General features: G+C 65.1%; 50 protein-coding genes (2 of these 50 cut by a window edge). 28 read left to right on the plus strand and 22 right to left on the minus strand.

Features of this window, described 5'->3' with window-relative positions:
• The 4 genes in view from zwf to SE91_RS24965 are tightly spaced (at most 46 nt apart) and all read left to right on the plus strand, a layout consistent with a single transcriptional unit that may run on beyond the window.
• On the plus strand, positions 1-463 hold the 3' end of the coding sequence (gene zwf / locus SE91_RS24950; RefSeq protein WP_061849488.1) for a glucose-6-phosphate dehydrogenase. The gene continues 1,049 nt to the left of window position 1, outside the view; only the last 463 of its 1,512 coding nucleotides appear in the window; the start codon falls outside the window, past its left edge; it ends in the stop codon at positions 461-463.
• Positions 463-1,212 carry a 6-phosphogluconolactonase gene (gene pgl / locus SE91_RS24955; protein ID WP_061851299.1) on the plus strand — a complete coding sequence of 250 codons (750 nt, stop codon included), beginning with the start codon at positions 463-465 and terminating at the stop codon, positions 1,210-1,212. Before zwf ends, pgl begins: the two co-directional genes overlap by 1 nt.
• Complete coding sequence (locus tag SE91_RS24960; protein WP_144441228.1) at positions 1,199-1,729, plus strand: gluconokinase; 531 nt, start codon at positions 1,199-1,201, stop codon at positions 1,727-1,729. The genes pgl and SE91_RS24960 overlap by 14 nt, the downstream gene beginning before the upstream one ends.
• Positions 1,730-1,775: 46 nt before the next feature.
• Positions 1,776-2,588, plus strand: coding sequence for a Cof-type HAD-IIB family hydrolase (locus SE91_RS24965; protein ID WP_061849490.1), 813 nt, complete (start codon positions 1,776-1,778; stop codon positions 2,586-2,588).
• A gap of 209 nt (positions 2,589-2,797) precedes the next feature.
• Here SE91_RS24965 and SE91_RS24970 read toward each other — a convergent pair whose 3' ends face one another.
• Positions 2,798-4,600, minus strand: coding sequence for a glycoside hydrolase family 15 protein (locus SE91_RS24970; RefSeq protein ID WP_061849491.1), 1,803 nt, complete (start codon positions 4,598-4,600; stop codon positions 2,798-2,800).
• A 30-nt stretch (positions 4,601-4,630) separates the two neighbouring features.
• Positions 4,631-6,592: a 4-alpha-glucanotransferase gene (malQ, locus tag SE91_RS24975; protein ID WP_061849492.1), complete on the minus strand. Its 1,962-nt coding sequence runs from the start codon at positions 6,590-6,592 to the stop codon at positions 4,631-4,633.
• Between the two features lie 204 nt (positions 6,593-6,796).
• On the opposite strand from malQ, the gene SE91_RS24980 reads away from it, so the two are divergent.
• The 6 genes from SE91_RS24980 to treY are packed head-to-tail and all read left to right on the plus strand — an operon-like array spanning position 6,797 to position 20,800.
• A complete protein-coding gene (locus SE91_RS24980; protein ID WP_061849493.1) occupies positions 6,797-8,743 on the plus strand; it encodes a maltotransferase domain-containing protein in 1,947 nt (648 codons plus the stop codon).
• Positions 8,744-8,754: 11 nt separating this feature from the next.
• Entirely contained in the window at positions 8,755-12,048 is a 3,294-nt protein-coding gene (gene treS / locus SE91_RS24985; protein ID WP_061849494.1) for a maltose alpha-D-glucosyltransferase, read from the plus strand.
• Positions 12,041-14,179 (plus strand): 1,4-alpha-glucan branching protein GlgB, encoded by a 2,139-nt coding sequence (gene glgB, locus SE91_RS24990; RefSeq protein ID WP_061849495.1) that lies wholly within the window; start codon positions 12,041-12,043, stop codon positions 14,177-14,179. The genes treS and glgB overlap by 8 nt, the downstream gene beginning before the upstream one ends.
• Positions 14,180-14,182: 3 nt before the next feature.
• Entirely contained in the window at positions 14,183-16,261 is a 2,079-nt protein-coding gene (glgX, locus tag SE91_RS24995) for a glycogen debranching protein GlgX (protein WP_061849496.1), read from the plus strand.
• Positions 16,258-18,012, plus strand: a complete 1,755-nt coding sequence (gene treZ / locus SE91_RS25000; RefSeq protein WP_061849497.1) for a malto-oligosyltrehalose trehalohydrolase — start codon at positions 16,258-16,260, stop codon at positions 18,010-18,012. Before glgX ends, treZ begins: the two co-directional genes overlap by 4 nt.
• Position 18,013: 1 nt before the next feature.
• Entirely contained in the window at positions 18,014-20,800 is a 2,787-nt protein-coding gene (gene treY / locus SE91_RS25005) for a malto-oligosyltrehalose synthase (protein ID WP_061849498.1), read from the plus strand.
• 2 nt (positions 20,801-20,802) lie between these two features.
• Here treY and SE91_RS25010 read toward each other — a convergent pair whose 3' ends face one another.
• Entirely contained in the window at positions 20,803-21,120 is a 318-nt protein-coding gene (locus SE91_RS25010) for a polyhydroxyalkanoic acid system family protein (RefSeq protein WP_061849499.1), read from the minus strand.
• 175 nt (positions 21,121-21,295) lie between these two features.
• On the opposite strand from SE91_RS25010, the gene SE91_RS35535 reads away from it, so the two are divergent.
• A complete protein-coding gene (locus tag SE91_RS35535) occupies positions 21,296-21,460 on the plus strand; it encodes a DUF3309 family protein (protein WP_008560028.1) in 165 nt (54 codons plus the stop codon).
• A gap of 133 nt (positions 21,461-21,593) precedes the next feature.
• Here the strand turns inward: SE91_RS35535 and ligD are convergent, their stop codons facing one another.
• A complete protein-coding gene (gene ligD, locus SE91_RS25015) occupies positions 21,594-24,281 on the minus strand; it encodes a DNA ligase D (RefSeq protein WP_061849500.1) in 2,688 nt (895 codons plus the stop codon).
• Positions 24,282-24,397: 116 nt separating this feature from the next.
• Here ligD and ku point away from each other — a divergent pair, with 116 nt between their 5' ends.
• Entirely contained in the window at positions 24,398-25,282 is an 885-nt protein-coding gene (gene ku / locus SE91_RS25020) for a non-homologous end joining protein Ku (protein ID WP_061849501.1), read from the plus strand.
• Positions 25,283-25,535: 253 nt separating this feature from the next.
• Here ku and SE91_RS25025 read toward each other — a convergent pair whose 3' ends face one another.
• The 6 genes from SE91_RS25025 to SE91_RS25050 form a co-directional block, all read right to left on the minus strand.
• Positions 25,536-26,225 (minus strand): response regulator, encoded by a 690-nt coding sequence (locus SE91_RS25025; protein ID WP_061849502.1) that lies wholly within the window; start codon positions 26,223-26,225, stop codon positions 25,536-25,538.
• Positions 26,222-28,945 carry a DUF4118 domain-containing protein gene (locus SE91_RS25030; protein ID WP_061849503.1) on the minus strand — a complete coding sequence of 908 codons (2,724 nt, stop codon included), beginning with the start codon at positions 28,943-28,945 and terminating at the stop codon, positions 26,222-26,224. The genes SE91_RS25025 and SE91_RS25030 overlap by 4 nt, the downstream gene beginning before the upstream one ends.
• A gap of 40 nt (positions 28,946-28,985) precedes the next feature.
• Positions 28,986-29,591 carry a K(+)-transporting ATPase subunit C gene (locus tag SE91_RS25035; protein ID WP_061849504.1) on the minus strand — a complete coding sequence of 202 codons (606 nt, stop codon included), beginning with the start codon at positions 29,589-29,591 and terminating at the stop codon, positions 28,986-28,988.
• Between the two features lie 111 nt (positions 29,592-29,702).
• Entirely contained in the window at positions 29,703-31,817 is a 2,115-nt protein-coding gene (gene kdpB, locus SE91_RS25040) for a potassium-transporting ATPase subunit KdpB (RefSeq protein WP_061849505.1), read from the minus strand.
• Between the two features lie 18 nt (positions 31,818-31,835).
• Positions 31,836-33,539 (minus strand): potassium-transporting ATPase subunit KdpA, encoded by a 1,704-nt coding sequence (kdpA, locus tag SE91_RS25045; RefSeq protein WP_061849506.1) that lies wholly within the window; start codon positions 33,537-33,539, stop codon positions 31,836-31,838.
• A 112-nt stretch (positions 33,540-33,651) separates the two neighbouring features.
• Complete coding sequence (locus tag SE91_RS25050; protein ID WP_018641117.1) at positions 33,652-33,741, minus strand: K(+)-transporting ATPase subunit F; 90 nt, start codon at positions 33,739-33,741, stop codon at positions 33,652-33,654.
• A 598-nt stretch (positions 33,742-34,339) separates the two neighbouring features.
• On the opposite strand from SE91_RS25050, the gene SE91_RS25055 reads away from it, so the two are divergent.
• The 10 genes from SE91_RS25055 (at position 34,340) to SE91_RS25095 (ending at position 40,030) form a co-directional block, all read left to right on the plus strand.
• Entirely contained in the window at positions 34,340-34,798 is a 459-nt protein-coding gene (locus tag SE91_RS25055) for a hypothetical protein (RefSeq protein WP_061849507.1), read from the plus strand.
• A 40-nt stretch (positions 34,799-34,838) separates the two neighbouring features.
• On the plus strand, positions 34,839-35,099 hold the full coding sequence (locus SE91_RS25060; RefSeq protein WP_061851300.1) for a hypothetical protein: 261 nt from the start codon (positions 34,839-34,841) through the stop codon (positions 35,097-35,099).
• 131 nt (positions 35,100-35,230) lie between these two features.
• Positions 35,231-35,485 (plus strand): hypothetical protein, encoded by a 255-nt coding sequence (locus SE91_RS25065; protein WP_061849508.1) that lies wholly within the window; start codon positions 35,231-35,233, stop codon positions 35,483-35,485.
• 24 nt (positions 35,486-35,509) lie between these two features.
• Complete coding sequence (gene dapA, locus SE91_RS25070; protein ID WP_061849509.1) at positions 35,510-36,427, plus strand: 4-hydroxy-tetrahydrodipicolinate synthase; 918 nt, start codon at positions 35,510-35,512, stop codon at positions 36,425-36,427.
• Between the two features lie 25 nt (positions 36,428-36,452).
• Positions 36,453-36,851, plus strand: a complete 399-nt coding sequence (locus tag SE91_RS25075) for a hypothetical protein (RefSeq protein ID WP_061849510.1) — start codon at positions 36,453-36,455, stop codon at positions 36,849-36,851.
• 112 nt (positions 36,852-36,963) lie between these two features.
• Positions 36,964-37,152, plus strand: coding sequence for a hypothetical protein (locus SE91_RS25080; protein WP_061849511.1), 189 nt, complete (start codon positions 36,964-36,966; stop codon positions 37,150-37,152).
• Between the two features lie 17 nt (positions 37,153-37,169).
• Complete coding sequence (locus SE91_RS25085; RefSeq protein WP_008560077.1) at positions 37,170-37,391, plus strand: hypothetical protein; 222 nt, start codon at positions 37,170-37,172, stop codon at positions 37,389-37,391.
• Positions 37,392-37,478: 87 nt separating this feature from the next.
• Positions 37,479-37,607: a hypothetical protein gene (locus SE91_RS38085; RefSeq protein ID WP_008560079.1), complete on the plus strand. Its 129-nt coding sequence runs from the start codon at positions 37,479-37,481 to the stop codon at positions 37,605-37,607.
• 179 nt (positions 37,608-37,786) lie between these two features.
• Positions 37,787-38,422, plus strand: coding sequence for a uracil phosphoribosyltransferase (gene upp / locus SE91_RS25090; RefSeq protein WP_008560080.1), 636 nt, complete (start codon positions 37,787-37,789; stop codon positions 38,420-38,422).
• 33 nt (positions 38,423-38,455) lie between these two features.
• Positions 38,456-40,030, plus strand: a complete 1,575-nt coding sequence (locus SE91_RS25095; RefSeq protein WP_061849512.1) for an AMP-binding protein — start codon at positions 38,456-38,458, stop codon at positions 40,028-40,030.
• Between the two features lie 32 nt (positions 40,031-40,062).
• Here the strand turns inward: SE91_RS25095 and SE91_RS25100 are convergent, their stop codons facing one another.
• Positions 40,063-41,229 (minus strand): acyl-CoA dehydrogenase family protein, encoded by a 1,167-nt coding sequence (locus SE91_RS25100; protein ID WP_061849513.1) that lies wholly within the window; start codon positions 41,227-41,229, stop codon positions 40,063-40,065.
• Positions 41,230-41,409: 180 nt separating this feature from the next.
• On the opposite strand from SE91_RS25100, the gene SE91_RS25105 reads away from it, so the two are divergent.
• Together SE91_RS25105 and SE91_RS25110 are read left to right on the plus strand one after the other, a co-directional pair.
• Positions 41,410-41,913, plus strand: a complete 504-nt coding sequence (locus SE91_RS25105; protein WP_349540809.1) for a MaoC family dehydratase — start codon at positions 41,410-41,412, stop codon at positions 41,911-41,913.
• Positions 41,913-42,764: an HpcH/HpaI aldolase/citrate lyase family protein gene (locus tag SE91_RS25110; RefSeq protein ID WP_061849514.1), complete on the plus strand. Its 852-nt coding sequence runs from the start codon at positions 41,913-41,915 to the stop codon at positions 42,762-42,764. Before SE91_RS25105 ends, SE91_RS25110 begins: the two co-directional genes overlap by 1 nt.
• Before the next feature lie 4 nt (positions 42,765-42,768).
• Here SE91_RS25110 and SE91_RS25115 read toward each other — a convergent pair whose 3' ends face one another.
• From SE91_RS25115 to SE91_RS25135, 5 genes are all read right to left on the minus strand, one after another.
• Entirely contained in the window at positions 42,769-43,164 is a 396-nt protein-coding gene (locus SE91_RS25115; RefSeq protein WP_060735111.1) for a hypothetical protein, read from the minus strand.
• Positions 43,165-43,309: 145 nt separating this feature from the next.
• Entirely contained in the window at positions 43,310-44,416 is a 1,107-nt protein-coding gene (locus SE91_RS25120) for a trypsin-like peptidase domain-containing protein (protein WP_061851302.1), read from the minus strand.
• A 152-nt stretch (positions 44,417-44,568) separates the two neighbouring features.
• Positions 44,569-44,904, minus strand: a complete 336-nt coding sequence (locus SE91_RS25125) for a hypothetical protein (protein ID WP_060735110.1) — start codon at positions 44,902-44,904, stop codon at positions 44,569-44,571.
• 86 nt (positions 44,905-44,990) lie between these two features.
• The gene (locus SE91_RS25130; protein ID WP_061849515.1) at positions 44,991-45,482 is read right to left on the minus strand and encodes an Hsp20/alpha crystallin family protein; all 492 of its coding nucleotides are present in this window, start codon (positions 45,480-45,482) and stop codon (positions 44,991-44,993) included.
• 77 nt (positions 45,483-45,559) lie between these two features.
• Complete coding sequence (locus SE91_RS25135) at positions 45,560-46,021, minus strand: Hsp20 family protein (RefSeq protein WP_061849516.1); 462 nt, start codon at positions 46,019-46,021, stop codon at positions 45,560-45,562.
• A 471-nt stretch (positions 46,022-46,492) separates the two neighbouring features.
• On the opposite strand from SE91_RS25135, the gene SE91_RS25140 reads away from it, so the two are divergent.
• The 3 genes from SE91_RS25140 to SE91_RS25150 are packed head-to-tail and all read left to right on the plus strand — an operon-like array spanning position 46,493 to position 50,261.
• Positions 46,493-47,707 (plus strand): ABC transporter substrate-binding protein, encoded by a 1,215-nt coding sequence (locus tag SE91_RS25140; RefSeq protein WP_061849517.1) that lies wholly within the window; start codon positions 46,493-46,495, stop codon positions 47,705-47,707.
• Positions 47,708-47,715: 8 nt separating this feature from the next.
• Complete coding sequence (locus SE91_RS25145; protein ID WP_061849518.1) at positions 47,716-49,449, plus strand: FAD-dependent oxidoreductase; 1,734 nt, start codon at positions 47,716-47,718, stop codon at positions 49,447-49,449.
• A gap of 17 nt (positions 49,450-49,466) precedes the next feature.
• Entirely contained in the window at positions 49,467-50,261 is a 795-nt protein-coding gene (locus SE91_RS25150; RefSeq protein WP_061849519.1) for an IclR family transcriptional regulator, read from the plus strand.
• A 154-nt stretch (positions 50,262-50,415) separates the two neighbouring features.
• On the opposite strand, the gene SE91_RS25155 is transcribed toward SE91_RS25150, so the two are convergent.
• The 6 genes from SE91_RS25155 to SE91_RS25180 form a co-directional block, all read right to left on the minus strand.
• Entirely contained in the window at positions 50,416-51,195 is a 780-nt protein-coding gene (locus tag SE91_RS25155; protein WP_061849520.1) for an SDR family NAD(P)-dependent oxidoreductase, read from the minus strand.
• A gap of 35 nt (positions 51,196-51,230) precedes the next feature.
• Entirely contained in the window at positions 51,231-51,935 is a 705-nt protein-coding gene (locus SE91_RS25160) for a GntR family transcriptional regulator (protein ID WP_245318521.1), read from the minus strand.
• 88 nt (positions 51,936-52,023) lie between these two features.
• On the minus strand, positions 52,024-52,767 hold the full coding sequence (locus SE91_RS25165; RefSeq protein WP_061849522.1) for an aspartate/glutamate racemase family protein: 744 nt from the start codon (positions 52,765-52,767) through the stop codon (positions 52,024-52,026).
• 10 nt (positions 52,768-52,777) lie between these two features.
• Entirely contained in the window at positions 52,778-54,043 is a 1,266-nt protein-coding gene (locus SE91_RS25170) for an NAD(P)/FAD-dependent oxidoreductase (protein WP_061849523.1), read from the minus strand.
• 3 nt (positions 54,044-54,046) lie between these two features.
• Positions 54,047-55,708 (minus strand): thiamine pyrophosphate-binding protein, encoded by a 1,662-nt coding sequence (locus tag SE91_RS25175; RefSeq protein WP_061849524.1) that lies wholly within the window; start codon positions 55,706-55,708, stop codon positions 54,047-54,049.
• Between the two features lie 147 nt (positions 55,709-55,855).
• Entirely contained in the window at positions 55,856-56,773 is a 918-nt protein-coding gene (locus SE91_RS25180) for an NAD(P)-dependent oxidoreductase (RefSeq protein ID WP_061849525.1), read from the minus strand.
• A 103-nt stretch (positions 56,774-56,876) separates the two neighbouring features.
• Here SE91_RS25180 and SE91_RS25185 point away from each other — a divergent pair, with 103 nt between their 5' ends.
• On the plus strand, positions 56,877-57,671 hold the 5' portion of the coding sequence (locus SE91_RS25185) for a transporter substrate-binding domain-containing protein (protein ID WP_061849526.1). It continues 42 nt past the right edge of the window; the window shows 795 of its 837 coding nt (coding positions 1-795); it begins with the start codon at positions 56,877-56,879; its stop codon lies beyond the right edge, outside the window.

Genomic DNA, 57,671 nt, shown 5'->3' on the forward strand with positions numbered 1-57,671 from the left:
CGGCAAGGCGCTCGGCCACAAGCGGACAGAAGTGGCGATCAAGTTCAAGCAGGCGCCGCTGTCGATGTTTTCGGGCACGGACATCGACCGCCTGTCGCAGAACTTCTTGACCATCGGCATCGCACCGACCGAGACGATCGAACTTCAGTTCAACGCAAAAATCCCGGGGCCGAGCATCACCATCGACGGCGTCGAGATGAAATTCAAGTACGGCGATTATTTCCGCGCTGATCCCTCGACCGGCTACGAAACGCTGATCTACGACTGCATGATCGGCGACAACATCCTGTTCCAGCGCGCCGACGGTATCGAGGCAGGCTGGCAGGCGGTGCAGCCGTTCCTGGACGCCTGGAAAGGCGCAGGCACCAACGGCGTCGAAACCTATGAAGCCGGCAGCGATGGGCCGGCCTGCGCCGACGAATTGCTTCGGCGGGACGGACGAAGCTGGCGGAAATACTCGTGATGACGGCCGCCGACCAGCCGAAGCTAATCGTCGCGGCGGATGTAGAGGCCCTGGCTCAGGCCGCGGCCGAACGGGTGATGGCGCGGATCGCCGCCAACTCCTCGCGCATCGCGATCTGCCTGACTGGCGGCTCCAGCCCGAAGAAGCTCTATCAACTGCTCGGCAGCGAGGCCTGGCGCGCGAAAATCCCGTGGGACCGCGTGCATTGGTTCATCGGCGACGAGCGCTTCGTCCCCGAAAGCGATCCCCTCAACAACATGGCGGTCGCGCGCGCGACCTTCCTCGATCGCGACGCACCTGCCGGCCATATCCACCCGATTCCGACGGCGGCCGACAATCCGGATGCCAGCGCCGAGGCCTATGCGCGCGAGCTGCAGGAGTTCTATGGCGCTGAAAGCCTCGATCCATCCCGGCCGCTATTCGATCTCGTCCTGATGGGCGCCGGTCCGGATGGCCACACCGCCTCGCTCTTCCCGGGCTATCCCGAGATCGAGGAGACCACGCGCTGGGTTGTCGGCGTCCCCAAGGCCAATGTCGCGCCGTTCGTACCGCGGGTCTCGCTCACTTTGCCCGTCCTGGCATCCTGCCGCGAAATGCTGTTCGAGATTTCCGGGCACGACAAGCAGCCGATCTTGACGCGCCTCCGCAATGGCGAGACTCTGCCGGCATCACGCGCGCGCTCGAATGGTGAGACCGTCTGGCTGGTCGACCAGGCCGCGCTTCCGGAGGGAATTCGTGGGCCGCGTTGAAGCACCTTGTGCATTGATCGTGATGGGCGTGTCGGGCTCGGGCAAGAGCACGATCGCCGAAGCGCTCGGCCAGCGCCTCGGCTGGCGCTTCGAGGACGGCGACAGCTTTCATCCCGCCAGCAATGTCGAGAAGATGCGGGCTGGCCAGCCGCTCACCGACGAGGACCGCTGGCCCTGGCTCAACGCCATCGCGGACGAGATCGCGCGGGTCTGCGACAAAGGCGAGCATGTCATCATCGCCTGCTCGGCGCTGAAACACGCCTATCGCGACGTGCTGCTGCGTGGACGCGACGACGTCCGCTTCGTCTTCCTGAAGGGCACGAAGGAACTCATCGCGGAGCGCCTCGCACACCGCAAAGGCCATTTCATGCCGCCCGGGCTGTTGAAGAGTCAGTTCGACACCCTGGAGCCGCCGGAGGCGGGGGAGCACGTCATCACCGTGTCGATCGACGAATCCGTCGAGGCGATCGTGGACGGCGTGGTGCGGCAGCTGAAGCTGAGCGGGGCGAAGCGCTGAGCAAGAAACTGAAATCTTCAAGAAAACTGAGCCTTGAGGTCCTGCCATGACGAAGATCTCGCTGGTTGTCTCCGACGTCGACGGCACGCTGCTGACCAAGGACAAGACACTGACGGAGCGCGCGAGGTCCGCCGTGCAGCGGTTGCATCAGGCCGGCATCGGCTTCACCATTACCTCCAGCCGCCCCGCGATCGGGATGCGCTTTTTGATCGAGCCGCTGGCGCTCTGGCTCCCGGTCGGTCCGTTCAACGGCTCCTCGATCGTCGATCCCGAGATGAGGGCGGTCGAGCAGCACCTGATCCCGGTGAGCGCGGCCGAGCGGTCCCTGCAAATCTTGCGCGAGTTCGGCGCCGACGTCTGGCTCTTCACCACCGACAAATGGCTGATCGACAACCCCGAGGGACAATACGTCGCGCATGAGCGGCACACGATCCGTTCCGATCCGACCATCGTGACGGACTTTTCGCCGTACCTTGCGAGTGCCTGCAAGATCGTCGGCGCCAGTGCCGATGCCGCGCGCCTGGAGGCTTGCGAGAAGGTCATGCAGGACGCGCTCGGCAGCGCGGCGACCGCAGTGCGCTCGCAGACCTATTATCTCGACATCACTCCGCCGGGCTTCAACAAGGGCACCTTCGTGCTGGCCATGGCCAAGCGCCTCGGCATTGCCACTGATGCAGTCGCCACCATCGGCGACATGCAGAACGACCTCGCGATGTTCCGCGTCAGCGGCATGTCGATCGCCATGGGCAATGCCGCCGACAACGTCAAGGACCAGGCGACGCATGTCACTGCAAGCAACGAGCAGGACGGCTTTGCCGAGGCGATGGAGATGATCTTGAAGCGGAATGGGGTGGGCTGAGCGATCGATTCCCTCCGCGTTGTGGGTAGAGCAATCGGATGTGAGCTTGGCGCGGTCTGAGCAAGCGCCTCGTCCTTCGAGACGACCGTTCGCGGTCTCCTCAGGGTGAGGCTAAGCGGCACCGGCGATCTCATCCTGAGGGTCCGCCAACGGCGGGCGTCTCGAAGGATGACCGCAGCACCTTCTCGCAGATGTAGTGATAGCCCTGGCTACTTCGACCGCTGCACTGCCGGCTTCTCGCTCTCCTGCCTTGCCGCGGAGAGATTGTGCGCGGTGTTGATCAGCGCGATATGGGTCAGCGCCTGCGGGAAGTTGCCCGTCTGGCGCCGCGCGACGGAATCATATTCCTCCGCCAATAGCCCGACATCGTTCGCAACGCTCACCACGCGATCGAGCAGGACTTGCGCTTTGTCGAGATCGCCGGCCAGCACATGGGCGTCGGCGAGCCAGAGCGTGCAGGCCAGGAATGCGCCTTCGAGCGGCGGCTGCCCGGCAGGCAGCTCGCGCGGATCGTGTCGCAGCACGAAGCCATCGCGCATCAGTCCTTTCTCGACGGCAGCGATGGTGCCCCGGATGCGCGGATCGTCAGGCGGCAGGAAGCCGACGGCCGGCAGCAGCAGTACGCTGGCATCGAGCAGCTTCGAGCCGTAGGACTCGACGAAGGCATTTTCCTCGGCGTCAAATCCCCGGTTGCAGACGTCGCGGTGGATGGCCTCGCGCAGCGCGCGCCAGTGCAACAGCGGCGCCTTCAAGCCAAACGTCTCTGCGCTCTTGATGCCGCGATCGAAGGCGACCCAAGTCATCACCTTGGAAAAGACGTAGTGCTTGGGCTGGCCGCGGCGCTCCCAGATGCCGTGGTCCGGGTGATCCCAGACCTCGGCGAGATGCTGGAGCACCGCGCATTCCAGCGCCCATGTCGCCTCATCATCGAGCTTGAGCTTGGCCATCCGCGACTGGTGGAAGGCGTCGATCAGTTCGCCATAGACGTCGAGCTGGAGCTGCGCGTGCGCGGCATTGCCGACGCGCACGGGCTTCGCGCCCTCATAGCCGTCTAGCCAACCCGCCTCCCATTCCAGCAGGCGGCGCTGGCCCCAGATGCCGTACATGATCTGCATGTTCGCAGGCGAGCCGGCGGCGGCGCGCAGCAGCCAATTGTGCCAGGCCAGGGCTTCCTCGGTGTAGCCCGAGTTCATCAGCGCCAGCAATGTGAAGGTAGCGTCGCGCAGCCAGCAGAAGCGATAGTCCCAGTTCCTGCTCCCGCCGAGCTTCTCGGGCAGCGACGTTGTCGGCGCCGCGACAATGCCGCCGGTCGGGGCAAAGGTCAGCGCCTTCAGCGTGATCAGCGAGCGCATCACGAGATCCTGATAGTCACCGTCGCGGGTGCAATGACCGCACCATTCCTGCCAGAATTTCTCGGTCTCTTGGAGGGCGACCTCATGGTCTATCGGAGCGGGTGGCTCGATATGCGAGGGGCCGTAGGTGAGCACGAAGGGTACGGTCTCGCCGGCACTCACCTCGAAGTCGGCAACCGTGGTCAGATCCTCGCCACGGGTCTCGACAGGCGTGCGCAGCACGGTCATGTCCTGGCCGGCTATCGCCATCAGCGAATGGTCGATCCGCCGCACCCAGGGGATATCGATACCGAAGCCGAAGCGGATGACGAGCTCCATCCGCATGTTGACCTTGCCGCTGACGCCGCGAACCAAGCGCACGATGTCGGACGCCTTGCCGCGCGGCGGCATGAAGTCGACCAGCGCTATGGTGCCGCTCTTCGTCTCGAAGCGGGTCTCGAGGATGAGGGTATTGCCGAGATAGCGGCGCGAGATGCGGATGACATCCTCGCGCGGCGCGATCAGCCAGCGGCCGTTCTTGGGGTTACCGAGGATCGCGGCAAAGCAGGCATCGGAATCGAAGGCCGGCCAGCACAGCCAGTCGATGGAGCCGTTGCGCCCGACAAGTGCAGCGGTCTCGCAGTCGCCGATCAGCGCATAGTCTTCGATCTTCTGCGACAATGCTTTGCCAGCCTGAAAAACCCCAGTCGATCAACTCCCGCCGTTCAACGAACGTTCCCGCGTCGCTGCTCGCAAGGCCGTGAGATCGACCTTCGAAGCGATCGCGTCGAGCGCAACAGGCAGTCGCTGGCGCCAGTTCGGATGCTCGTCGATCGTACCGGGAATATTGGGCTGGTCAATCACGCCGAGCAGATCCTCCATCGACACCGCGAGCAGCCGCGACGGCGTGCGCGAGAGGAAGGCGAGCACCGAATAAAGATCGTTGGCGGTGATGCCGTTCTGGCGCAGGATCTGGTCCAGCATGCCGAGCGCGTCCCACCGCGCTTGGTCGCTTTCTCCTGGATCGATCCCCAGCGAGCGCTTCATCTTCAAATCACCGAACGAGCGCCAGCCGGCATAGGTAGACAAATCGTGCGTGTTCAGCGTGACCAGCGCGTTGGGCCGATAATGGTCGACGCTACGGAAGCGGCCGGCCTCATCACGCTCGAACATCATGACGAGGTAAGACCAGATGCCGAAATCCTGCATGGTCTCGCGGAAACCTTCCGGCACGGTGCCGAGATCCTCGCCGATCACGATGCACTTATGCCTGGCGCTCTCGCTTGCCACCGCCGCCAGCAAGGCCTCGAACGGCATCTGCACATAGGCGCCGTTATCGGGCCTGAAGCCGCGCGGCACCAGATAGAGCCGCTTCAAGCCGAGCACGTGATCGAGCCTGATGGCACCGGCATGGCGCATCGACGCCGCGAGCATGTCGGCGAACGGCACGAAGGATTGAGCTTCCAGGCCGCCCGCGTTGAAGCCGGCGAGGCCCCAATCCTGGCCAACGGTGTTGAGCACGTCGGGCGGCGCGCCGACGGCGAGATGACGGGAGATCGCCATCTGCTCGTTCCAGGCATCGAAGCCGTTGGACTGTACGCCGACAGCGACGTCGAGATAGAGCCCGACCCGCATCCCGAGCTGGCCGGCCAGCTCCTTGGCGGCATGCAACTGGCTGTCGGCCGTCCATTGCACGAACTCGACGAACTCGACCTCGCGCTTGTCAGGGCCGTTGCGCAGCTCGGCGCATTTCGTGTCGTCGGGCCGCTGCCATTCGACCGGCCATTCCCACCACGGCGCGTTGAAGCGATGGCGCAGCACCTCGAAGCAGGCAAAGCGCGACAACAGCGGCGCGCGAGCGGCGCGGAAGGCGTCGAACTCGCGGCGGCGCGCCTCGCTCGCGCTCGTCACGAAACTGTTGAAGGCGGCGCGCAGGCCCAGCCATTTCAACGCCGCCATGTCCGTATAGGGTACGCAATCGCCCTCGCGCAGGCGCGCCGCGGTCGCGGCGCCATCCGGCACGAGGTCGGCGGAAAATTCCGGGATCGCCTCGACGTCGATATAGAGCGGGTTGAGAAACAGCCGGCTGTTCGGCGAATAGGGGCTGCAATCGGCCGGGTAATCGTCGAACAGCACATGCAACGGATTGAGGCCGACGCCGTCAGCCCCCAATTGCCCGGCGAGCCGGACCAGATCGGCGAGATCGGTGAAATCGCCGATGCCCCAATTGCGGTTGGAGCGGACGCTGTAGAGCTGCACGGCGAGCAGCCAGCCGCGATCGAAATCGCCGCCGAAGGCGCGTTCGGGCGCCACGATCATCGGCACGTCTTCGCTCACGCCTTCGGCATCGGTGAGCGTCAACCGGTGATAGCCGAGCGGCAGGCCGGCAGGCCAGGCGATCACGGGCTCGCGCGTCTCGCCTTGCGCGATCGATTTGCCGTTTGCGCTCAATGTCCATCGCAGCGGTGGCGCGCCGATGGCCGCCAATTCCGTGCGCGGATGCCCGAGGGCGCGCACCACGACCGGCCCCCCGACGAAGCGGTAGACCCGCTTTTCCGGCAGGGCATCCAGGATGGATTTGAGGGCCACGGGATCGGTGACCCGCAGCTTTCCCAAGGCATCGACGAATTCGGATTGAACGCCCTTGATCCGGGCTTGAGCTAAAAGATCCATTCGGCACGCAGCTTGCAGGCCACCCACTTGCCGGGGGCATCGATTTTCACGAGGCGGCGGAAGACGTTAGTCGGGCCTAACTCACCAACGGCGCCAGCCGTTCCCAAGGGAACTAATGACACAGAACCGGCTTTCTATATAGGTACCAAGCGTGGGTTCCCGCCAAGGGAAACGGGCTCCTGCTTTCTTGTCAATGGCATCACCGTGAACAAGACAATTCAAACTGTCGAAAGTGCCGCAGCCGGCAGCGCTTTCCTCATCGAGGACGTCTATCCCTTGATCGATGGCGGCCGCTTTGCCGTGAAGCGGATCGCGGGCGACCGGGTCGAGGTTTGGGCCGACATCTACCGCGACGGCGAGGCCGTGATCGGCGCCGCGCTGCTGTGGCGCCGGGAGCAGGACCGCGAATGGCAGCGAGAGCCGATGGCCCATCATGGCAATGACCGCTGGTCGGGGACATTCACGCCCATGGAGGCGGGCCAATATTTTTATGCGATCGAAGCCTGGACCGATGAATTCGCCACCTGGTCGCACGGCGTCGCGCGCAAGCAGCGCTCCGGCGCCGACGTCAGCCTCGATGCGATCGAAGGCGCCGGCCTCTTGACCAAGGCGCATGGCACGCAGCAAGACGCAGCAGCGATCATCATCAGGCAGTGCGAGGATTATCTTCAGAGCGGCGACGTCGGCCCCCTGCTCGCGACCGAGCTCGGGCAAGCCATGGCCGAGAGCCAACAGCGCCCCGACCTCACCCGCTCGCCCTTATTCCCGCTGATCGCCGATCGCGACAAGGCGCGCTTCGGCGCCTGGTACCAGATGATGCCGCGCAGCCAGAGCCGGATTCCCGGCCAGCACGGCACGCTGAGGGACTGCATCGCCCGCGTGCCCGACATCGCCGCGATGGGCTTCGATGTGCTCTATTTCACGCCGATCCATCCGATCGGCAAAACCCGCCGCAAGGGCCGCAACAATGCGCCGGTGGCCAGCGAAAGCGATCCCGGCTCGCCCTATGCGATCGGCACGGCGGACGGCGGGCACGATGCGCTGCATCCCGAGCTGGGCACGATCGAGGATTTCCGCGCGCTGGTCGCAACCTGTCTCGAATATGGCCTCGAACTGGCGCTCGACTTCGCCGTGCAATGCTCGCCGGACCATCCCTGGCTGACGCAGCACCCGGAATGGTTCAAATGGCGGCCGGATCGCTCGGTGCGGACGGCGGACGGGCCGTATTCCGACATCGTCATTCCCGATTTCAACTCCATCGACCGGGCCGGGCTGTGGAACGCGTTTCGCGATGCCATGCTGTTCTGGATCGACCATGGCGTGACCATCTTCGCCATCGACAATCACGACACCGCGCCGCTTCCATTCTGGGAGTGGCTGATCCGCGACATCCGCCGCCGACATCCGGAGGTGATCCTGTTCTCCAAGACTTTTGCGCGACCAAAACTGATGAAGGGCCTAGCCAAGCTCGGCTTTGCGCAGTCCTTCAGCTATTTCCCCTGGCGCACCGACAGGTGGGAGCTGGAGCAGTATCTCGGCGAGCTGACGCGCTATCCCGAACGCGAGTTCTATCGGCCGAACCTGTTCGTCAACACGGCCGACCTGCTGCCCTACCATCTCCAGGGTGGTGAAGAATGGATGTTCAAGTCGCGCCTCGCACTGGCCGCGACGCTGTCAGGGAATTACGGCATCTATGGCGGATTCGAGCTCCTGGAGCACGAGGCGGTCCCGGGGCGTGAGGAATATCTCGATTCCGAGAAGTACCAGATCAAGCAGCGCGACTGGGACAAGCCCGGCAACATCAAGCCGTACATCACCGCCCTCAATCGCATCCGCAGCGAAAATGCAGCACTTCAGCAGACGGCCAATCTGCGCTTCCTCGGGGCCGAGGACGGCGAGACCATCGCCTTCGTCAAGCACGCCGCCGATCCCGCCAACACGGTCATCGTCGTGATCGCGCTGTCGCGCCATGTGCGCGAATTCTGGCTGCCCCTCGGCGGCGTCACCGTTGACGCCGACGGGCGGCGACACCATGTGACCGCCCTCGAAAACCTTCTCACCGGCGAACAGTCCCGCATCGAATGGGGCGGGATCAGGTTGCGTATCGATCCCGCGCGCGATCCGGCGCTGCTGTTCCGCGCCCTGGCGTAAGGGGTCACGCCATGAATGTTCTGTCTTCCGTCGACACCAAGAAAGCCGAGGCTGCCGAGATCGTGGACGAGCTCTGGTACAAGGACGCCATCATCTACCAGCTCCACGTCAAGGCATTTGCCGACAGCAACAATGACGGCATCGGCGACTTTGCCGGCCTGACCGAGAAGCTGCCCTATCTCCAGGAGCTCGGCGTCACCGCGCTGTGGCTGCTGCCGTTCTACCCCTCGCCGGGCCGCGACGACGGCTACGACATCGGCGATTACGGCGCGGTCAATCCCGATTTCGGGACGATGAAGGACTTCAAGCGCTTCATCCAGGAGGCACAGAAGCGCGGCCTGCGCGTCATCACCGAGTTGGTGGTCAACCACACCTCGGACCAGCACAAATGGTTCAAGCGCGCGCGCCGCAGTCATCCGGGTTCGAGCGCCCGCAACTGGTACGTCTGGAGCGATACCGACCAGAAATACCAGGGCACGCGCATCATCTTCACCGACACGGAGAAGTCGAACTGGACCTGGGATCCCGAGGCCGGCGCCTTCTACTGGCACCGCTTCTTCTCGCACCAGCCGGATCTGAACTTCGACAATCCGCGCGTGGTGAGCGCCATCATCCAGGTGATGAAGCGCTGGCTGGATGCCGGCGTCGACGGCTTCCGTCTCGACGCCATTCCCTATCTGTGCGAGCGCGAAGGCACCTCGAACGAGAACCTGCCCGAGACGCATACGATCATCAAGCGGCTGCGCCAGGAGCTCGACGCCTATTCCAAGGGCAAGCTGCTGCTGGCCGAGGCCAATCAATGGCCGGAGGACGTGCAGGAATATTTCGGCCGTGGCGACGAGTGCCACATGGCCTATCATTTCCCGCTGATGCCGCGGATCTACATGGCGATCGCGCAGGAGGATCGCTTCCCGATCACCGACATCCTGCGCCAGACGCCGGACATTCCGGCGAGCTGCCAATGGGCGCTGTTCCTGCGCAACCATGACGAGCTCACGCTGGAGATGGTCACCGACGTCGAGCGCGACTATCTCTGGACCACCTACGCCAACGACCCCCGCGCGCGCATCAATGTCGGCATCCGCCGCCGCCTCGCGCCGCTGATGGACAACGACCGGCGCAAGATCGAGCTGATGAACTCGCTGCTGCTGTCATTTCCCGGCACGCCGATCATCTATTACGGCGACGAGATCGGGATGGGCGACAACATCTATCTCGGCGACCGCAACGGCGTGCGCACGCCGATGCAATGGAGCCCGGACCGCAACGGCGGCTTCTCGCGCTGCGATCCGGCCCGCCTCTATGCGCCGCTGATCATGGACCCCGTGTACGGCTACGAGTCGGTGAACGTGGAGGCGCAGTCGCGCAGCCTGTCCTCGCTGCTCAGCGCCACCAAGCGGCTGATCTCGGTGCGCAAATCGACGCTCGCCTTCGGCCGCGGCACCATGACCTTCATCCGCCCGGCCAACCGCGCCGTGCTGGCCTATGTCCGGCAATACCGCGACGAGGTGATCCTCTGCGTCGCGAATCTGTCGCGCGCCGCGCAGGCGACCGAGCTCGATCTGTCGCCATGGAAGGACCGCATCCCACAGGAAATGCTCGGCCGGACCCGTTTCCCGCCGATCGGCGAGCTGCCCTACATGATCACGCTGGGGCCGTATGGCTTCTACTGGTTCCAGCTGCAGGAGCGCGACAAGTCCGAGCCGGTGATCCCGCGTGCGGTGCCGGAATTCGAGACGCTGGTGGTGCCGGTGAATTCGGACTGGGTGTCGCTCGCCCGCGAGCGAGGTGTGTTCGAGCGCGACGTGCTGCCGGGATTCCTGTCGCGGACGCGATGGTATCCCGAGCACAATCCCAAGCACATCAAGACCGCGCTGACCTCGGCGGTGCCGTTCTGCGACATCGGCGACAACCGCCCCTGGATCGCATTCTTCGAGACCAGGCAGGGCGACCAGGCGACACGTTACGTGATGCCGCTGCAGATCGAGTGGGTGCGCTTCGATCGCGAACGCTTCAATCCGAAGGCGCTCGCCGCCGTGCGTCAGGGCGCGCGCGAAGGCACGCTGCTCGATGTCGCAACCGAGCAGATCTTCATCGGCCTGTTCCTGCGCAACTTGTCGCAGAACCTGGCGGTGGAGGAGAACAATCTGCGGCTGGAATTCAAGGCGACGAGCCGCTTCGCCGATTACCTCGTCAAGGAACCCCAACGCATCCGCGCGATCGAGCAGTCGAACAGCACCGCGCTGGTGGACAATCAGTACGTTGCCAAGATCTATCGTCGGCTCGAAAGCGGCATCAGTCCCGAGATCGAGATCGGCCACTATCTCACGGAAGTTGCCCGTTTTGCCAATACGCCGGCGCTGCTGGGCAGTGTCGAGCTGGTCGAGGGCGAGCAACGCAGCGCGCTCGGCGTGCTGCATGCCTATGTCGAGAACCAGGGCGACGGCTGGACGGTGACGACGGGCTATCTCGACCGCTATATCGACGAGCAACGCGTCTTGCCGGCGGGCGAAACGCTGCGCGAGACCCAGGAGCAGGCGCCATACCTGCACTTCATCGCGCAGATCGGCCGGCGGCTTGGCGAGCTGCATGTAGCGCTGGCCGCGGCAAAGCCGGACGATCTCGCGCCGGAGCCGATCGGAGCGGCATACGTCAGGCGCCTCGTGTCCGACCTCAAGGCGCGCGCCGAGCGGATTTTCGAGCGGCTGGCCGACATCCGCGACGGCCTGCGGGAGACGGACCGGACGCTGATCGATCAGCTCATGGACGCCCGCGCCACCTTGCCCGACCACCTGAATGCGCTATTGCCTTCCAGTATTGGTGGGTTGATCATCCGTCATCATGGCGACTTCCGGCTCGGGCAAACTCTGATTGTGAAGGATGACATCTTCATCATCGACTTCGACGGGAATCCGCATGTGCCGCTGGCCGACAAACGGCGCAAGGCGCCGGCCGCGCGCGACGTCGCCGGCCTGATCCACTCGATCGATGCTTCGGTCAATGCGGCGCTCCGTCGTGCACTCACCGGCGCACCCGACGAACAGGGCCGGCTCGGGGCCGCGCTCGACGAATGGCGCGAGCGCGCGACCTCGACCTTCCTGTCCGCCTATCGCGAAGCCATGACCGACCGGCAGCTGTGGCCGGACGATTCGCAATCCGCCGAAGGCCTGATGAGGTTCTTCCTGATCGATCAAGCGTTCAACGACGTAGAGTACGAGCTGTCCTACCGGCCTGAGGGGCTGCACGCGCCGCTGACCGGACTGCTTCGCATTCTGTCCAGTGCCGGGAGCGAAGCCAATGCCTAAATTGCCCGCCGAAGCCTACGCGATCATCGAGGGCCGCCACTCCGATCCCTTCCACTATCTCGGGCTGCATCCCGAGGGGGGCAAAAGCGTCGTGCGCGCTTTTCTCCCGGAAGCCACCAATGTCGAGGCGGTCGGCGAGCATGGCGAGGTCGCCCCGCTAGACCGGGTGCACGATTCCGGCCTGTTCATCGGGGCTCTGCCCAATGGCTCGAAGCATTATCAATTGCGCGCCAAATTCGGCGGCAACGTCGTCGAGTTCGAGGACGCCTACCGCTTTCCGCCGATCCTGACCGATTTCGATCTTTATTTGCTCGGCGAGGGCACCGATCAGCGCCTCTATGACAAGCTCGGGGCGCATCCGATGCGGCTCGAAGGTGTCGACGGCATCGCCTTCGTGGTGCTGGCGCCGAATGCGCGGCGCGTCTCCGTGGTCGGCGATTTCAATTTCTGGGACGGGCGACGCCATCCCATGCGGGTGCGCGGCAACGGCTATTGGGAGCTGTTCATCCCGCACGCAAAGGTCGGCGATCACTACAAGTTCGAGATCATCGGCCCGCACGGCCATCTGCTGCCGCTGAAATCTGATCCGATGGCCTTTGCGAGCGAGGTGCGGCCGAAGACCGCGTCGATCGTGCTCGACGAGGCGCGACTGCCGCGGCCGCGGCCGGCGCCGGACGGCATCAACGCGCTGTCCGCGCCGATGTCGATCTACGAGGTCCATCTCGGCTCGTGGCGACGCAAAAACGGCAATGAGTGGCTGACTTATCGCGAGCTGGCCGAGCAATTGCCGGCCTATGCCCGCGACATGGGCTTCACCCATCTCGAATTCCTGCCCGTGAGCGAGCATCCCTTCGATGGCTCCTGGGGCTATCAGCCGACCGGCCTCTATGCGCCGACCAGCCGCTTCGGAAGCCCCGAGGATTTTGCCGCGCTGGTCGATGCCTGCCATCGCGAGGGCATCGGCGTGCTGCTCGACTGGGTGCCCGGCCATTTCCCGGACGATCCGCATGGCCTTGGCCATTTCGACGGCACCGCGCTCTTCGAGCACGCCAACCCGCTGCAGGGCCGCCACCTCGACTGGGGCACGCTGATCTACAATTACGGTCGCACCGAGGTGACGAACTTCCTGGTGTCGAACGCGCTGTTCTGGCTCGAGCGCTACGCGATCGACGGGTTGCGCGTCGATGCGGTCGCGTCGATGCTCTACCTCGACTACAGCCGCCCGCCAGGCGCGTGGGTTCCGAACCAGTATGGCGGCCGCGAGAACATCGAGGCCATCAACTTCCTGCGTCGCTTCAACACCGAGCTTTTTGCCCGCTTCCCGCAAGCGACCACGGCCGCCGAGGAGTCCACCGCCTGGCCGCAGGTCTCCCGCCCGGTCGAGTTCGGCGGCCTCGGCTTCGGCTACAAGTGGAACATGGGCTGGATGCACGACACGCTGAACTACATCAGCAAGGATCCGATTCACCGCAAGCACCACCACGGCGACATCCTGTTCGGCCTGCACTACGCCTTCTCGGAAAATTTCATCCTGCCGCTCTCGCATGACGAGGTCGTGCACGGAAAGCGCTCGATCCTCGGCCGCATGCCCGGCGACGAGTGGCAACGTTTTGCGAACCTGCGTGCCTATTACAGCTTCATGTTCGGCCATCCCGGCAAGAAGCTGCTGTTCATGGGCGGCGAGATCGCGCAGAGCCGCGAATGGAATCACGACCAGTCGCTGGATTGGCACCTGCTCGAATACAAATACCACTCCGGCATCCAGGCGCTGATCCGCGATCTCAACCGGCTCTATCGTGCGGTGCCGGCGCTGCACCAGATGGATTGCGACCAGGCCGGCTTCGAATGGCTGATCACCGACGATGCCAATCGCAACGTGTTCGCCTGGCTGCGCAAGGGCTTCGACGAGCACGCGCGGTGCTTGGTGATCGTCAACTTCTCGCCGAACGTGTACCAGAACTATCGCGTTCGCGTGCCGATCGGCCTCAAGTGGAAGGAAGTGCTCAACTCGGATTCCGCCCATTATGGCGGCAGCAATGTCGGAAATATCGGCGAAGTCCACGCCGAGGGCGGTGAGCTTCGCCTCACCATTCCACCTCTTGCCGCGATCTTCCTCGTTCCGGAAAGTTGACCGATGCGCCTGACTGCTGGATCGCCCGCACGCCTCGGCGCAAGCTGGGACGGACGCGGCACCAATTTCGCGCTGTTCTCCGCCAACGCGCAGAAGGTCGAGCTGTGCCTGTTCGATACGCAAGGCCGGCGCGAGCTCGAGCGCATCGAGCTGCCTGAGAAAACCGAGGACGTCTGGCACGGCTATCTCAACGACGTCTCGCCCGGCCAGCTCTACGGCTATCGCGTGCACGGTCCCTACGAGCCCGAGCACGGCCACCGCTTCAACGCCAACAAGCTGGTGCTCGATCCCTATGCCAAGCGGCTGGCCGGACGGCTGGTGTGGAGCGACGCGCATTTCGCCTACCGCACCGGCTCGCCGCGCGAGGACCTGTCGTTCGACCGGCGCGACAATGCGCGCGGCATGCCCAAGGCCGTCGTCGTCGACGAGACCTTCAACTGGGGCCGGCGCGAGATCCGTCCCAACATCCCCTGGGAAGACACCATCATCTACGAGGCCCACGTCAAGGGCCTGACGCAGAAGCGGGACGACGTTCCGCCGAATCTGCGCGGCACCTATGGCGGCCTGTCATCACCGGCGATGATCGAGCACCTGAAGAAGCTCGGCGTCACCACGGTCGAGCTTCTGCCGGTCCACAGCTTCGTCGACGACCGCATTCTGGTCGAGAAGAAGCTCGCCAATTACTGGGGCTACAACACGCTGTCCTTCTTCGCGCCCGAGCCGCGCTACGCCCAGGACAACGCGCTCGATTCCTTCCGCACCACGGTCGCCCGGCTGCACGACGCCGGCATCGAGGTGATGCTCGACGTCGTCTACAACCACACCGCCGAGGGCAATCACCTCGGCCCGACGCTGTGCTATCGCGGCATCGACAACGCCTCCTATTACTGGCTGAACCGCGAGAACCCGCGCTATTACGACGACTTCACCGGCTGCGGCTCGTCGGTGAACCTCACCCATCCGCGGGTGCTCCAGATGGTGATGGATTCGCTGCGCTATTGGGTCGAGGTCTGTCATGTCGACGGCTTCCGCTTCGACCTCGCCACCACGCTGGCGCGCGGCCCGAACGGTTTTGATCGCGGCATCTCGTTCCTGACCGCGGTCCGGCAGGATCCGGTGCTGGCGACCGTCAAGCTCGTCGCCGAACCATGGGATCTCGGGCTCGGCGGCTACCAGGTCGGCGCGTTCCCCTCGCAATGGTCGGAATGGAACGACCGCTATCGCAGCGCCATGCGGCGCTATTGGAGCGGCGAAGGCAGCCTGATCGGCGACATCTCCAGCCGCATGACGGCGTCATCAGACCTCTTCAACCACGACGGACGGCGGCCGCGCGCCAGCATCAACCACATTACCGTCCACGACGGCTTCACGCTCGCCGACCTCTTCAGCTACAACGAGAAGCACAACGAGTCCAATGGCGAGGACAATCGCGACGGCTCCAACGACAACCACAGCAACAATTGCGGCGTCGAAGGTCCGACCGACGATCCCAATATCCTCGGCCTGCGCCGGCAGCTTCGCAAGAACGTGCTGGCTTGCCTGATGCTGGCGCAAGGCGTTCCGCTGCTCCTCGCCGGCGACGAGGTCGGCAATTCGCAATCCGGCAACAACAACGCCTATTGCCAGGACAACGAGATCGGCTGGGTCGGCTGGGACAATCTTGGCAAGGAAGGCGACGACATGGTCGATTTCGTCGCCCATCTCGCCGACATTCGCCGCCGCTTCTCGCAGCTTCGCAGCCATCGCTGGCTCGACGGCCGTCCCAAGGACGGTATTTCTTACGGCGCGCTATGGCTGACCCCTGCCGGTGACGAGATGACGGAGAACGACTGGAAATTCCCCGAAGGGCGCTTTCTCTCCTATGTGATGGGGCCGATGGAACCGGGCAGCGCCGCGATCTTTATCGTTCTGAACGCCGCGCCCGAAGAGATCGCATTCAAATTGCCCAAAATGACCGAATACAAGAGCTGGCAACAGATCCTCAACACGACCGAGGCCAGGCTGAACTCGATCGACTTCCTGCCCGGAAGCGACAGCAAAGCGCCGCCGCGCTCCGTGCTCGCCTTCGCGGGTGCGCTATGAGGCCATCCTTCGGGGCGAAGCCGACCAAGGACGGCGTGTCGTTCCGGCTGTGGGCGCCCGGCGCACGTCGTGTCGATCTCCTGCTCGAGCGAAGGCACGCGATGCAGCGCCGGCAGGATGGCTGGTACGTCGCCGAGATTGCCGGCCTGTCCGCCGGCAGCGAATACAAATTCCGCATCGACGACGAGATCGACGTGCCGGATCCGGCCTCGGCCTTCCAGGGCGAGGATGTGTTCGGCCCCAGCGAGGTGATCGATCACGACGCCTTCGTCTGGCAAGCGCGTGATTGGCGCGGCCGTCCCTGGGAAGAGACGGTGCTGATCGAGACCCATGTCGGCACCTTCACGCCGCAAGGCACCTACCGCGCCATGATCGACAAGCTCGATCATCTCGTAGAAACCGGCATCACCGCGCTGGAATTGATGCCGCTGGCCGATTTCGCCGGGCGCCGCGGCTGGGGTTATGACGGCGTGCTCTGGTATGCGCCCGACAGCGCCTATGGCCGGCCCGAGGACCTGAAGGCGCTGATCGACGAGGCGCATCGGCGCGGGCTGATGGTGTTCCTCGACGTCGTCTACAATCATTTTGGCCCGGAAGGAAACTACCTCGGCCGCTATGCGCCGACCTTCTTTACCGACGCGCATACGCCCTGGGGCAGCGCGATCGATTATCGCGTGTCGCAGGTGCGCGCCTTCGCGGTCGAGAACGCGCTGTCCTGGCTCACCGACTATCGCTTCGACGGCCTGAGGCTCGATGCCGCCAACCACATCATGGCGTTCCCGGGCGAGCAATCGATGCTGCAAGACCTCAGCGTCGCCGCCGGCGAGCTCGCCAAGGCCACGGGCCGCCACATCCACCTCGTGCTGGAGAACGGCGACAACCGCGCCAGCCTGCTCGATGCCGCGCAGGAGCCGCCGAACGGCAAATATCGCGGGCAGTGGAACGACGATTATCACCACGTCTGGCACGTGATGCTGACCGGCGAACATTCCGGATATTATGGCGACTATCAGACGCCGCGCATGGATCTTGCGCGCGCGCTCGCATCGGGCTTCGTCTATCAGGGCGAGATCTCGGAGTTCTGGGGCAAGAAGCCGCGCGGCGAGCCCAGCGGCGAGCTGCCGCCTTCGACCTTCGTCAACTTCCTGCAGAACCACGACCAGATCGGTAACCGCCCTCTCGGCGACCGGCTCGAAAGCCTGGCGTCCCCCAAGCAGATCGAGGCCGCGCTCGCGGTCACCCTGCTCGCGCCGATGGTGCCGATGCTGTTTCAGGGCGAGGAATGGGGCTCCAAGGCGCCCTTCCCGTTCTTCTGCGATTTCCAGGGCGAGCTGGCCGACGCCGTGCGCAAGGGGCGCAAGCAGGAATATGCCTGGGCCTATGAGAAATACGGCGACGAGGTGCCCGATCCACTCGATCCGGCAACACTGCAATCGGCCGTGCTCGACTGGATCAGCCGCACGCCCGAAGAGGACGAACGACTGACGCTGGTGCGAGAGCTCCTCGCGCTCCGCCGCAAAGAGATCATGCCGCGGCTGAAAGGCGCAAAGTTCGGCGATGCCGAGGCCGGGGATACCGGCTTGCTCACTGCCCATTGGCGGATGGGGGACGGTGCGACGCTGCGCCTGATCGCCAATCTCTCGGACGATGATGTCGCGTATTCCGACAGCGATGCGGGCACGCCGATCTGGGGCGGCAAGGCCGGCGAGCGACTTCCGCCCTGGTCTGTGGTCTGGCGCCTCGGAGGTTAGCATGCCTCCCGCCACTCCGCTCGCGACCTACCGGCTCCAGCTCACGGCGGATTTCGACTTCGACAAAGCTGCAGCGGTCGTTCCTTACCTGAAGGCGCTCGGGATCACGCATCTCTACGCCTCGCCGGTGATGAAGGCGCGCAAGGGATCGACGCATGGCTACGACACCGTCGATCACGGCCAGTTCAATCCCGAGCTCGGCGGCGAGGCCGGTTTCGCGCGGCTGAGCGAGGCGCTGATCAAGAACGATCTCGGTCTCATCATCGATTTCGTGCCCAACCATGTCGGGGTGCATTTCGCCGACAATCCTTGGTGGCTCGACGTGCTGGAATGGGGCCAGGCCTCGCCGCATGCGGTCTCCTTCGACATCGACTGGGATCAACTGGCCTTCCGCGCCCGCGGCGGCGTGCTGCTGCCGATCCTCGGCGCGTCCTACGGCGAGGCGCTCGAGCACGGCGACATCGAGCTGCGCTACGATCCCGACGACGGAAGTCTCTCCGCCTGGTATTTCGAGCATCGCCTGCCCATCGCGCCGGAACGTTACGGCGAGGTGCTCCGCATGATCGTCAAGGAAGCCGACGCGGCGGACACGGAGCCCGGCAAGCGCCTGCTTGCACTCGCGGCACGCTACACCGGATTGCGCCGGCCCAACCGCAAGGAAGCTCCCGCCTTCAAGTCGGAGCTCAAGGAGATCGCGGGCGCGGCCGATCTCATCGCGCGCGGCCTTGTCGCCTATCGCGCCGGCAAGGATCGCCCGGCACAAACGCTGGCGTTGCATCATCTGCTCGAGCGCCAGCACTACAAGCTCGGCCACTGGCGGCTCGCCTCCAGCGATATCAACTATCGCCGCTTCTTCGACGTCAACGGGCTCGCCGGCCTGCGCGTCGAGGATCCCGGCACGTTTGCCGCCACCCACCGGCTGGTCAAGCAGCTGATCGTCGAGGGCAGGCTGCAAGGCATACGCCTGGATCACATCGACGGCTTGCGCGATCCGGCACAATATTGCCAGCGGCTGCGCCGCCTGGTGCGCGACGCGCAAGGCAATGCGAAGCCGTTCTACACCGTGATCGAGAAGATCCTGTGCGAGCACGAACGCCTGCCGCATTTCGCCGGCGTCCAGGGCACCACCGGCTATGAGTGGATGAACGTCATCACCCAGGTTCTGGTCGACGCAAAGGGGCTTCCGGCGTTGGACGAGACCTGGCGGCAGATCAGCAACCGGCCGCCGCAGCTCGCACCTTACGTCAAGGACGCCAAGCGGCGCGTGCTGGAGACGCTGCTCACCAGCGAGTTCACCGTGCTGACGCGCCTGCTCGCGCGCATCGCCAACGGGCATTACTCGACCCGCGATTTCTCCGCCGACAGCCTGCGGCAGGCACTCGAGCTCTATGTGCTGCATTTCCCGGTCTACCGCACGTATTTGACGCATAGCGGTCCGACTGCACCGGACCGCAAGCTGATCGACGACACCATCGAACGCGCCCGCTCCGAATGGTTCGCCGCGGATGAAGGCATTTTCGATTTCCTGCGCGACGCCCTGACCATGGACCTGCTCAAGCCCGGCCGGCCCCCGCACAGCGCGCCGCGCGTGCGCCGCTTCGCGCTGAAGGTGCAACAATTCACCGGGCCGATGATGGCGAAGTCGCTGGAGGATACCGCGTTCTATCAATTCCACCGGCTGCTTGCGCTGAACGAGGTCGGCGGCGATCCCGCGAGCAACGGCATGTCCCTTGCCGCTTTCCACCAGGCCATGCGGGTCCGTGCCAAGGAATGGCCGCAGGGCATGACTGCGACCGCGACCCACGACACCAAGCGCGGCGAGGATGCCCGCTCGCGCATCGCAGCGCTGAGCGAAATTCCCGGCGAATGGACCAGCGCGGTGGCGCGCTGGAAGGTGCTGAACGCGCCGCATCTTACGCACCAGGGCAATTTCCGCGCACCCTCGGCGACGTTCGAATACATGCTCTACCAGACCCTGCTCGGGGCCTGGCCACTCCAGGCGCCGGTCGATCCTGAATTCGTCGAACGCATCCAGGCCTATGCCCTCAAGGCCGCGCGCGAAGGCAAGGAGGAGACGAGCTGGCTCAATCCGCATGAAGCCTATGAGAACGGCGTCAACAGCTTCATCAGCAAGATCCTCGATCCCGCCCAGTCCGCGGAATTCCTGGAGGCCCTGCAGACCCTGGCGCGCCGCGTCGCACTGCTCGGCATGCTGAACTCGCTCGGCCAGCTCACGCTCAAGGCGACGCTGCCGGGCGTGCCGGACTTCTACCAAGGCACCGAGTTCTGGGACCTCTCGCTGGTCGATCCCGACAACCGTCGCCCCGTGGACTTTGCCGCGCGCCATGCGGCACTGACATCATTGAATGCTCCCGACTGGAGCGGCCTGAGCAAGAGCTGGTCGGACGGCCGGCTCAAGCTGGCCTGGACGCGCCATCTGCTCGAGCTGCGCAACCGCCTCCCCGACGTCTTCGTCCGGGGTGACTATCAGCCGCTCGAGGTGAGCGGCGCGCATGCCGACCACGTCATCGCCTTCGCCCGCAGCCATGGCCGCGCCGCCGCAATCGTCGTGGTCGGGCGTCACTTTGCACCATTCTCGCAATCAGGCCGGGAATGGCCGGCGCTGGAAAGGATCGATGCAACCATCGAGATCTCCGGCTACACCGCGACAGATTTTGGTGGCAATGAACTGCCACTCGCGCGGGCCTTGCGCGACCTTCCCGTCGCGGTCATCGAGGCGCGGACCACGAGTGCAGCGAAGCCAGTGCGCCAACGCGCGCGCGCCTGAAGTTACTTGCCCCCGTCCTTGGTGAGCAGCAATTGGCCGCGCTTCTTGATCGTGGCTTGCGCCATCTCCGCAAAGCGCTGCAACAGCCAGGGCAACACCACTTCGACCCGGACCTGATCGTCGCCCACGTCGACCTGGCCGCTGGCGATCTGTCCGAGCGCGCGGATACGGAAATTCATCGTATCCCCGCTCCAGCTTTCTTCCTCGACCTGCATCACGGGAATGCTCGCGGCGGCCCGACCGAGTCCCGCCTTGAGCCGGCGCACCGCTTCCTCGCGGCCGAGACGATGCGGAATTGAAACGACGAGCGGTGCTGACATGGCCCTGCCTCCTCACGGATCTCAGATAGTCATGCCTGCGAGGCCTGCAAAAGTTCCATGCATGTTGAACCTGCGTCCGTGTTTCATAGCGGGAACTTTACAACCTGCGGCAAGTTGCCTTCGCACAAGGGACAGGTGCAACGACCCTTTCGAGAAAGGGCTGGAGGAGATTCGCATGTCTATCGGCACGATCATTCTGATCATCTTGATCATCGCCCTGCTCGGCGGCTTCAGCGGCATCGGCGGCGGGCCGTTCTATGGCACCGGCTATTATGGCGGCGGCGGCCTCGGGCTCGTCATCGTCATCCTGCTGATCCTGCTCCTGATGGGACGGATCTAGCGGCGCACGATGATCCGGTAGGGTGGGCAAAGGCGCAACGCGCCGTGCCCACCTCTTCGCGTCAGCAGGAAAGATGGTGGGCACGCTTCGCTTTGCCCACCCTACGAGGGGCGCATCGATAGACAGCCCTAACTCACTTCACCTTTCCCGCCAGCTTCTTGATCGCCGCCTTGATCGATACGGCGGCATCATCATAACCCTCCCACGCTTTCGATCGCGCCAACAGCGCCGGCACCGTGCGCATCGTATATCGCTTCGGATCGAGATCGCTCTTCACCTGCGCCCAGGTCACCGGCATCGACACCGTGGCGCCGGCGCGCGCGCGGGGCGACAGCGGGGCAACCGCGGTCGACATGCGATCGTTGCGCAAGTAGTCCAGGAAGATCTTCCCCTCGCGCAGCTTCTTCGACATGTTGAGCAGATAACGCTCGGGATCGTCATCGGCCATCCACTGGCAGACGCCCTGCGCAAAGGCCTTGGCCTCCTTCCAGCTCACCTTGTCGCGCGCGCTGTGCAGCAGCGGCACCACGACGTGGAGGCCCTTGCCGCCAGTGGTCTTGCAGAAGCTGTCCATGCCGATGTCGGCGAGCCGCTGCCGCATCTCCTTGGCGGCTTCGACGACGTCGGCAAACTCCACGTCGGGTGCCGGGTCGAGATCGAACACCAGCCGGCCCGGCGTGTCATAGGCATAGGGCGCGCAATTCCACGGATGCAGCTCGACACCGCCGATCTGCGCCACCGCTGCGAGCCCTTCGATCCGGTCGATCTGCAAATACGGCTTGCGGTCCCCGGAGACCCTCGCTAGCTCCAAAAGGTTCGACGTGCCCTGCATGGCATGGCGCTGGAAGAAGCATTCGCCCTTGATGCCGTCAGGCGCGCGGATCAGCGAGCAGGGCCGGCCCTTGAGGTGCACGATCATCCATTCGCCGACGGCTTCGAGATAGCGCGCAAGGTCCAGCTTGGTGACGGGATCGCCGTCGCCATCGTCCGGCCAGAGCTGCTTGTCGGGCTTGGAGATAACGACACCCATGACCTCGGCGTTCTGGGGGGCCTGCTTCGTCTGCCGGCCCGTCTTCGCACGCGATCTCGCCGGTGCCTTCTTGGCTGTCGGTTCGGCAAGCTCGGTATCGACGGGCCTCTCGGCCTCGACCTCCTCGGCAGGCTTGTCCTGCCGCAGGCCCTTGAACGCGGCCTGGCGGATGTTGCCGTCGGCAGTGAAGCCGGCGAACTCGATCTCGGCGACGAGCTCCGGCTTCAGCCAATGCACCTCGCGGGTCTTCTTCGGCGCGTTCTTGCCGCCGAACGGGCTTTCCTTGGCCGTCATGGCCTTCAATGACGGCATGAGGCGCTTGACCTTGTCCGCGCCGAAGCCGGTGCCGACCATGCCGACGAAGGCGAGATGATCGCCGCGCTGCACGCCGGCCATCAGGGAGCGGAATTTGCCGTTGGTGGTCTTGTAGCCGCCGATCACCACCTCGTGGCCGGCGCGGCATTTCGACTTGACCCAGCCCTCAGTGCGCCCCGAGCGATAGGGCGCATCCAGCTTCTTCGACACCACGCCTTCGAGCTCGAGCTTGCAGGCCGATTGCAGCACGGCGTCGCCGCCGCTTTCGAAATGCTCGACATAGCGGATCTGGGTCGATTTCCGCTTGCGCGAGTCCAGCAGCTTCTTGAGCTCCGCCTTGCGCTCGCCGAGCGGCAGCCGGCGGTAATCCTCCCCCTTCGCGAACAGAAGGTCGAAGGCAAAGAAGATCAGTTCGTCAGTCTTGCCGTCGGACAGCGCGGCCTGAAGCGAGGAGAAGTTCGGCGCGCCGTTGTGGTCGAGCGCGACGATCTCGCCGTCGATCATCACGTCCGGCAGCGTAGCCGCCTCCTCGGCAATGGCGGCAAACTTCTCGGTCCAGTCGAGGCCCTTGCGCGTCTTCAGCGTCGCCTCGCCATCCTCGACGCGCAGCTGGACGCGATAGCCGTCGAACTTGATCTCGTGGCACCAGCCCTGATCGGCCGGCGGCCGCTCGACCAGCGTACAGAGCTGTGGCGCGACGAAGTCCGGCATCTCCGAGACCTTCTTCGCGTTGGTCGCCGTCGTCGCCTTCTTCCGCGCCGACTTGCCGGACTTCAACGCCGTGCGCGGCGCCGGCTTGACCGTACGCCCCTTCGTCTCCTCCGTGCGGTTGGACTGCCAGACCGCGTCGGCCTTGCCCTTGGCGCCCTTCGCCAGCATGAACGGCTTTGGCGCGCGGCCCTTGCCCTCCGCGATCTGCTCCATCGCGCGGCCGGAGGCGACGGACTTGTCCTGGTCGAGAATATCGTTGTCCGCGCCTTCGCGAACATGTTCGTCGCGGTGCTTGATGAGGAGCCAGTTGGTGCGCTTACCGCCGGTGCGGTCGTTGCGCATGCGCACCAGCACCCAGCTGCCCTGCAGCTTCTCGCCATGCAGCGTGAACTTCAGATCGCCCTTCTTGAAGCCGGCTTCCGGATCATCCGATTCCCAGGTGCCACGGTCCCACAGCATCACCGTGCCGCCACCATACTGCCCTTCCGGAATCGTGCCTTCGAAATCACCGTAATCGAGTGGATGGTCCTCGACCTCGACGGCCAGCCGCTTGTCGTGCGGATCGAGCGAGGGTCCCTTCGTCACCGCCCAGGACTTGAACACGCCGTCGAACTCGAGCCTGAGATCATAATGCAGTCGGGTCGCATCATGCTTCTGGATCACGAAGCGCCGCTGCTTCGACGGCGCCACCGCGGACTTGCCCGACGGCTCGGGCGTCTTCTCGAAGTCACGCTTCTGTCGGTAAGTGGAGAGTTTTTGCAGCACGACCGGTCCCGCTTCTCTTTCGCCATCAAGCCTATCACGGCCAAAGTCCCGCCCGGAACCAAAACCCGGCGGGAGGGTTGGGGTTCCAAAACGCCTTGAAAACGCTGGAGAATGGAATGGCCCCGCGCGCCTATTGGAAGGGAACGTTGAAGCTGTCGCTGGTCAGTTGTCCCGTCGTGCTTTATCCGGCGACCACTGCGGCCGAGAAAACGCGGTTTCACATGATCAACCGCGAGACCGGGAACCGGCTCAAGCAGCAGATGATCGATTCCGAGACCGGTGACGTCGTCGAGAGCGACCAGAAGGGGCGCGGCTACGAAGTGCGCAAGGGCAAGTATGTCGAGATCGAGCCGGAAGAGCTCGAGGCCGTCCAGATCGAGAGCAACCACACCATCGACATCGAAAGCTTCGTGCCTAGCGACGAGATCGACCAGCGCTATCTCAACCACCCCTATTACATCGCGCCCGACGGCAAAGCCGCGGTCGACGCCTTTGCCGTGATCCGCGATGCCATGAAGGATCAGGACCGCGTCGCCCTGGCCAAGATCGTGCTGACCAACCGCGAGCACATCATTGCGATCGAGCCGCTCGGCAAGGGCCTGCTCGGCACCACGCTGCGCTTTCCTTACGAGCTGCGCGACGAGGACCAGTTCTTCGAGGACATCAAGAGCCCGAAGATCACCAAGGACATGGTCGAGCTCGCCGGGCACATCCTGCATACCAAAGCCGCGCATTTCGATCCCAGCGAATTCAAGGACGAGTACGAGAACGCGCTGAAGGCGCTGGTGAAGCGCAAGGCCAGCGGCAAGAAGATCGAGCTGCCCGAGCCCGAGGAGCGGCCGAGCAACGTCGTCAACCTGATGGATGCGCTGAAGCAGAGCCTGAAGGGACGCGGCGGGAAGAAGACGGCGGCGAAGTCCCACGCCCGGCGCGCGACGGGACGGCAACGCGCGGCGAGGAAGACGCACCGGGGTACGGCGAGGCAGAGGAAGGCGGGGTAACTACTTCCGTCATTGCGAGCGCAGCGAAGCAATCCAGAAACTTTCCGCGGCTGCAGTCTGAATTGCTTCGTCGCAAGGGCTCCTCGCAATGACGACGTGAAGACAGAAGCGCACTACAACCTTGGTCGTCATGCCCGGGCTTGACCCGGGCATCCACGTCTTTGCTCGCGTGCCGACGGACGTGGATGGCCGGGTCAAGCCCGGCCATGACGCTTGTGACTCAAGCCGCGCTCGATGCTGACGACGCGACCAGCTAATCCCCCGCCTTCAGCCGATACCCGATCCCCGTCTCCGTCAGCACATATTGCGGCCGTTCTGGATCGGCCTCGATCTTCTGGCGGAGCTGGCGGACATAGACGCGCAAATATTGCGCGTCGGTCAGCTCGTCCCAGAGCTCCTTGAGCAGGAAGCGGTGGGTGAGCACCTTGCCGGCGTGCTGCACCAGTACGCGAAGCAGATCGTATTCCTTCGGTGACAGCTTCACCTCGCGCTCGCCGACCTTGACGATGCGGCGTACGAGATCGACCGAGAGATCGCCGGTGCGGAACACGGGACGCTCGCCCTTGACTTGAAGCTGGTGGCGCAACGCTGCGCGCAAGCGGGCGAGAAGCTCGTCCATGCCGAAAGGCTTGGTGAGGTAATCGTCGGCGCCGAGATCGAGCGCCTGCACCTTGCCGGCCTCGTCGCCGCGGCTCGACAGCACGACGATCGGCACGCCCTCGTTGCGTGCGCGGATCGTGCGCAGCAGCTCGTGGCCCTGGATGTCGGGCAGGCCGAGATCGAGGATGATCAGCGCCGGCTCCTCGGCAAGCTTTTCCAGCGCGGTCCTGCCGTTCGGCGCCTCCAGGATATCATAACCCTGCGTCGATAGCCCCATCCGCAGCAGCTTTCGGATCGGCGGCTCGTCGTCGATGACCAGGACCTTGATCGGAGCAGCACTCATGCGGCGGTATCCAATGCGTGGGTCTGCACGGGAACCGGCAGACGGATGGTAATGACCGCACCGCTCCGGTCGCTGCGGTTGGCAGCCGAGATCGTGCCTCGCATCGCTTCGACGAAGCCGCGGGAGATGGCGAGGCCGAGCCCGGTGCCGGGCCGGACATGGTCGCCCTTCTGCACCCGATAGAACTTGTCGAATACGCTTTCGAGCTCGTCGGCGGGAATGCCGCCGCCCTCGTCGGCGATATCGAGAACGATTTGATCCCGTTCGCGCCGACTGCGGATCGAGACGGTGGTATCGGCAGGCGAATATTTCGCGGCATTGTCGAGGAGGTTGAACAGCACCTGCTCGAACAGCACGGCATCGAGCTCGAGCATTGGTAGATCGGCCGCCAGCACCAGCTCGACCTTGTGGGCGGCGAGAATCTTGTCCGCGCGCCGCAACGCGCTGCCGACGATCTCGCCGAGATCGTGCAAGGACGTATTCGGCACGATGGCCCCGGACTCGAGCTTGGTCATGTCGAGCAGGTTGGCGATGAAGCGGTTGAGCCGCTCGGATTCGTCGATCACCGTCGCGAGCAGGTCGCGCTTCTCGGTATCCGAGAGCGCGCCGGCTAAATCGCGCATGGTCGAGGCCGCGCCCAGCACGGAGGCGAGCGGCGTCTTCAAATCGTGCGAGATCGATGTCAGGAGCGCCGAGCGCAGCCGTTCGGATTCGACGGTGCGCTTGACGCGGTCCATGTCCTCGACCAGCAGCACGCGCTCGATCGCGAGCGCGCCCTGGTCGACCAGCGCGTCAAGCAGCCGGCGCTGGTCCGGCGTCAGCAGCGGCCCGCTGCGATCGTCGTCGATGCCGATCACCCCGATCAGGCCGCGCCCGGTGCGCATTGGCAGGAACAGCCGTTTTGCGCCCGGCAGCGTGTCCGAACCACGACCTGCAGCGCGGTCGTTGCTCCAGGCCCAGTTGGCGGCCGCCAGATCGGCCTGGTCGAGCTCGTCCTCGGGCGGGTAGCCCGACTTCACCGTGAGCAGGCCTTCCTCCGGCAACAGCAGCACGACGCGGACCTTCAGCATCAACGCGATCTGGTAAGCGGTCGCCCACAGCACGTCGTCGAGGGTGGCGGCGCCGGCGAGCTTGCGGCTGAAGGCATGGAGCTGTTCGGTCATCCTGATACGGCCGATGGCGGTATCGGCCTGGATGCGTACGCGCGCCGCGACATTGGAGACGATCATCGCCACCACCAGGAACAGCAGGAAGGCGGCGACATTGGTCGGATTGGTGATCGTGAAGGTGTAGAGCGGCGGCAGGAAGAAGAAATTGTAGGACAGCGAGGCCGCGACGGTCGCGAGCAGCGACGGCCATAGCCCATAGCGGACCGCGACCGCGACCACCGCCGTCAGCAGCACGAGGTCGACGTTCTCGATGCCGAAGCGCGGCTGGAGCAGCTCCGCTGCGCCGAGGCCGATCAGCACGATGCCAAGCGCCTTCAGATAGGGCAGCGGATTGAACGGCTCCGACCGCGCAGCGGTCTGCACTGCCATCGTGGGCGCCGCTTCACCCGGCAATTCGTCACCGGCGATCACATGGACCGTGATATTACCGGCGCGGCGCACCAGGTCGTGCACGACGGAGCCGCGCGTCATCTCGAACCAGCGCGAGCGGCTCGACTTGCCGATCACGATCTGGGTGACGTTGTTGCCTTGCGCGAAGTTGACGACGTCGTCGGCAATGCGGCGTCCGACGGCGGGAATGGTCAGCGCCTCGCCGCCGAGCGATTCCGCAAGGCGCAGCGTATCGGCGAGGCGATCGCGCTCCTCGTCCGAGAGTTGGAGCGAGCGACGCGTCTCGATCGACACTGCGGTGAACGGTGCATGCAGGCGGTCGGCCAGCCGCTTGGTGTAGCGCACGAGACCGGCCGCGCGCGGATCCTCGCTGACGCAGACCAGGATGCGCTCGCCCGCGGCCCAGGGCCCGGCAATGGCGTTTGCCTGCATGTGACTGAGCAGTTGCTCGTCGACGCGCTCGGCGGTACGCCGAAGCGCAAGCTCGCGCAACGCCGTCAGATTGCCCGGCGAGAAATAATGCTCCAGCGCCCGCTCGGCCTGCTTGGGCACATAGACCTTGCCCTCCTTTAGCCGCTGGATCAGATCATCCGGCGTGAGATCGATGAGCTCGATGGCGTCCGCGCGGTCGAACACCGAATCCGGCACGGTCTCGCGCACCCGCACATGGGTGATCTGGGCGACGACGTCGTTCAGGCTCTCGATATGCTGGATGTTGACGGCAGTGTAGACGTCGATGCCGTGGGAGAGCAGCTCCTCGACGTCGAGATAGCGCTTGGGGTGGCGGCTGGCGGCCGCGTTGGTGTGAGCGAGCTCGTCGACCAACGCGATCTGCGGCCGTCGCGCGATCACCGCATCGAGGTCCATCTCCTCGACGATCTGGCCGCGATACTCCAGCCTCTTGCGCGGGACGACTTCAAGCCCGCGCACCAGCGCCTCGGTCTCGGCGCGGCCATGGGTCTCGACAAAGCCGATCACCACGTCGATGCCGGCCTTGCGCCTGGCGTGCGCGCTCTGGAGCATCTCGTAGGTCTTGCCGACGCCGGGGGCGGCGCCGACGAAGATCTTCAGCTTGCCGCTCGCGCCCTCCTCCCGCCGCGCCGCTTCCAGCAGCGCCTCGGGCGACGGACGTTGTTCGGGATCGCGGCGCTCTCGGACCATTGTCCCAATATAGTCACCTGTGGACTGCGAGCCTAGACCGCTACTTCGCCGCGACCTGATCGAGCGCGAGATTCAGCGCCAGTACGTTAACACGGGGTTCGCCGAGCAGGCCGAACAGGCGGCCCTGAGTGTTGGCGGTCACGAGCTGCCTGAGCTGCTCCTCCGACATGCGGCGCGCCTTCGCCACGCGCGGCACCTGGAATTGCGCCGCCTCCGGCGAGATGTCGGGATCGAGGCCGCTGGCCGACGTCGTCACCAGGTCGACCGGCACCGCCGCGTTCGGGTTCTCGGCCTTCAGCTTGTCCACATCATCCTTCAGCCGGTCGGCCAGCGCCTTGCTGGTCGGGCCGAGATTGGAGCCGCCGGAGTTGGCGGCGTTGTAGGGCGCCGGCACCGTCTTGGTCGAATCATTGGGGTCCGGCGCAACCGTCGCCGACGGGCGGCCGTGGAAATATTTGTCGTCCTTGAACTCCTGCCCGATCAGGGAAGAGCCGACCACCTTGCCGTCTTTTTCGATGAGGCTGCCCTGTGCCTGCACGGGAAACAGCGTGCCGGCAATGGCGGTCATCGCCAGCGGATAAGCAAGGCCGGTGATGGCGGTAAGCGCCAGCAGCAGGACGATGGCGGGGCGGATTTCTCTGAGCATGTGCTTTCTCCAGTTTCTCCCGTCATTGCGAGGAGCGGAGCGACGAAGCAATCCAGGTTGTCAAACACGGAGATATCTCTGGATTGCGTCGCTTCGCTCGCAATGACAAATTCAAGCCAAGTGCAAGGCGGTGACGACGAGGTCGATCGCCTTGATGCCGATGAAGGGAATGACGATGCCGCCGAGGCCGTAGATCAAGAGGTTGCGGCGAAGCAGCGCGCCGGCACCGACCGCGCGATAGGCGACGCCCTTCAGTGCGAGTGGAATCAGCGCGATGATGACCAGCGCGTTGAAGATGATCGCCGACAGGATGGCGCTTTGCGGGCTCGACAGGTTCATGACGTTGAGCACGTTGAGCTGGGGATAGAACGCCAGGAACATCGCCGGGATGATCGCGAAATATTTGGCGACGTCGTTGGCGATCGAGAACGTGGTCAGCGCGCCGCGCGTCATCAACAGCTGCTTGCCGATCTCGACCACCTCGATCAGCTTGGTCGGGTTGGAATCGAGGTCGACCATGTTGCCGGCCTCGCGGGCGGCTTGCGTGCCGGTGTTCATGGCGACGCCGACGTCGGCCTGCGCGAGCGCCGGCGCGTCGTTGGTGCCGTCGCCGCACATGGCCACCAGCTTGCCCTTGGCCTGCTCGTCGCGGATTAGCTTGAGCTTGTCCTCGGGGGTTGCCTGCGCCAGGAAGTCGTCGACGCCCGCCTCGGCCGCGATGGCGGCCGCCGTCATTGGATTGTCGCCGGTGATCATGATGGTGCGGATGCCCATGCGGCGCAGCTCGGCAAAGCGCTCGCGGATACCGCCCTTGACGATGTCCTTGAGCTGAACGATCCCCAGCAGCTTGCCATCCTTGGCGACGGCCAGGGGCGTGCCGCCAGACTTCGAGACTTCATCGGCGATGGCCTGGATCTCACGACCGACGTCCGACAGCGCGGCAGGCTGCATCGCCCGCGCCGTGTTGCCGGACGCAACCGCCAGCGGCGCGCCGCCGCCGACGTAATTGAGCATGGCATCGACCGCGCCCTTGCGCACCGACGAGCCGCCGGCATCGACGCCGCTCATGCGGGTTTGCGCCGTGAACGGGATGAAGGTGGCACCGAGCTCGGCCATGTCGCGGCCGCGGATGCCGTATTTCTCCTTCGCCAGCACGACGATGGAGCGGCCTTCCGGCGTCTCGTCCGCGAGCGAGGCGAGCTGGGCCGCGTCCGCCAGCTCCTGCTCGGTGACGCCGCGCACGGGGCGGAACGCAGTCGCCTGCCGGTTGCCGAGCGTGATCGTACCAGTCTTGTCCAGCAGCAGCGTGTCGACGTCGCCGGCCGCCTCGACGGCGCGGCCGGACATCGCCAGCACGTTGAAGCGCACCAGGCGGTCCATGCCGGCGATGCCGATGGCCGACAGCAGCGCGCCGATTGTGGTCGGGATCAGCGTCACGAACAGCGCGACCAACACGACCACCGAGATCGAGCCGCCGGCATAGGCCGCATAGCTCGGGATGGTGACGGTGGCGAACACGAAGATGATGGTGAGGCCGGCCAGCAGGATGTTGAGCGCGATCTCGTTCGGCGTCTTCTGCCGCTCGGCGCCCTCGACCAGCTTGATCATGCGATCGATGAAGGTCGAACCCTGCGCGGCCGTGATGCGCACGCGGATCCAGTCCGACAGCACTTGCGTGCCGCCGGTTACCGCCGAGCGGTCGCCGCCGGACTCGCGGATCACAGGCGCCGATTCGCCGGTGATGGCGGCCTCGTTGACCGAGGCGACGCCCTCGATCACCTCGCCGTCGGACGCGATGGTGTCGCCGGCCTCGACCAGCACGACGTCACCGACCTTCAGGCTGGTGCCCGGCACAAGCTCGAAGGCCGGGCCGGCGCCAGTGAGGAGCTTGGCCTGGCTCTCGGTGCGGGTCTTGCGCAGCGTCTCGGCCTGCGCCTTGCCGCGGCCTTCGGCCACCGCTTCGGCGAAATTGGCGAACAGCACCGTGAACCAGAGCCACAGGATGATCTGGAAGGTGAAGCCGAGGCTCGCGCCACCGGTCACGACGTCGCGCAGGAAGATCACCGTGGTGAGCGCGGCCACGACCTCGACCACGAACATCACCGGATTCTTCACCATCAGCCGCGGATCGAGCTTGGTGAAAGACGCCTTGATCGCGGGGAGCACGATCTTGGGATCGAGCATTGCCGACATCGGCGCGCGTTTTTGCAGTTTGGTCGTATCCATGGAGATCACTCCAAATAATCAGAACAGGTTGCCGGCGTTCATCGCGAGGTGCTCGACGATCGGGCCGAGCGCGAGCGCCGGGAAGAACGTCAGGCCGCCGATGATCAGGATCACGCCGACGACGAGGCCGACGAACAGCCCGCCCGTGGTCGGGAACGTGCCCGCCGACGGCGGGACGGATTTCTTGGCGGCGAGCGAGCCCGCGATCGCCATCGCCGGGACGATCATGAAGAACCGGCCGACGAACATCGCGCTGGCAAGAGTGAGGTTGTAGAACAGGGTGTTGCCGGTGAGGCCTGCGAAGGCCGAGCCGTTGTTACCGGTCGCCGAGGTGAAGGCGTAGAGCACCTCGGTGAAACCGTGCGGCCCGGCGTTCGCCATCGAGGCAACCGCCGCCGGATAGACCACGCCGACGGCGGTCCAGCCGAGATACATCAGCGGCAGCACCAGGATCGCGAGCATCGCCATCTTGACCTCGCGCGCCTCGATCTTCTTGCCGACATATTCCGGGGTGCGGCCAACCATCAGGCCGGCGACGAAGATCGCGAGCACGACGAACAGCAGCATGCCGTAAAGGCCGGCGCCGACGCCGCCGATGATGATCTCACCGAGCTGCATGTTGATGAGCGGGATCATGCCGCCGAGCGCGGTGAAGCTGTCATGCATGGCATTGACTGCACCGCACGACGCAGCGGTGGTGATCACGGCGAACAGCGAGGATGCGACGATGCCGAAGCGCACCTCCTTGCCCTCCATGTTGCCGCCGGCAAGGCCCAGCGCATGCATGGTCGAGGTGCCATTGGCTTCCGCCCAATAGGTGATGGCGACGCCGGCCACGAACAGCACGCCCATCACGGCCATGATCGCCCAGCCCTGGCGCTGGTTGCCGACCATGCGGCCGAACACGTTGGTCAGCGCGGCGCCGAGCGCGAAGATCGAGAGCATTTGCACGAAGTTCGACAGCGCGGTCGGGTTCTCGAACGGGTGGGCCGCGTTGGCGTTGAAGAAGCCGCCGCCGTTGGTGCCGAGCATCTTGATCGCGACCTGGGAGGCGACCGGGCCGACTGCGATGGTCTGCTTGGCGCCCTCCAGCGTGGTGGCCTCGACATAGTCGCCGAGCGTCTGCGGGATGCCCTGCCAGACCAGGAACAGCGTGTAGACGACGCAGATCGGCAGCAGCACGTAGAGCGTGGTGCGGGTCACGTCGACCCAGAAATTGCCGACGGTGCGCATCGATGCGCGCGAGAAGCCGCGGATCAGCGCCACCGCCAGTGCAATGCCGGTCGCCGCCGACAGGAAGTTCTGGTGCGTCAAGCCGAGCATCTGAACGAGATAGGACAGCGTGCTCTCGCCGCCGTAATTCTGCCAGTTGGTGTTGGTGAGGAAGGAGATCGCCGTGTTGAAGGAGAGATCCGGGGCGACTGCGCCCTGGCCGGCCGGATTGAAGGGCAGCAGCGCCTGCAATCGCATCACGCCGTAGATGATGAGGAAGCCGCCGACATGGAACAGCAGCATGGCGACCGTGTAGGTCAGCCAATGCTGCTCGCGCTTCTCGTCGACACCGGAAATCCAGTAGATGCCGGCCTCGATCGGACGCAGCACCGGCGACAGAAACGTCCGCTCGCCGCTAAATACGCGCGTCATGTACCAGCCGAGCGGCTTGGTCAGCGCGACGATGATGCCGCAAAAAAGAATGATCTGGAGCCAACCGATCACAGTCATGGCATTAACCCTTCAGGCATTGTGTCCGGCGCAGGAGCGGCAGGAGCAGCGCAAGCAGGCCAGCGACGAGCGCGGCGTCGGCCAGCAGCAATTTTGCGAGCAGCAGCACGGGTCAGAACCGCTCGGGCCGCAGCAGCGCGTAGGTGAGATAAACCAGGAGGCCGAACGAGACGGCGCCAGCGAGCGCATAATCGAAGATCATGATCCGCTCCGTCACAGCCGTTCGCAGGCGTAGGTGTAGCCGATCGCAAGGGCGAAGAAGACGAAACCCAGCGCCAGCATCAGAATGTCCATCATGTCGATACTCCTCAATGCGAGACGGTATCCGGCATAAGCCGTCTCTCGATCCCGGCGGGCGGCCTGCTACGCGCGAACGCAATGCGCGCCTCTCCCGATCGGGAACTTGATCGCGATCAGGTGCCACCCCGCCCATAGGTTTTCGAGATGAGGCCTATGGCGACGTTATAGGAATTCCATAAAGGCCGGCGCGCATCGCCGGCACCAGGGCCCAACCTTCAGCCGTCATTCCCGGCAGGCACGCGGGGACGCATTCCACTATCGTTCTCTCGACTGCTGTTACGGCAAGCCGTGGCCGAGGTCTTCTCAAAATGCCCTGTCTCTATAAGTCTCCACCTTCGGCGGAAACGACGGCCGAGGATCCAACGCGCGCAATCGCAAGGCGCCGCGCATTTATGCAATCCCTATATTTCTCGCCCGATCCTCATCTCGCTTTCAAATGCCCTCCTGATCATCTTGGCCATGCCGGCCGACTGACCGAAGCCAATTCCAGGAGGCCTGACATGACCGCCGCTCTCCGACGCCTCGACCCACCATCCCTCAGCCAGCGGCTTCGCGCTGCACCGGCGCCGACGCGGCCGTTGATGCTCGACATCATCGCGCACGCCTGCCGACGCTTTCCTTTGCTGGGCCAAAGCGAGCGCACCGGCCGCATCATGCGCCTGATCGACGCCGAGGCCTGGGTCGATGCGGCGCTGGCGCTGGTGGAGCTCGAACTGCCGATGTGGCAGGCCCGCCGCATCGTCTACGACGAGGGCGAGTGGCATTGTGCGCTGTCGCGCGAACGTGAGCTGCCGGAGTGGCTGGACGCTGCGGTCGAGGCGCGGCACGCCGATCTCGCGCTGGCCTTGCTATCGGCCTTCATCGAGGTCCGGGCCTTGGCTGCGGACACGCCGCGGCCAAGCGTACCTTCTGTCCTGGACTCGCTCTACGAGCCCCTCGCCTGCGACAATTTCAGCTAGAGCAGCCTGACGGATCGATGCCGTGTCGCAAGCTCCCGACATGCCGCGCACGCTGAATCCTTCGCGCGTGATCGCACGTTTCGCGGTCCGCGTCGCACTGCTCATCGGCTTCGCCGCATTCGGCGGCGTCGGCTTCGGCCGGAGCCTCGCCGTCCTGCTCTGGATGTCCATCATCCTGTGTGGGCTCGCGGCCCTCGTCAGGCGCGAGCCCCTGTTCGAGAGTTCGCTCAATCATTGGGACGAGTGCGTCGCCTTCGGCGCACTGTTTGCGCTGGTTCACAGCGTCGCCGAGCTGGCCTGATCGTTTCGGCTTTATGATCTTCCTATGAGATCGCCGCGCAGCCGCCCTCGAAATCATATTCGCGAGTGCGGATATTGAGCACGCCGGCAGGGACATGCGTCTCCCCGGCGTCGTTCAGAAGGAATACTCTCGTGAAACTCGTCGAACCTCCCTCGTGCAGCTCGCTCTCGACCGTCGTCCTGATCGGCAGAAATCGCCGGGGACAATGGATCGTCCAGGAACAGAACGGCCTCTATGGCGGCCTGTTCGTCAGCCGCGCGCAGGCGATCAAATATGCGCTGTTCGAGAATGGGCAGCATCCCGAGACCATCGTCGAGCTGCCGCGCGAGATTGAGCTCGACATGGGCAAGACTCCCAATATCACCGTCGCGCAACGCGCCGCCTGAGCCGGCAACTTCCCGCGAAGCACCATGTTCATCCCTCCCTCCGCCTGGTTCACCGGATTCATTCCGGAGCTGCCGACGCCGTTTGACGCGGCTGATGCGATCGATCTCAAGCCGTTCGCCGCAATTTGCGAGCGGCAGGTCGCGGCCGGCGCTCCCGCCGTCGTGGTCTGCGAGACGGCCGGCGAGGCGCCGACGCTCTCTCCGGCCGAGCAGGAGCTCGTCATTCGCGCTGCGGTCGATGTCGCACGCGGCCGCGTACGCGTCATCGCAGGCGCGGTTTCCAACGCGACGAGCCGCGCCATCGAGCTCGCGCGGCGCGCGGAGGCCGCCGGTGCCGATGCCGTCATGTCGGTGGTCCCGGCCTATAACAAGCCGATGCAGGAGGGCATGCTCGCGCATTTCCGGGCGATTGCTGGCGCGATCGGCTTGCCTGTGATCCTGCACGACATTCCCTCCCGCACGCTGCGGCCGCTCGCCGACGAGACGCTGCTGCGTCTGGTCGAGTCCCGCCAATTCGTCGGCCTATGTGACGGCAGCGGCGACATGATCCGGCCGATGCGCCTTGCCCGGCACCTGCCGGCCAATTTTCGCATTCTGTCCGGCGACGACACCACCGCCTTCGGCTTCATGGCGGACGGTGGCGATGGCGCGATCTCGGAGGTCGCCAACATCGCGCCGGATCTCTGCCGCACGATCTTCTCGCAGATCAGGCAGGGCCGCATGCAATCGGCGCGATATCTCGACAAGCGGCTGATGCCTCTGATCGGCTGCCTGTCCCGGGAAAGCCCGGCGGCCCTCAAATACGCCCTGAGCGTGCTTGGCCTGATGTCCGCCGCGACCCGGCTTCCGATCGTGCCGCTGGACGCCACCGCGCAGAGGGAGGTGGTACGCGCCTTCGCTGCGATCGCCGACGAGGAACTGATCGACGGCGTCGGGGCCTGACACGTCAAGGCTCTCAGGACATCCCATGCCGACATCGACCGACGAATCTCACAGGCTGCTCCGCGCCTGGCAGCTGGCACTGCTGCGCTTTGCCGTGACGCTGGATCAGGCCGACAGGCTCAACGTTGCAGCAATCGCGGCGGAGCTCGACCGCCTCGGCGGGCGGCGAAGCGCCGACGACACGCTCCACTTCTTCCGGCGAACCAGCTCCCGGCTCTGCGCGGCCATCGGCGGGCAGCTCCAGGGCGCGGATGCAACGCTGGAATGCTTTTGCAAGCAGATCGAGGAGCCGCGACTGCGGCTCGCCTTCGCGGCGGCGATCGGGCTTGCGCAGTCCGATCCTGCGCCGCCTCCGGCCGTTCGGCTGAAGCGGCCTCCCGATCTCTTCAGGGGACTGCCGTCGCGAGCGTCTGCATCTTTATGACATTCCTATACCGGCGTCCCGGCGTCCATCTCGCAATCCTACGCAGCCATGGACATCATGAGTGGCTGGTTGGAGCGGCGGTCGCGCCGCACCAGGAACGAGGACTCCCACAATGTCGATCCTGACACATGACATTGACCGGCCCTTCCAGGCCGAACGCCCGGCGCGCATGTCGGAGGCATACAAGGTGCGGCTCCAGCGTATCGCGCTGCAGGCGCTGACCCTGCTCTCGATGGGCAGCGTGCTCACCGCACTGATCGCGCTCAAGACCGCGATCCATGTCTGGCGGCTCCAAACCTGACCGGCAGAGAGGCCACCATGACCTTGCAGATGTGTGAGGAGGCCGCCATGGCCGCGATCGCTCTTCAAGCTGCGCACCGCCGGTCCGGGCCAAGGTCGCCATCGGCGACGCTCAAGCCGCTCGACCCCGAGGTCCGCCGCGCCGCCATTCCCGCGTTCTTCATCGGACGCAACAGCGCCGGGCTCTGGGTCGGAGCGAGGCGGCTGCTCGCGCGCATGATCATGAGGTCGCGGACATGATCGAGATCAAGATCGCCATCCTGGTTGCGCTGGCAGGTGCATTGCTGCTCGGCATGCGCCTCGGCGCGCCGCGTGCGGACAAGTAGCGTGCAGCTCCTGAAAGGAAATCTCGAGCACGTGGTCACCACGACCGTCCTGACGATGACGCTGAGCATGGTCTGGGGCGCCATCCTGACGGTCGTGATCACGCTCGTCGCGCGCGGGCTCGGCGTCTAAGTTTCTTTCCGCTCCGCCGCGATCAGCCGCACCAGCTCTGCCGCGGCGACCTCATGGCTGCCTACGAGGCGAGCAACCGGGCGCGTAGCGCGGTCGCGATGCCCGGTTGAGGCGGCATATCCCGCGGAAACGACCCGGCCGATCTGGCGCAATTTCACGGAACCGTGTAGAGCGGTTTCATGAGCACCAGCAACGTCAACGTCGTCGCCCATCCTCTGGTCCAGCACAAGCTCTCGCTGATGCGGGAGAAGGACCGCTCGACCAAGAGCTTTCGCGAGATCCTGAACGAGATCGGGATGCTGCTGGGTTACGAGGTGACGCGCGACCTGCCGCTGGAGCTGGTGGACATCGAAACGCCGATCGCGCCGATGCAGGCGCCCAAGATCGCCGGCAAGAAGCTCACGCTGGCGCCGATCCTGCGCGCCGGCGTCGGCTTCCTCGACGGCATGCTGGCGCTGATGCCGTCGGCGCGCATCGCCCATATCGGGCTCTACCGCGACCCCGAGACGTTGCAGGCCGTGGAATATTACTTCAAGGCGCCGCAGGACTTGTCCGACCGTACCGTGATCCTGATGGACCCGATGCTCGCGACCGGCAACTCGGCCTGCGCCGGCGCTTCCCTGCTCAAGGCACGGGGTGCACGCGACATCCGCTTCGTCTGCCTTCTGGCCGCGCCCGAGGGCATCGCGCAGTTCCAAAGTGAGCATCCGGACGTGCCGGTCTGGACCGCCGCGATCGATGAGCGGCTCAACGACCACGGCTACATCGTGCCGGGCCTGGGTGATGCCGGCGACCGGATGTTCGGCACCAAGTAGACAGGCATGCGCGATCCGGTTAGTCCGATTGCCATGAGCGCCAATCCATTTTCGCTTCACTCGCTGATCGGCACGGAGCCTGCCGCCGCCCCCGCGTTCCTGTTCGACGGCACTGCGGTCTCGCGGGTGGAATTTTCGAGCAAGGTGGAGCAGACCGCGGCCTGGCTCGCCGCGCAGGGCATCGGCAAGGGCGACGTCGTGGCGGTCTGGCTGGTCAACCGGATCGAATGGATTGCACTGCTGTTCGCCGCCGCCCGCCTCGGCGCGGTCGTCGGCGCCGTCAATACGCGGTACCGCAGCGCGGAAGTCGCGCACCTGCTTCGTGTCTCCGGTGCCAAGCTGATCGTGGTCGAGGCCGCGTTCCGTTCGATCGATTTTGCTGCCATTCTGGGCGACGTTGCCAAGGACGAGGTGCCCGCACTGCGACAGCTCGCGGTGATCGGTGCGGATGCGATGCCCGCCCACTGGCCCTGTGTTCGGTTCGATGCCTTCGACCGGTCCTATCCGCCCGCCCCGCCGGCCCAGGAGGATGTCGACCTGCCGGTCCTGCTCTACACCACGTCGGGCACGACAAAAGGGCCGAAGCTCGTCGCGCATTCGCAGCGGACGCTGGCCACCCACGCTGTTTCCGTCGCCCGAGCGCTTGAGCTTGACCCGCAACGCCATTCGCTGCTGGCCATGCTGCCGTTCTGCGGCACGTTTGGCATGACGAGCCTGCTCGGTTTCATCGCGGCGGGCGCGACCATCCATGTCCTCGACGCTTTCGAAGCAGCGCCGGCGCTGAAGATCCTCAGCGAGCATGGGATCACGCATTCCTTCGGCTCGGACGAGATGTTCCGCCGCATCCTCGCGCTAACCGACGCGCCACATCCGCTTCCTAAGCTCCAAGTCTGCGGCTTCGCTGCGTTCCAACCCGGCTGGCGCGAGCTGGCCGTGGAGGCGGAGGTGCGCGGCATGAAGCTGTTCGGCCTCTACGGTTCGAGCGAGGTGCAGGCGCTGTTCTCGATCAGCCGTACCAGCGACGCCTTTGCCGACCGCATCGAAGGTGGCGGTTGGCCGATGTCGCCGGACGCGAAAGTCCGCATCCGCGATGTCGAGACCGGCGAGCTGGCGGCCAGCGGCGTCTCGGGCGAGATCGAGATCAGCGCGCCGTCACGCTTCCTCGGCTATTTTAGCAATCCCGAGGCGACGCGCGAGGCGCTCACCGCCGACGGGTTCTTTCGCACCGGCGACATCGGCCGGGTTCGCGGCGATGGCTCGTTCGTGTACGAGACCCGCGCCGGCGATGCGATGCGGCTCGGCGGCTTCCTGGTCGCGCCCGGCGAAATCGAGGACGAGCTCAAAGCCTGCGCCGGTGTTGCCGATGCCCAGGTCGTAGCGGTCGATCTCAAGGGTCAGGCGCGCTGCGTTGCCTTCGTGATCGCGGCCGGAGAGCCGCCGCGGCAGGAAGCGCTGACCGCCCATCTGCGTGAGCGACTCGCCGGCTACAAGGTGCCGGCGCGGATCTATGTCGTGGACGCCTTTCCGGTCACCGACAGCGCCAACGGCGTCAAGATCCAACGCGCCAGGCTTCGTGCCATGGCGATGGAACGGATTGCCGCCGAATAGAACGGCCTTGTCGGCTGGCTCGGAACAGCCGTTCAATACGACTTCGCGAGTCCCAGCACCTTCTCGGCGATAAAGCTGAGAGCGAGCTGCGGGCTGACCGGCGCGATGCGCGGGATCAGCACCTCGCGCAGATAGCGCTCGACGTGGAATTCCTTGGCGTAGCCGAAGCCGCCATGGGTCATCACCGCCTGTTCGCAGGCGGAGAACCCGGCCTCACCTGCCAGATACTTTGCGGCATTGGCCGCCGCGCCGCACGGCATGCCCTTGTCGTATTGCCAGGCCGCCGACATCACCATCAGCCAGGCGGCCTCGAGCTCGACCCAGTTCACCGCGAGCGGATGCTGGATGCCCTGGTTCTTGCCGATCGGCCGGTTAAACACCACGCGCGTCTTGGCATATTCGATCGCGCGCGACAGCGCGAGCTTGCCGAGCCCGACGGCTTCGGCCGCAATCAAAATGCGCTCCGGGTTCATACCTTCGAGGATGTACTCGAAACCTTTGCCCTCTTCACCGATCCGGTCCTCCATCGGGATCTCAAAATCCTCGAAGAACAGCTCGTTGGAATCGACGATCTTGCGGCCCATCTTCTCGATCTCGTGGACCTTGATCTTGTTGCGGTCGAAGTCCGTGTAGAACAGGCTGAGCCCGTGGGTCGGCGAGCGCACCTCTTCCAGCGGCGTCGTGCGCGCCAGCAGCAGGATCTTGTGCGCGACCTGCGCGGTCGAGATCCACACCTTCTGGCCGTTGACGATGTAGCGGTCGTTCTTGGCGACCGCGCGGGTCTTGAGCTGGGTGGTATTGAGGCCGGTGTTGGGCTCGGTGACGGCGAAGCACGCCTTCTCGCGGCCCTCGACCATCGGCGGCAGCATCCGCCTGCGCTGCTCTTCGGTGCCGAACACGACCACCGGATTGAGCCCGAACACGTTGATGTGCACCGCGGAGGCACCGGACATGCCGGCGCCGGACTCCGCGATGGTGCGCATCATGATCGCAGCTTCCGTGATGCCGAGCCCCGAGCCGCCATATTCCTCCGGCACGCAGATGCCGAGCCAGCCCGCATCGGCCAGCGCCTTGTGGAAGTCGTGCGGGAAGCCGCCGTCGTGATCCTTCTTCAGCCAGTACGCATCGGGAAAGCCCTCGCAGATCTTGGCGATGGCGTCGCGAATGGCTTCCTGCTGATCGGTGAGCGCGAAATCCATGTTCGTGACCTCCCTTGTCGGGAGCCGCGACCGCGCAATCTCCCTGCTCTCGCGTTTCCCACTCAAAGGCCGTGGCCGATTGCTGCGCCCGGACGTGCCCTCGCTCCGCGTTCTTAACTTGAAAAACCGGGTACAGATACGTGAATTTGTCCCTCGACTGTGTGTAGCATGCATAGGGTCATGCGGCGCGACGCGAAGAGCGCGCCGTTATTTCGCAGGGAGGAAACCGCGATGGCCGGACTTTACTTCGAAGACTTCTCCGTGGGCCAGGAGTTCAGGCATCCGCTGACCCGGACCGTCACGGAGATGGACAACACCCTGTTCAGCCTGCTCACGCTCAATCCGCAGCCGCTGCACATCGACGCCCATTTCTCCGAAAAGACCGAGTTCGGCCAGCGCATTTTCAACAGCCTTTACACCCTCGGCATCATGATCGGCATGACGGTCTATGATACGACCATGGGAACGACCGTTGCCAATCTCGGCATGACCGACGTCACCTTTCCGAAGCCGGTCTTCCATGGCGACACGTTGCGGGCGACGACGAAGGTGCTTTCGTTGCGGGACTCGAAATCGCGTCCCAAAGCGGGCATCGTCGAGTTCGAGCACCATGCTCTCAACCAGAACGACGAGATCGTCGGCAGATGCCGGCGCATGGCGATGATGCACAAGAGGCCAGTCTGATGCGTTCGATGCTGTTCGTGCCGGGCGATTCCCCGCGCAAATTCGATAAGGCGCGCGAAGGCAAGGCCGACGCGCTGATCATCGATCTCGAGGATTCCGTGGTCACGGAGAAAAAGCCCGAGGCGCGTTCGCTGACGCTGGCGATGTTGAAGGGCACCCGCGGCCCGCACCAGCTCTATGTCCGCGTCAACGCGCTCGACACCGGGATGACGCTCGCCGACCTGGCCGCCGTGATGCCGGGTAAGCCCGACGGCATCGTCTTGCCGAAATCGCAAGGCGGCGACGACGTGCGGCAGGTGGCAGCCTGGCTCGAAGCGTTCGAGGCGGCATCCGGCATTGCCGTCGGCACCACGCGTATCGTCTGCGTCGCGACGGAGACCGCCGGCTCGATCTTCGGCCTCGGCAGCTACAAGAACTGCTCTCCTCGCCTCGCCGGCCTGATGTGGGGCGCGGAAGACCTCTCGGCCTCGCTCGGCGCCACCGAAAAATCCTCGGGCGGCGTGTTCCACAGTCCTTACCGCCTCGCGCGTGATCTCTGCCTGATGGCGGCGGCCGCCGCCGAGGTCGCGCCGATCGACACGGTCTATACCGACATCGACAATCTCGCGGGCCTAGAGGCTGAAACGCGCGCCGCCCGGCGCGACGGCTTTTCGGCGAAGGCGCTGATCCATCCCAAGCATGTCGACGTCGTCAACGCCGCGTTTGCGCCGACGCAAGCCGAACGCATATGGGCGGAGAAGGTCATTGCGGCCTTCGCGAGCAATCCCAATTCCGGCACGCTCCGGCTCGACGGCCAGATGATCGACAAGCCGCATCTGCGCGCCGCGAAGAAGATCCTCGGACAGCCCTGAGGCCTCAGTCGAAGCCCTGAACGGGCGGCGTTGCGACTTGCACGGGCGCCGCAGGCGCGGCTTGGACGGGCGCGGCCTGAACCGGCGGCGGATTGCCGGCAGCTCGCATCTGGCCGTTGGCATTCATCGCCTCGCGCGTGCGCGGCGGGACGCGGGTTGCGGCCGCGCGACGGGGCGGCTGCCGGTGTCTTGCCGATTGCGAGCCCTTCAGGCCCCAGGACCGGGCGATCGAGGGTCCAGCAGTGTAGCCGACCAAGGCTCCGGCGACGGCTCCGACCGGACCCAGTACGACCGCGCCTGACAAGGCACCGAGCGCTGCCGAGCCCGCGCGCTCCTGCGCAAGCGCACTCGCCGGCACAAATGCCAGCATTGCAATGGCGGTGATCAAAGCCTTGGTCATCGGAGTGCCTCCCTCAGGTGGATCACTCCCGCTCAAATATGGCGGCAGAACGTTTGGATATGGCCGAACGCGGGGCAATCGGCCGGTGGAACTTCGATGAGTGGACTCCTCCTTGGCGACCTGGATCACCACGCGGCGCAAACCGCTAGCGGACCAAGCGATTGCCGCCGGCGGCGGCGCTGCTCGCTTCGGGCGTGGGCGCTACTCTCACCACGGCCGCGAGCGGTGTGCCATTGCGCAACAAGGTGAGCTTCACTTCCTCGCCGATGCGCGCTAGGCCGATCGTGTTGCGGAGCTGGGCGGCGGTGCGGATCGGGCGGTCGTCAGCCCGGGTGATGATATCGCCCTTGCGCAGTCCTGCCTGCTCCGCGGGTGAATCCGCCGCGATCTCCGCGATGACGGCACCCTGGTTCAATCCCTTGTTGACCGATGGATGCAGGTCCTTCAGGGAGACGCCGATGCGGCCGCGCTCGACCCGGCCCTTGGCGACGATCTGCTCCATGACCTTCCGTGCCATATTGACCGGAATCGCAAAGCCGATGCCGACATTGCCGCCGGCAGGCGAGATGATGGCCGAGTTGATGCCGACCAGTTCGCCGCGCAGGCTGACCAGCGCCCCGCCGGAATTGCCCGGATTGATCGCAGCATCGGTCTGGATGAAGTCCTCATAGCCCTGCTTGCCGAGTCCGGTCCGGCCAAGCGCACTGACGAGGCCTGATGTCACGGTCTGGCCGAGGCCGAAAGGGTTGCCGATCGCCAGCACGAAATCGCCGACGTCGAGGCCGTCGCTGTCGCCGAAGGCAAGCGCCTTGAGCCCGGATGGGTTCTGGATCTGGAGCACAGCAATGTCAGTCGGTGGATCGCGGCCGATGACCTTGGCCGAGAACTGCCGGCCGTCCTTGGTGGTGATCTGAACTGCGGAGGTGCCTTCGACCACATGATTGTTGGTCAGGACATAGCCGCGCTGGCCATCGACGATGACCCCGGACCCGGTCGCGTTGACCTCCTTCTCGATCTGCCGGGGGACGTCGAAGAATTCGCGGAAGAGCGGGTCGCGATAGAGCGGATTGTCTTCGCGCACGCGGCCATGCACGGAGATGTTGACGACGGCGGGCGTCACCTGGCGCACCAGCGGCGCCAACGTCGGCACCGGGCCGCCTGTCTTCAGGTCAGGAATTTGGCCAGCGGCCGGCTGGGATGCCGTGAGCGCGAGCACCAGCAACGCCAGCGAAAGCAAACGCACGACATTCATCTTGATCACCTGCCGCTGAACCGGGGTTGGTGGGATTTCGTGGCCTCAGTCACGCGGAGCGGCGACGAGACCATGCATGGCGAGAAATGGGACGGCGAAGGCCGCCGAGGCCTGCCCGAGCAGCACGAGTGCCACAACGGTGTGGGTGAGCATCATGCGGCTCGCCTCTCCGCGGCGGCCCAGGGCCGCCGCAGCCGCATCGGGACGCCGCCCCCGCGTGGCGGATCGTCATTGTCATTGTCGCCGTCGAGCTTGCGCAACGCCGCCAGGACATCGGCAAGCCGGATGGTGTGGTTCATGCCCGGTATCTCGCGCAGCGCCGGACAGGATTCGACCGCATACATGTCAGACGCCCAGGACGACAGGATGATACGCTTTTCCGGCGCGGAGAGCTCCTCCGCGTTCAGGACGTCGGCGGGCGAATCGTAATGGGCAGCGGGATGAAACAGCGGGTTGAGAGTACCGGCATTGGTGTTCACGTTGGTCATCGGTCGTGCCTCCCTCATGCTCCTTTCCAAAGGATCGATTTGTGGACGATGGACGGCGGCGCCGACCGCCGCCGTCCCGCTTGATGTCAGTGCGTGTTGATCGCGATGCGCTTGACGCCTTCGCGTTCCTTCTCCGACTTCGGCAGCGACACCGTCAGGACGCCATTCCTGAACGATGCCTCGGCCTTGTCTTCCTCGACGCCTTCCAGCGGGATCTGCCGCTCGAACGCACCGTAATAGCGCTCGGTGAAGTATCTGCCTTCTCCGTTGCGCTCGGCTTTTTTCTCGCCGCGCAGGGTCAAGACGCCATTGGCGATCTCGACCTGAACGTCCTTCTCCGTCATTCCGGGCAGCTCGGCCGAGACCGTCAGCGCCTTGTCGGTCTCGCTGAGCTCGACCTTCGGCCAGCCGAAGCGGCCCTCCATCAGCGGCGACAGGCTGGACGCGCCGAAGCCGCGGAAGACGTCATCGAACAGACGGTTCATCTCGCGATGAAGCGTCAGGAAGGGATCGAAATTGTCGCGCGCAGGCGCGAGCTCCTGTTTCCCTGACCAGGGAATGAGATCACGAAAACCCATTGTCCTCTCCTCCATGCATCGGGGAGCGCGGACGCACATCGGCGTTCCGCGTTCCCGCCACTGGCTCGATCGAGCGTCTAGGCTGCTTTCTTCTGCTCGATCTGCGATGCCGCAGGAGTGGCGCCCGCGATCGGAATCCGGCGCGGCTTCATCGCTTCCGGAATCTCACGGACGAGGTCGATGATCAGGAGCCCATCCTGGAACGAGGCCTGCTTCACCTGGACATAGTCGGCGAGGTTGAACACGCGCCGGAACGGGCGCGCGGCGATGCCCTGGTACAGGTATTCGCGCGCGGCCGTCTCGGGCTTCTTGCCCTCGATGGTCAGCGCATTCTGTTCGGCGGTCACGGTGATGTCGTTGGCGCCGAACCCCGCCACGGCAAGGCTGATCCGGTAATGGTCTTCGCCGGAACGCTCGATGTTATAGGGGGGATAATTGTCCTCGGTCGCCTGGCGCAGCGTGCTGTCGACGAGGTCGGCCAGGTGGTCAAAGCCGATGGTGGAACGCCACAGGGGCGCAAAGTCAAAACTGGTCCTCATAACCAAGTCCTCCAAAGAGCAAGATGGATACGAAGGAGCGCAAGGCGGGATTTCAGACAGGTCCGAAAGGCCACCCGGCGCCCGTGCCGGACCCGGTCAGGCATCCGACACACCGCTCTCGCGGCGAAAAACGACTTAGAAAATCAGGAATGGCTTTCAAGGGGCGGGCCAAAAAAATTTCAGGCCGCCGGGTCCGGAGCTAGCCCGCCGAGCATCGTCGCTCTCCTGTGCGGAGGCAGCGCAGCACGGAGTGATGCGCTGCGGAGCCGGACCTCATGTTGCAGCGAATGCGCAGCCCGCTGGCCCGGCTCTGCAGCCGCACCGCTACCCGCTGCGCTGCCCCGGGAGACGCGAAGCTAGATGCGCCAAGCAGGGAACTCACTGTTCGCCATTGACAAATTCATTTGCTAATATCTAACTAGCGCGAGAACAACCAGCCGCGCCAAGCGGCCAATAAGAGAGGGAACGACAATGAAAGGGCTTCTGGCCTGCGCCATGCTCACGGCCATGACTTCGGCAGCCATGACTTCAGCGGCAACCGCGCAAGTCTCCGACGACGCCGTGCGGATCGGCGTGCTGACGGATCTGTCCAGCTGGGGGCGCGACAACTCCGGGCCGGGCTCGGTCGAGGCCGCGAAGATGGCGGTGGAGGAGTTCGGGCCGACCGTACTCGGCAAGCCGATCGAGATCATCAGCGCCGATCACCAGATGAAGACCGACGTCGGCGTGCAGATCGTGCGCGGCTGGTTCGATAACGGCAAGGTTGACGCCGTCGTCGACATCCCCAATTCCGGCATCGCGATCGCCGTGCACAACATGGTGCGCGAGCGCGGCAAGGTCGCGCTGCTGTCCGGCCCCGGCGCGAGCTCGCTGACCGACGAGCTGTGCAGCCCGAACACCGTGCATTTCACCTACGACACCTATGCGCTGTCGAAGGTGACGGCCTCCGCCGTGATCAAGGAAGGCGGCAAGTCCTGGTACTTCATCACGGCCGACTATGCCTTCGGCCAGCAGCTCGAGAAGGACGCCACCCGCTTCATCAACGAGATGGGCGGCAAGGTGCTCGGCGGCGTCAAGCACCCGACCAACACTGCGGACTTCTCCTCCTTCGCGCTGCAGGCGCAGAGCTCGAAATCCGACGTGGTCGCCTTCGCCAATGCCGGCCAGGACACCGACAATGCCATCAAGCAGTCCGGCGAGTTCGGCTTGGTCCAGGGCGGCCAGAAGCTGGTCGGTCTTCTGATGTTCGACACCGACGTGCACGCGATCGGCCTCAAGGCCGCGCAGGGCACCTACATGACGACGGCGTCTTATTGGAACATGGACGAAGCCACGCGTGCCTGGTCGAAGAAGTTCTACGAGCGCACCAAGGTGATGCCCACCATGATCCAGACCGGCGTCTACGGTTCGGTGCTGCATTATCTCAAGGCCATCAAGGCCGCCGGCACCGACGAGTCCGCCAAGGTGATGGCCAAGATGCGCGAGCTGCCGATCGAGGATACATTCGTCCATGGCGGCAAGTTGCGCGAGGACGGCCGCGTCATCCGCGACATGTATCTCGCCAAGGTGAAGAAGCCCGAGCAGTCGAAAGAGCCGTGGGATTATCTGGAGATCGTCAAGACCGTGAAGGGCGAGGACGCCTTCCGCCCGGTCTCCGAATCCAAATGCCCGCTCGTGAAGAAGTGAGGTGAGAGATGACCGGCAGCGAGCATAGCGCAGTTGAGACTTACGAGTGCGATGTGCTCGTGGCCGGATCGGGTTGCTCCGGCATGTCGGCCGCGATCACCGCGCGCCATCGCGGCCTCGACGTCCTGATCGTCGAGAAAGAGCCGCGCTTCGGCGGCACCACCGCCCGCTCCGGCGGCTGGCTCTGGATTCCCGGCACGTCGCTGGCAAAGGCCTACGGCATCGAAGAAACGCCGGAGCAGGCCCGCACATATTTGCGGCACGAGGCCGGAAACAATTACGACGCGCAACGCGTCGATGCCTTCCTCAGCGCCGGCCCCGAGGCGGTCGATTTCTTCACGAGCAAGACAGCGCTGCGCTTCGACATGCCGCTGGTGTTTCCCGACTATCACGCAGAGGCGCCAGGCGGCGCACAGGGCGGCCGCTCCATGGTCACGCGGCCGTTCGACGGCCGCGAGCTCGGCGACCGGATCAAGACGCTGGGCATGCCGCTGCCGGAGCTGACCGTGTTCGGCATGATGCTGGGGAGCGGCAAGGAGATCATTCACTTCATGCGGGTGACGAAATCGCTGACTTCGGCCGTGTACGTCGCCAAGCGCCTGTCGCGGCATTTCATGGACGTGCTGCGCTACGGCCGCGGCATGACGCTCACCAACGGCAATGCGCTGGCCGGACGTCTCGCGAAATCCGCGCTCGACCTGAAGATTCCGATGTGGCTGTCCGCGCCGGTGCGCGAGCTGACCGTCGAGAACGGGACTGTAACGGGCGCGATCGTGTCGCGCGAGGGACGCGACGTGCGCGTTCGCGCGCGCCAGGGCGTCGTGCTCGCCTGCGGCGGCTTTCCCCATGATGTCGCGCGACGCAAGAAGATGTTCCCGCACGCGCCGACCGGCAATGAACACTACTCGCCCGGTCCCACGGGCAATACCGGCGACGGGTTGCGCCTTGCGGAAAGCGCCGGCGGCCGCATCGAGGACCGCCTGCCCAATGCGGCAGCGTGGGTCCCGGTGTCGCTGACCACGCGCAAGGACGGATCCAAAGGCGTGATGCCGCATTTCATCGATCGCGCAAAACCGGGCGTGATCGCGGTGATGCGCGACGGCAGGCGCTTCGCCAATGAGGGCAATTCCTATCACGACTTCGTCCAGGCCATGATCAAGGCTGCCAAGCCCGGCGAGGAGATCGCGGCCTATCTCGTCTGCGATCACAAGACGCTGCGCAAATATGGCCTCGGCTGCGTGCCGCCCTTCCCGATGCCGCTGGGCCACCACCTGGAGACCGGCTACCTCATGCGTGGCGACACGCTGGACGCGCTGGCGGCAAAGGCCGGCATCGATGCGCAGGCCTTCACCGACACGGTCAGGCAGTTCAACGCGAGCGCGCCGCTCGGCCACGACGCCGCCTTCGGCAAAGGCTCGAAGGCCTATAACCGCTACCAGGGCGACGCGATGCATGGCCCGAACCCCTGCATCGCGCCGATCGAGAACGGTCCGTTCTACGCCATCAAGATGGTGATTGGCGATCTCGGCACCTATGCCGGCATCGTCACCGACGAGAACGCCCGCGCGCTCGATGCCGAAGGCAAAGTCATTCCCGGGCTCTATGCCGCCGGCAACGACATGGCGAGCATCATGGGTGGCAATTATCCCGGCGCCGGCATCACGCTTGGGCCGGCGCTGACCTTCGGCTACATTGCCGGCAGACACCTTGCCGACAGCGCCGAAAAGCGCGACGCGGCGTAAGCCACGCCAGGAGGCGCATGAAGAGGGAAAGCCGCGGCATCCAGTCGATCGAGGTCGGCGGCGAATTGCTTCGCGCGCTCGCCAGGAGCGGCGAGCCGATGATGCTGCGCGATCTCGCGCGCGAAGCCGGCATGACCCCGGCCAAGGCGCATCCCTATCTCGCCAGCTTCTCGCGCATCGGCCTGATCGAGCAGGACGAGAGCACCGGCCGCTACGAGATTGGCGCGCTGGCGCTGGAGCTCGGCCTGATCAGCCTGCGCCGCCTCTCCGGCGTGCGTGTCGCGCGTCCCAAGATCGCCGCGCTGGCAAGCCAGATCGGCCACGCCGTCTCGCTCGCGGTGTGGGGCACGCACGGTCCGACCGTGGTGCAGCTCGAAGAGCCCGCTCAGCCGGTCCACATCGTGATGCGCGCCGGCTCGGTGATGGCGCTGCTGGAGACGGCGACGGGCCGCGCTTTCGCGGCGTTCCTGCCGGAGAAGACGATCAGTGCCGCGCTCGAAAGCGGGCTCGACCGTCACGGCGTCGGCTACAACCCGAAGCGCGCGGTGAAGGGCGCGAAGGTCACGGAGATGCTCACTGAGGTGCGCAAGCACGGCCTCGCCCGTGCGCTCGGCGATCCCCTGCCCGGCGTCAACGCGTTCTCCGCGCCCGTATTCGACCATTCCGGCCACGTCGCACTGGTCATCACCGCGATGGGACCGGAAGGCACATTCGACGCGCGCTGGGACAGCCCGATCGCCCATGCCCTGCGCGATTGCGCCGGCGGCATTTCGAAGCGGCTGGGTTACGGGATGACGATCGCGGCGGAGTGAAATGCAAACTGCTCGCCTCGCAACGGGTGACATGCCCCGCGCAGGCGGGGCATCCAGTACGCCGCGGCCCATCCGTTCCATCACTGCTGTCTCGGAGTACTGGATCGCCCGCCTTCGCCGGCGATGACAGCGAGTGCGGGGCGACTTCGTTACCCTACTTCTCCTTCACCGGCACCGTGTAGTTCAGGATCAGCCGGCCGCCGTCGGGATAGATCGTCTGCCCGGTGATGTAGGACGCATCGTCGCTGGCCAGGAACGCCACGACGGAGGCGACCTCGCTCGGCTCGCCGCCGCGCCCCGCAGGCGTGCGCGACATCACGGTCTTGCGGGCATCCTCCGATGTGTAGATGGAGGACGCCACCATGTCGGTCAGGATCGTCCCCGGCCCGACCGCGACCACGCGAATGTTGTGCGGAGCGAGCGCGACGGCAGCGACCGAGGTGAGCTGCTTCATGCCGCCCTTGGACATCGCGTAGGTCGCAAGCGCCGGGATCGCCAGCAGCGCGTTCACCGAGGACATGTTGATGATGACACCGCCGCCGCCCTGCGCGATCATCTGTCTGGCTGCGGCCTGCACGCCGAAGAACGCGCCCTTCAGATTGATGCCGATGATCTCGTCGAACTCCTCTTCCGAAATCTCGAGGAAGTCCCGGTTGCGGGCGACGCCGGCATTGTTGACCATGATGTCGAGCCGGCCGAACTCCTTCACGGCGGTTGCGACGAGCTGATCCACGTCAGTGCGCTTGGCGACATTGCCGACGATCGTGCGCAGGGCATCCGGCCGGCCGAGCTCGGCGGCGGTCGCCGCGAGGCCCTCGGCATCGACATCCGAGATCACGACCTTGACGCCGTCGTCCAGGAACCTCTTCGCGCAAGCCTTGCCGATGCCGCGTGCGGCGCCAGTGATGGCGGCGACCTTGTCCTTGAGCTTCATGCTTGCGCCTCCTGAAATAGGACGCCGCCTGGGCGTCAGTTCGTCGCCGACCGCGTCGCGGCCGGCATGTAGATTTGCGCGTAGCCTTCCTTGATCGCGGCGGTGATGCGGTCGAGGCGACGATCGATGTGTCTTTCCAGCACGGCGACGCAAGTCCCCTCATCGCGCGCCTTCAGGCCCTCGATGACGGCGCGGTGCTCGCCTTGCGTGTTGGACCGGTTGACGCTGTCCATGTCGATCCACCGCACGAAGCGGATGCGGGCGTTGACGTTGCGCAGCACACGCAGCATCTCGGCATTGTCGGACATCGCCATCAGCCGCTCGTGAAAGGTCTCATCGAGCTCGACCAGCTCCTGGGAGGAGCGCTCGCCGGGATCGGGGCCGGTGGCATCGAGGAATTTCAGCAGCGCATCGATGTCTTCGTCCTTCGCGCGCTTGATGGCGAGGCGGATCGAGGCGACCTCGATCGACTTGCGCAGCTCGTAAAGGTCAAAGATCTCGTGGGCGTCGAGCTCGCGGCAGAAGAAGCCCTTGCCCGGCATGAAGCGCAGGAAGCCTTCGGTATTGAGGCGGTTCAGCGCCTCGCGCAGCGGAGTCCGGCTGACGCCGAGGCGTTTGGCCAGCTCGCCTTCGTTGAGCCGTTCGCCCGGCTTGAACGCGTAGCTCACGGCCATCGCCTTGAGCTGTTCATAGACCCGATCGACGATGCTGTCCGACGCCAGTTCCAGATTGCTCTTCATAGACTGCATTTTATACCGGGCCTGCGGAAGCAATGGCAATGCAAACAAGACATGAGCCACGCTTGTTCAGAGCTTTGCGACAGCAGCCTCAAGCAAAGACGCGGGGGCGCAGCCCGGCATGAAACCAGGTGATCATGGAATAGATGTCGTAGACGGGCAGCCCGACCTCGGCCTGAAGCGCGGCGGCATAGGGCGGCATGTTGGTGCATTCGAGCACGATGGCGCCGACATCGGGATGTCTGGCGACGAGCTGCTTGCCGGCCTCGACCACGTCGCGCTCGGCTTGCGCGACGTCCATGTAGTCCTTCTCGGCCTTGATCAGGACGCGAAAGAACTCCTTGCCGTTCTCGGTGCCGACCAGCGGCGTGTCGAGCGGCACGCCGGCGCCTTCGAGATGGGCCGGCGACAGCGTCGAGCCCGACACCGTGACGAGGCCGACGCGCTTGCCCGGCGGCAAGGTCGCCTGCACCCACGGCACCTGCATCAGCGACGAGGTCGCGACCGGCACGCCGACGGCGGCTGCGATCTCCTTCTGGAACAGCGAGAGAAAGCCGCAATTGGTGGTGATGGCCTCGGCCCCGAGCCGTACCAGATCCTTGGCCGCGTCGATGAAGTCGGGCAGCAGGCCTGCCGCGCCCTTCAGCACCACCTTCTCCGGCGAAGCGCCGCTGACGACGCGATAGAGCACCGGGAACGGCCAGGTCGTGCCGTTGCCCATGTCGCCGGGAATGCGTGGAAAGCGTGCCTCCAGCATCAGGATGCCGAGCGGCGCGCCGTAGATGGCCTTGCCGCCACGGGCGATGCGGGAGGACGGGGCAGCTGCGGTGCTCATGGCTGGGATCTCAGAGGAAGCGATCGGGTGCGAAGGGGCCGAGCGGAATCTCCGGCTGCTTGCCGCTCAGGAGCTGAGCGACGAGACGCCCTGTTCGCGCCGAGCCGACCAGCCCGACATGGCCGTGGCCGAAAGCATAGACGATGTCGCGCGAGGCCCGCGCATAGCCGATGCAGGGCCGCCCGTCAGGCATGCTTGGGCGATGACCGAACCAGGTCTTGATGCGCGAGGTCGGGATGTCCTTGGGCAGCTTGGGAAACATGCTGAGGAGGTGGTTGCGCAGGATCTCGGCGCGCTTCCAGTTCGGCGCGGCCTCGAGGCCGGCGATCTCGACCGTGCCGGCGGCGCGCAGGCCCTTGTCGGTCCAGTTCACCACCATCTTGGCATCCGATGCCATCATCGAGCTGCGCGGGCCCGATTCCGGATTCTCGATCATGACGTGGTAGCCGCGTTCGGTCTCCAGCGGCAGCGGATCGCCGACCGACGCGGTGAGTTGCTTCGACCTCGCGCCGGCCGCGACCACCGCAGCATCGCAGGCAATCTCGGCGGTCTCGGTGAGGACAGCGACGAGCCTGTCGCCTGAGAGTTTTAGTCCCGTCGCCTTGGCCCGCACGTGCTTCGCTCCGCTGGCGAGCGCGTGATTGGCGAGCGCTGCGACATAAGCGCCGGGATTGCGGCAGCGGCCGGCCTCCTCCACCACCACGCCAAAAGTGTAGCGCGGATGCAGCTCCGGCTCGCGCTGGCGCATCTCGTCCGCGTTGAGCTCCAGCCATTCGACGCCGACCTTCTTGCGCAGGCGCCAGCCGAGATCGCCGTCGAAATTGCCGCGCGAGGGGAACACGTGCATCACCCCGTTGCGCTCGATCAATTCCGGGACGCCCGCCTCTTCGGCGAGCTTCCTGTGCAGCAGCGGCGCATCCTTCAGGAGATCGCGCAGCGCAAACGCCGTGGTCTCGATCCGCGCCTCGGTCCAGCCCGACAACAGGTACTTGATCAGCCAGGGCAGCGCCTTTGGCAAATAAGACCAGCGGATCGCCAGCGGGCCGAGGGGATCCATGAGATAGCCCGGCACCTTCTTCCAGACGCCGGGCTCGGCCGGCGGGATCACCGAATGCGACGACAGCCAGCCGGCATTGCCGTAGCTCGCCGCCTGTTCGCCGCCGGGCTCGCCCGGGTCGATCAGCGTGACGCGATGGCCCTCGCGCAGCGCCTCGATGGCGCTGATCACGCCGACCGCGCCGGCACCGATGATGGCGACGTGACGGCTGGCCGGCATGCGTCAGGCCTTCACCGCTGGGACAAAATCCTTGCCGACCGAGATCGCGCGCGGATCGATGATGCAGTGGAGGATCGACGGCTTGCCCGAGGCGAGCGCCCGCTCGAAGGCCGGCGCAAACTCTTCGGTGCGCTCGACGCGCTCGCCATGGCCACCGAACGCCTTTGCGTACATCGCAAAATCCGGGTTCTTGAGCTGGGTGCCGACGACACGGCCGGGATAGTCGCGCTCCTGATGCATGCGGATGGTGCCGTACTGCGAATTGTCGACGATGATGACGACCAGGGGCGCATCGTACTGCACGGCGGTGGCAAATTCCTGGCCATTCATCAGGAAGCAACCGTCGCCGGCAAAGGCGACGACGATGCGATCCGGGTATTGCCGCTTCGCCAGCACGCCGGCGGGCACGCCGTAGCCCATCGAGCCCGAGGTCGGCGCGAGCTGCGCGGCGAAGCTGTGGAAGCGATGATGGCGATGGATCCAGCCGGCGTAGTTGCCGGCGCCGTTGCAGACGATCGCGTCTTTGGGCAGGCGGTCGCGCAGCCAGGTCATGACCTGGCCGTACTGGAACGTGCCCGGCAGCTCGCGCGCCTTCTCGGTCCAGGCGAGATAATCGGCGTGCGCCTTCGCGGCCTCACCCTTCCAGGCGACGGCCCCGGCGGGCTTCAGCGTCTCGACGGCAGCGGCGAAGGCGGCCGGCGTCGCCTGGATCGCGAGGGCCGGCTGATAGACCCGGCCGAGTTCTTCCGAGCCCGGATGCACATGGATCAGCTTCTGCTGCGGCGTCGGAATGTCCAGCAGCGTGTAGGACGAGGACGGCATCTCCGACATGCGGCCGCCGATCAGCAGGATGACGTCGGCATTGTCGATCCGCGCCTTCAGACCCGGGCTCGGCCCGATGCCGAGATCGCCGGCATAATGCGAATGATCGGCATCGATCAGCGAGGCCCGGCGGAACGAGGTTGCGACAGGCAGGTCGAACCGCTCCGCAAAGCGCGCGATGCTCTTGCTCGCCTCATCGGTCCAGCGCGAGCCGCCGAGGATGACGAGCGGCGCCTTGGCGCTTGCGAGGATGGCGCTGAGCTTGTCGATGTCGGCGGGAGCGGGCCAGCTCACGGCGGGCTCGATGCGCATGGCATCGGCAACGGCGGCAGTCTCGGTCAGCATGTTCTCCGGCAGCGCGATCACCACGGGACCGGGGCGGCCCTGCATGGCGACGCGGAAGCCGCGCGCCACCAGCTCCGGAATGCGGTCGGGGCGATCGATCTCGACCGCCCATTTCGCCATGGGGCCGAACACCGCCTTGTAGTCGAGCTCCTGGAACGCCTCGCGTTCGCGCATGCCGGTATCGACCTGGCCGACGAACAAGATCATCGGCGTCGAATCCTGCATCGCGATGTGGACGCCATGGCTGGCATTGGTCGCGCCGGGGCCGCGGGTGACGAAGCAAACGCCAGGCCGCCCGGTGAGCTTGCCATAGGCCTCCGCCATCATCGCAGCGCCGCCTTCGGCGCGGCAGATCACGACGTCGATCGGGCTGTCATGCAGCGCATCCAGGGCCGCCAGATAGCTCTCGCCCGGCACGCAGGTGACGCGCTCGACCCCTTGCGCAACCAGCTGGTCGATCAGGATCTGGCCTCCGGTGCGGGTGTTGCGAATGGTCATGTCGGCTCCCTCAAGGCTCCAGCGATGCGCCTCATCGCCTGGCGAGAATGTTGTTCGAAGCTGGCGTATGACAGGCCGGCAGGACGCGCAAGATCGAAAGGCTTGCCGCAGCCTGCGCAGGCGTCATGCCCGCCCCTGCTGTTTGCACTAGCGCCCATTCGCGATGATGCGGCGGCAATGGTCGAGTGCTGCGCCGATGAGATTGTCGCTCGCCTCGGGCGTGCGGAACGCCGAATGCGCCGACAGTGTCACGTTCGGCAGCTTCGTCAGCGGGTGGCCTGACGGGAGCGGCTCGACCGTGAAGACGTCGAGGCCGGCATGGGCGATGTGGCCCGTGCGCAAGGCGTCGAGCATGGCGTCCTCGTCGACCACCGCGCCGCGCGCGGTGTTGATCAGGATGCTGCCGGGCCGCATCATCGCGATGCGCTCACGCGACAGAAAGCCCTTGGTCTCGTCGTTGAGGAGCAGATGCAGCGAGACGACGTGGCTGTCCGCGAGCAGCTGCTCCAGCGGAACGAACGCGACGCCCGCATGCGTCTTCGGCGACCTGTTCCAGGCCATCACCTTCATGCCGCAGCCGAGCGCCATGCGCGCCGTTTCCGCCGCGATGCCGCCGAAGCCGATCAGGCCGAGCGTCTTGCCGGTGAGCTGCATCGCATCGCGACGCAGCCAGCTGCCCTCGCGCATGCCGCGATCCATCTCGCCGAAATTCCGGGCGGAGGCCCACATCAGCGCGATGGCGCATTCGGCGACCGCGGTGTCGCCATAACCTTTGATGGTGTGAACGGAGATGCCGCGACCAGCCAGCTCTTCCGGATTCATGTAGCTGCGCGCGCCGGTGCCGAGGAATACGACGTGCTTCAAGGCGGCGCACTTGGCGGCGATCGCGGTCGGCACCGCGGTGTGATCGACGATCATGATCTCGGCCCCGTCGAGCAGGCCGGGCAGGTCGTCGGGCTTGATGGAAGGATTCCGGTTGATGCCGACCGGCAGGTCCTGGATGCGCAGCAGCTTTTCGGTCACCGCAGCAAGCGTGTCGTTGGCATCGACGAAGAGAGCGCGCACTCTGGTCTTTCCTGTCCGCTACAAAATACCGTATTGCATTTTAGTCTGAATACAGAAATAGTCCAGACGCCGGGTTCGAGTCCAGAAGCGCAGGAGAACTGCCATGAATCGCAGGGACGCACTCACCACTGTTGCCCTCGCCGGTGCCGCGATGGCCGCAACGGGTTCGGCAAAGGCTGATACCGCAGCCAGCTCGACGCTCGAGCGCATCAAGAAGAGCGGCGTGCTCCGGGTCGCCGTCATCGCCGGCCAGGATCCTTATTTCCACAAGGACCTCACCACCAATCAATGGTCGGGTGCCTGCATCGACATGGCCAACGATATCGCCGCCAAGCTCGGCGCCAAGGTCGAGACGCTGGAATCGACCTGGGGCAACCAGATCCTCGACCTCCAGGCCGAGAAGATCGACCTCGCCTTTGCCGTCAATCCGACGCCGGAGCGCTCGCTGGTCATCGACTTCTCCACGCCCATCCTGGTGCACTCCTTCACCGTCATCACCAAGAAGGGCTTTGCCAAGCCGCAGACCTGGGCGGAGATCAACAAGCCCGAAGTCAAGATCGCCGTCGACATCGGCTCGACCCACGAGACGATCGCGCGACGCTACTGCCCGAAGGCGACGATCCTCGGCTTCAAGGAGCGCAACGAGGCGATCCTCGCGGTTGCAACCGGACGGGCGGACTGCAACATCTCGCTGGCCGTGCTGTCGGTCGCGACCTTGAAGAAGAATCCGACGCTCGGCGATCTCGCGGTGCCGCGGCCGCTATTGACCCTGCCGACCAACATGGGAATCCGCGCCGAAGCCGACCGGCGCTACAAGGACTTCCTCAGCGCCTGGGCCGATTACAACCGCTCACTGGGCCAGACCCGCGAATGGATGTTGAAGGGTTTCCAGGCGGTC

Origin of the sequence: Bradyrhizobium sp. DOA1 (assembly GCF_001593325.1) — a bacterium.
Lineage (GTDB): Bacteria > Pseudomonadota > Alphaproteobacteria > Rhizobiales > Xanthobacteraceae > Bradyrhizobium.

Bases quoted from the DNA above. Each gene is read 5' to 3' on its own strand.
- SE91_RS25120 (WP_061851302.1), bottom strand. From the start codon at position 44,416: ATGAATGTCGTGCGTTTGCTTTCGCTGGCGTTGCTGGTGCTCGCGCTC.
- SE91_RS35535 (WP_008560028.1), top strand. From the start codon at position 21,296: ATGTCTATCGGCACGATCATTCTGATCATCTTGATCATCGCCCTGCTC.
- SE91_RS25055 (WP_061849507.1), top strand. From the start codon at position 34,340: ATGACCGCCGCTCTCCGACGCCTCGACCCACCATCCCTCAGCCAGCGG.
- SE91_RS25095 (WP_061849512.1), top strand. From the start codon at position 38,456: ATGAGCGCCAATCCATTTTCGCTTCACTCGCTGATCGGCACGGAGCCT.
- SE91_RS25175 (WP_061849524.1), bottom strand. From the start codon at position 55,708: ATGACCATTCGCAACACCCGCACCGGAGGCCAGATCCTGATCGACCAG.
- SE91_RS25080 (WP_061849511.1), top strand. From the start codon at position 36,964: ATGTCGATCCTGACACATGACATTGACCGGCCCTTCCAGGCCGAACGC.
- SE91_RS25085 (WP_008560077.1), top strand. From the start codon at position 37,170: ATGACCTTGCAGATGTGTGAGGAGGCCGCCATGGCCGCGATCGCTCTT.
- treY (WP_061849498.1), top strand. From the start codon at position 18,014: ATGCCTCCCGCCACTCCGCTCGCGACCTACCGGCTCCAGCTCACGGCG.
- dapA (WP_061849509.1), top strand. From the start codon at position 35,510: ATGTTCATCCCTCCCTCCGCCTGGTTCACCGGATTCATTCCGGAGCTG.
- SE91_RS25125 (WP_060735110.1), bottom strand. From the start codon at position 44,904: ATGACCAACGTGAACACCAATGCCGGTACTCTCAACCCGCTGTTTCAT.
- SE91_RS25170 (WP_061849523.1), bottom strand. From the start codon at position 54,043: ATGCCGGCCAGCCGTCACGTCGCCATCATCGGTGCCGGCGCGGTCGGC.
- malQ (WP_061849492.1), bottom strand. From the start codon at position 6,592: ATGGATCTTTTAGCTCAAGCCCGGATCAAGGGCGTTCAATCCGAATTC.
- SE91_RS25155 (WP_061849520.1), bottom strand. From the start codon at position 51,195: ATGAAGCTCAAGGACAAGGTCGCCGCCATCACTGGCGCCGCACGCGGC.
- kdpB (WP_061849505.1), bottom strand. From the start codon at position 31,817: ATGGATACGACCAAACTGCAAAAACGCGCGCCGATGTCGGCAATGCTC.
- SE91_RS25050 (WP_018641117.1), bottom strand. From the start codon at position 33,741: ATGATCTTCGATTATGCGCTCGCTGGCGCCGTCTCGTTCGGCCTCCTG.
- SE91_RS25150 (WP_061849519.1), top strand. From the start codon at position 49,467: ATGAAGAGGGAAAGCCGCGGCATCCAGTCGATCGAGGTCGGCGGCGAA.
- SE91_RS25135 (WP_061849516.1), bottom strand. From the start codon at position 46,021: ATGAGGACCAGTTTTGACTTTGCGCCCCTGTGGCGTTCCACCATCGGC.
- SE91_RS25115 (WP_060735111.1), bottom strand. From the start codon at position 43,164: ATGACCAAGGCTTTGATCACCGCCATTGCAATGCTGGCATTTGTGCCG.
- SE91_RS25110 (WP_061849514.1), top strand. From the start codon at position 41,913: ATGCGTTCGATGCTGTTCGTGCCGGGCGATTCCCCGCGCAAATTCGAT.
- pgl (WP_061851299.1), top strand. From the start codon at position 463: ATGACGGCCGCCGACCAGCCGAAGCTAATCGTCGCGGCGGATGTAGAG.
- treZ (WP_061849497.1), top strand. From the start codon at position 16,258: ATGAGGCCATCCTTCGGGGCGAAGCCGACCAAGGACGGCGTGTCGTTC.
- glgB (WP_061849495.1), top strand. From the start codon at position 12,041: ATGCCTAAATTGCCCGCCGAAGCCTACGCGATCATCGAGGGCCGCCAC.
- treS (WP_061849494.1), top strand. From the start codon at position 8,755: ATGAATGTTCTGTCTTCCGTCGACACCAAGAAAGCCGAGGCTGCCGAG.
- SE91_RS25140 (WP_061849517.1), top strand. From the start codon at position 46,493: ATGAAAGGGCTTCTGGCCTGCGCCATGCTCACGGCCATGACTTCGGCA.
- SE91_RS25075 (WP_061849510.1), top strand. From the start codon at position 36,453: ATGCCGACATCGACCGACGAATCTCACAGGCTGCTCCGCGCCTGGCAG.
- SE91_RS25025 (WP_061849502.1), bottom strand. From the start codon at position 26,225: ATGAGTGCTGCTCCGATCAAGGTCCTGGTCATCGACGACGAGCCGCCG.
- glgX (WP_061849496.1), top strand. From the start codon at position 14,183: ATGCGCCTGACTGCTGGATCGCCCGCACGCCTCGGCGCAAGCTGGGAC.
- SE91_RS25165 (WP_061849522.1), bottom strand. From the start codon at position 52,767: ATGAGCACCGCAGCTGCCCCGTCCTCCCGCATCGCCCGTGGCGGCAAG.
- SE91_RS25060 (WP_061851300.1), top strand. From the start codon at position 34,839: ATGCCGCGCACGCTGAATCCTTCGCGCGTGATCGCACGTTTCGCGGTC.
- SE91_RS25160 (WP_245318521.1), bottom strand. From the start codon at position 51,935: ATGAAGAGCAATCTGGAACTGGCGTCGGACAGCATCGTCGATCGGGTC.
- SE91_RS25145 (WP_061849518.1), top strand. From the start codon at position 47,716: ATGACCGGCAGCGAGCATAGCGCAGTTGAGACTTACGAGTGCGATGTG.
- SE91_RS25035 (WP_061849504.1), bottom strand. From the start codon at position 29,591: ATGCTCAGAGAAATCCGCCCCGCCATCGTCCTGCTGCTGGCGCTTACC.
- SE91_RS25100 (WP_061849513.1), bottom strand. From the start codon at position 41,229: ATGGATTTCGCGCTCACCGATCAGCAGGAAGCCATTCGCGACGCCATC.
- kdpA (WP_061849506.1), bottom strand. From the start codon at position 33,539: ATGACTGTGATCGGTTGGCTCCAGATCATTCTTTTTTGCGGCATCATC.
- upp (WP_008560080.1), top strand. From the start codon at position 37,787: ATGAGCACCAGCAACGTCAACGTCGTCGCCCATCCTCTGGTCCAGCAC.
- SE91_RS24965 (WP_061849490.1), top strand. From the start codon at position 1,776: ATGACGAAGATCTCGCTGGTTGTCTCCGACGTCGACGGCACGCTGCTG.
- SE91_RS25105 (WP_349540809.1), top strand. From the start codon at position 41,410: ATGCGGCGCGACGCGAAGAGCGCGCCGTTATTTCGCAGGGAGGAAACC.
- ku (WP_061849501.1), top strand. From the start codon at position 24,398: ATGGCCCCGCGCGCCTATTGGAAGGGAACGTTGAAGCTGTCGCTGGTC.
- SE91_RS25010 (WP_061849499.1), bottom strand. From the start codon at position 21,120: ATGTCAGCACCGCTCGTCGTTTCAATTCCGCATCGTCTCGGCCGCGAG.
- SE91_RS25030 (WP_061849503.1), bottom strand. From the start codon at position 28,945: ATGGTCCGAGAGCGCCGCGATCCCGAACAACGTCCGTCGCCCGAGGCG.
- SE91_RS25130 (WP_061849515.1), bottom strand. From the start codon at position 45,482: ATGGGTTTTCGTGATCTCATTCCCTGGTCAGGGAAACAGGAGCTCGCG.